Annotated in this window: 57 protein-coding genes and 5 tRNA genes (1 of these 62 only partly in view); 25 read left to right on the top strand and 37 right to left on the bottom strand. The window is 49.1% G+C overall.

Translation table 11 applies throughout. The features are described from left to right. Positions 1-84: 84 nt before the first annotated feature. From HMPREF9439_RS12445 to HMPREF9439_RS12470, 6 genes are all read right to left on the bottom strand, one after another. Positions 85-159 (bottom strand) — tRNA-Thr (locus HMPREF9439_RS12445). A gap of 5 nt (positions 160-164) precedes the next feature. Beyond that, positions 165-238 (bottom strand) — tRNA-Gly (locus HMPREF9439_RS12450). Positions 239-283: 45 nt separating this feature from the next. Further along, positions 284-369 (bottom strand) — tRNA-Tyr (locus tag HMPREF9439_RS12455). A gap of 125 nt (positions 370-494) precedes the next feature. Next, positions 495-580 (bottom strand) — tRNA-Tyr (locus HMPREF9439_RS12460). A 24-nt stretch (positions 581-604) separates the two neighbouring features. After that, entirely contained in the window at positions 605-970 is a 366-nt protein-coding gene (locus HMPREF9439_RS12465; protein WP_008810402.1) for a hypothetical protein, read from the bottom strand. A 4-nt stretch (positions 971-974) separates the two neighbouring features. Then, positions 975-1,280 (bottom strand): hypothetical protein, encoded by a 306-nt coding sequence (locus tag HMPREF9439_RS12470; RefSeq protein WP_008865132.1) that lies wholly within the window; start codon positions 1,278-1,280, stop codon positions 975-977. A gap of 340 nt (positions 1,281-1,620) precedes the next feature. Between HMPREF9439_RS12470 and folE2 the strand changes: the two genes are divergently transcribed. From folE2 to HMPREF9439_RS12500, 5 genes are all read left to right on the top strand, one after another. Next, complete coding sequence (folE2, locus tag HMPREF9439_RS12480; RefSeq protein ID WP_008865134.1) at positions 1,621-2,427, top strand: GTP cyclohydrolase FolE2; 807 nt, start codon at positions 1,621-1,623, stop codon at positions 2,425-2,427. A 29-nt stretch (positions 2,428-2,456) separates the two neighbouring features. Next, the gene (gene argS, locus HMPREF9439_RS12485; protein WP_008865135.1) at positions 2,457-4,202 is read left to right on the top strand and encodes an arginine--tRNA ligase; all 1,746 of its coding nucleotides are present in this window, start codon (positions 2,457-2,459) and stop codon (positions 4,200-4,202) included. 12 nt (positions 4,203-4,214) lie between these two features. Further along, entirely contained in the window at positions 4,215-4,757 is a 543-nt protein-coding gene (locus tag HMPREF9439_RS12490) for an SPOR domain-containing protein (RefSeq protein ID WP_008810398.1), read from the top strand. 66 nt (positions 4,758-4,823) lie between these two features. Continuing rightward, positions 4,824-5,453, top strand: coding sequence for a thiol:disulfide interchange protein DsbA/DsbL (locus HMPREF9439_RS12495; protein WP_008810397.1), 630 nt, complete (start codon positions 4,824-4,826; stop codon positions 5,451-5,453). A gap of 153 nt (positions 5,454-5,606) precedes the next feature. Beyond that, complete coding sequence (locus HMPREF9439_RS12500) at positions 5,607-6,458, top strand: SDR family oxidoreductase (RefSeq protein ID WP_008810396.1); 852 nt, start codon at positions 5,607-5,609, stop codon at positions 6,456-6,458. A gap of 42 nt (positions 6,459-6,500) precedes the next feature. Here HMPREF9439_RS12500 and HMPREF9439_RS12505 read toward each other — a convergent pair whose 3' ends face one another. Then, positions 6,501-8,081 (bottom strand): RecQ family ATP-dependent DNA helicase, encoded by a 1,581-nt coding sequence (locus HMPREF9439_RS12505; protein WP_008865137.1) that lies wholly within the window; start codon positions 8,079-8,081, stop codon positions 6,501-6,503. 161 nt (positions 8,082-8,242) lie between these two features. Between HMPREF9439_RS12505 and HMPREF9439_RS12510 the strand changes: the two genes are divergently transcribed. After that, on the top strand, positions 8,243-8,743 hold the full coding sequence (locus HMPREF9439_RS12510; protein WP_008865138.1) for a nitrate reductase: 501 nt from the start codon (positions 8,243-8,245) through the stop codon (positions 8,741-8,743). 72 nt (positions 8,744-8,815) lie between these two features. Here HMPREF9439_RS12510 and sstT read toward each other — a convergent pair whose 3' ends face one another. Further along, positions 8,816-10,048: a serine/threonine transporter SstT gene (sstT, locus tag HMPREF9439_RS12515; protein WP_008865140.1), complete on the bottom strand. Its 1,233-nt coding sequence runs from the start codon at positions 10,046-10,048 to the stop codon at positions 8,816-8,818. A gap of 117 nt (positions 10,049-10,165) precedes the next feature. On the opposite strand from sstT, the gene HMPREF9439_RS12520 reads away from it, so the two are divergent. From HMPREF9439_RS12520 to HMPREF9439_RS12550, 8 genes are all read left to right on the top strand, one after another. Continuing rightward, positions 10,166-11,410 carry a tetracycline resistance MFS efflux pump gene (locus tag HMPREF9439_RS12520; protein ID WP_008810392.1) on the top strand — a complete coding sequence of 415 codons (1,245 nt, stop codon included), beginning with the start codon at positions 10,166-10,168 and terminating at the stop codon, positions 11,408-11,410. Between the two features lie 41 nt (positions 11,411-11,451). Then, the gene (locus HMPREF9439_RS12525) at positions 11,452-11,991 is read left to right on the top strand and encodes a DUF3455 domain-containing protein (protein ID WP_244862447.1); all 540 of its coding nucleotides are present in this window, start codon (positions 11,452-11,454) and stop codon (positions 11,989-11,991) included. Positions 11,992-12,117: 126 nt separating this feature from the next. Continuing rightward, positions 12,118-12,966 (top strand): DUF1801 domain-containing protein, encoded by an 849-nt coding sequence (locus HMPREF9439_RS12530; protein WP_008865141.1) that lies wholly within the window; start codon positions 12,118-12,120, stop codon positions 12,964-12,966. Positions 12,967-13,092: 126 nt separating this feature from the next. Continuing rightward, complete coding sequence (locus tag HMPREF9439_RS13255) at positions 13,093-13,236, top strand: hypothetical protein (RefSeq protein WP_008865142.1); 144 nt, start codon at positions 13,093-13,095, stop codon at positions 13,234-13,236. 103 nt (positions 13,237-13,339) lie between these two features. Next, complete coding sequence (gene cydP, locus HMPREF9439_RS12535) at positions 13,340-13,543, top strand: cytochrome oxidase putative small subunit CydP (protein WP_008810389.1); 204 nt, start codon at positions 13,340-13,342, stop codon at positions 13,541-13,543. Next, complete coding sequence (locus HMPREF9439_RS12540) at positions 13,543-15,102, top strand: cytochrome ubiquinol oxidase subunit I (protein WP_008810388.1); 1,560 nt, start codon at positions 13,543-13,545, stop codon at positions 15,100-15,102. Before cydP ends, HMPREF9439_RS12540 begins: the two co-directional genes overlap by 1 nt. 12 nt (positions 15,103-15,114) lie before the next feature. Next, entirely contained in the window at positions 15,115-16,257 is a 1,143-nt protein-coding gene (gene cydB / locus HMPREF9439_RS12545; RefSeq protein ID WP_008810387.1) for a cytochrome d ubiquinol oxidase subunit II, read from the top strand. Between the two features lie 158 nt (positions 16,258-16,415). Beyond that, positions 16,416-16,676, top strand: coding sequence for a cyd operon YbgE family protein (locus HMPREF9439_RS12550; protein ID WP_008810386.1), 261 nt, complete (start codon positions 16,416-16,418; stop codon positions 16,674-16,676). Positions 16,677-16,731: 55 nt separating this feature from the next. Here HMPREF9439_RS12550 and HMPREF9439_RS12555 read toward each other — a convergent pair whose 3' ends face one another. Both HMPREF9439_RS12555 and HMPREF9439_RS12560 read right to left on the bottom strand, forming a co-directional pair. Continuing rightward, entirely contained in the window at positions 16,732-17,670 is a 939-nt protein-coding gene (locus HMPREF9439_RS12555; RefSeq protein ID WP_008865143.1) for an AEC family transporter, read from the bottom strand. A gap of 90 nt (positions 17,671-17,760) precedes the next feature. Further along, complete coding sequence (locus HMPREF9439_RS12560; protein WP_155165391.1) at positions 17,761-18,195, bottom strand: DUF4870 family protein; 435 nt, start codon at positions 18,193-18,195, stop codon at positions 17,761-17,763. Between the two features lie 137 nt (positions 18,196-18,332). On the opposite strand from HMPREF9439_RS12560, the gene HMPREF9439_RS12565 reads away from it, so the two are divergent. The 3 genes from HMPREF9439_RS12565 to HMPREF9439_RS12575 all read left to right on the top strand — a co-directional run bounded on the left by HMPREF9439_RS12565 (position 18,333) and on the right by HMPREF9439_RS12575 (position 21,892). Then, positions 18,333-18,989 carry a response regulator gene (locus HMPREF9439_RS12565; RefSeq protein WP_008810383.1) on the top strand — a complete coding sequence of 219 codons (657 nt, stop codon included), beginning with the start codon at positions 18,333-18,335 and terminating at the stop codon, positions 18,987-18,989. Next, on the top strand, positions 18,989-20,341 hold the full coding sequence (locus tag HMPREF9439_RS12570; RefSeq protein WP_008810382.1) for a sensor histidine kinase: 1,353 nt from the start codon (positions 18,989-18,991) through the stop codon (positions 20,339-20,341). Before HMPREF9439_RS12565 ends, HMPREF9439_RS12570 begins: the two co-directional genes overlap by 1 nt. Before the next feature lie 105 nt (positions 20,342-20,446). After that, positions 20,447-21,892: a DegQ family serine endoprotease gene (locus HMPREF9439_RS12575; RefSeq protein ID WP_008865146.1), complete on the top strand. Its 1,446-nt coding sequence runs from the start codon at positions 20,447-20,449 to the stop codon at positions 21,890-21,892. A gap of 58 nt (positions 21,893-21,950) precedes the next feature. On the opposite strand, the gene HMPREF9439_RS12580 is transcribed toward HMPREF9439_RS12575, so the two are convergent. Genes HMPREF9439_RS12580 through HMPREF9439_RS12590 form a run of 3 tightly spaced genes read right to left on the bottom strand, consistent with a single transcriptional unit; the run spans position 21,951 to position 25,157 of the window. Continuing rightward, entirely contained in the window at positions 21,951-23,282 is a 1,332-nt protein-coding gene (locus HMPREF9439_RS12580; protein ID WP_008865147.1) for a class I adenylate-forming enzyme family protein, read from the bottom strand. 13 nt (positions 23,283-23,295) lie between these two features. Next, the gene (gene menB / locus HMPREF9439_RS12585) at positions 23,296-24,150 is read right to left on the bottom strand and encodes a 1,4-dihydroxy-2-naphthoyl-CoA synthase (protein ID WP_008865148.1); all 855 of its coding nucleotides are present in this window, start codon (positions 24,148-24,150) and stop codon (positions 23,296-23,298) included. 35 nt (positions 24,151-24,185) lie between these two features. Further along, positions 24,186-25,157, bottom strand: coding sequence for a Bug family tripartite tricarboxylate transporter substrate binding protein (locus HMPREF9439_RS12590; protein WP_240141167.1), 972 nt, complete (start codon positions 25,155-25,157; stop codon positions 24,186-24,188). A 70-nt stretch (positions 25,158-25,227) separates the two neighbouring features. Between HMPREF9439_RS12590 and HMPREF9439_RS12595 the strand changes: the two genes are divergently transcribed. Together HMPREF9439_RS12595 and HMPREF9439_RS12600 are read left to right on the top strand one after the other, a co-directional pair. Beyond that, entirely contained in the window at positions 25,228-25,872 is a 645-nt protein-coding gene (locus HMPREF9439_RS12595) for a TetR/AcrR family transcriptional regulator (RefSeq protein WP_008810377.1), read from the top strand. A gap of 154 nt (positions 25,873-26,026) precedes the next feature. Beyond that, positions 26,027-26,674 (top strand): MarC family NAAT transporter, encoded by a 648-nt coding sequence (locus HMPREF9439_RS12600; protein ID WP_008810376.1) that lies wholly within the window; start codon positions 26,027-26,029, stop codon positions 26,672-26,674. A gap of 66 nt (positions 26,675-26,740) precedes the next feature. Here the strand turns inward: HMPREF9439_RS12600 and glmS are convergent, their stop codons facing one another. The 6 genes from glmS to HMPREF9439_RS12630 form a co-directional block, all read right to left on the bottom strand. Next, complete coding sequence (glmS, locus tag HMPREF9439_RS12605) at positions 26,741-28,567, bottom strand: glutamine--fructose-6-phosphate transaminase (isomerizing) (protein ID WP_008810374.1); 1,827 nt, start codon at positions 28,565-28,567, stop codon at positions 26,741-26,743. Positions 28,568-28,580: 13 nt separating this feature from the next. Further along, entirely contained in the window at positions 28,581-29,936 is a 1,356-nt protein-coding gene (glmU, locus tag HMPREF9439_RS12610) for a bifunctional UDP-N-acetylglucosamine diphosphorylase/glucosamine-1-phosphate N-acetyltransferase GlmU (protein WP_008865149.1), read from the bottom strand. A gap of 17 nt (positions 29,937-29,953) precedes the next feature. Beyond that, the gene (locus HMPREF9439_RS12615; RefSeq protein WP_008865150.1) at positions 29,954-31,417 is read right to left on the bottom strand and encodes a high affinity choline transporter 1; all 1,464 of its coding nucleotides are present in this window, start codon (positions 31,415-31,417) and stop codon (positions 29,954-29,956) included. A gap of 146 nt (positions 31,418-31,563) precedes the next feature. Continuing rightward, positions 31,564-32,496, bottom strand: coding sequence for a Tim44 domain-containing protein (locus HMPREF9439_RS12620; protein WP_008865151.1), 933 nt, complete (start codon positions 32,494-32,496; stop codon positions 31,564-31,566). Between the two features lie 13 nt (positions 32,497-32,509). After that, the gene (gene ubiE, locus HMPREF9439_RS12625; RefSeq protein WP_008865152.1) at positions 32,510-33,274 is read right to left on the bottom strand and encodes a bifunctional demethylmenaquinone methyltransferase/2-methoxy-6-polyprenyl-1,4-benzoquinol methylase UbiE; all 765 of its coding nucleotides are present in this window, start codon (positions 33,272-33,274) and stop codon (positions 32,510-32,512) included. Between the two features lies 1 nt (position 33,275). Further along, positions 33,276-33,686 (bottom strand): gamma-butyrobetaine hydroxylase family protein, encoded by a 411-nt coding sequence (locus HMPREF9439_RS12630; protein WP_008810369.1) that lies wholly within the window; start codon positions 33,684-33,686, stop codon positions 33,276-33,278. A gap of 130 nt (positions 33,687-33,816) precedes the next feature. Between HMPREF9439_RS12630 and HMPREF9439_RS12635 the strand changes: the two genes are divergently transcribed. After that, positions 33,817-33,893, top strand: a tRNA-Arg gene (locus tag HMPREF9439_RS12635). 13 nt (positions 33,894-33,906) lie between these two features. Here the strand turns inward: HMPREF9439_RS12635 and HMPREF9439_RS12640 are convergent. The 15 genes from HMPREF9439_RS12640 to HMPREF9439_RS12710 all read right to left on the bottom strand — a co-directional run bounded on the left by HMPREF9439_RS12640 (position 33,907) and on the right by HMPREF9439_RS12710 (position 47,718). Further along, a complete protein-coding gene (locus tag HMPREF9439_RS12640; protein WP_008810368.1) occupies positions 33,907-35,160 on the bottom strand; it encodes a peptidase U32 family protein in 1,254 nt (417 codons plus the stop codon). A 1-nt stretch (position 35,161) separates the two neighbouring features. Continuing rightward, positions 35,162-37,165: a replication restart helicase PriA gene (gene priA / locus HMPREF9439_RS12645; RefSeq protein ID WP_008865153.1), complete on the bottom strand. Its 2,004-nt coding sequence runs from the start codon at positions 37,163-37,165 to the stop codon at positions 35,162-35,164. Between the two features lie 149 nt (positions 37,166-37,314). After that, positions 37,315-38,385 carry a uroporphyrinogen decarboxylase gene (hemE, locus tag HMPREF9439_RS12650; protein ID WP_008810366.1) on the bottom strand — a complete coding sequence of 357 codons (1,071 nt, stop codon included), beginning with the start codon at positions 38,383-38,385 and terminating at the stop codon, positions 37,315-37,317. Positions 38,386-38,493: 108 nt separating this feature from the next. Next, on the bottom strand, positions 38,494-38,862 hold the full coding sequence (locus HMPREF9439_RS12655; RefSeq protein ID WP_021868473.1) for a universal stress protein: 369 nt from the start codon (positions 38,860-38,862) through the stop codon (positions 38,494-38,496). Between the two features lie 109 nt (positions 38,863-38,971). Next, on the bottom strand, positions 38,972-39,385 hold the full coding sequence (locus HMPREF9439_RS12660; protein ID WP_008810364.1) for a F0F1 ATP synthase subunit epsilon: 414 nt from the start codon (positions 39,383-39,385) through the stop codon (positions 38,972-38,974). Between the two features lie 44 nt (positions 39,386-39,429). Continuing rightward, positions 39,430-40,833 carry a F0F1 ATP synthase subunit beta gene (atpD, locus tag HMPREF9439_RS12665; protein ID WP_008810363.1) on the bottom strand — a complete coding sequence of 468 codons (1,404 nt, stop codon included), beginning with the start codon at positions 40,831-40,833 and terminating at the stop codon, positions 39,430-39,432. Positions 40,834-40,862: 29 nt separating this feature from the next. Beyond that, on the bottom strand, positions 40,863-41,735 hold the full coding sequence (gene atpG / locus HMPREF9439_RS12670) for a F0F1 ATP synthase subunit gamma (RefSeq protein ID WP_008810362.1): 873 nt from the start codon (positions 41,733-41,735) through the stop codon (positions 40,863-40,865). A gap of 22 nt (positions 41,736-41,757) precedes the next feature. Further along, on the bottom strand, positions 41,758-43,299 hold the full coding sequence (atpA, locus tag HMPREF9439_RS12675) for a F0F1 ATP synthase subunit alpha (protein ID WP_008865155.1): 1,542 nt from the start codon (positions 43,297-43,299) through the stop codon (positions 41,758-41,760). Between the two features lie 18 nt (positions 43,300-43,317). Further along, entirely contained in the window at positions 43,318-43,866 is a 549-nt protein-coding gene (locus HMPREF9439_RS12680) for a F0F1 ATP synthase subunit delta (protein ID WP_008810360.1), read from the bottom strand. Positions 43,867-43,868: 2 nt separating this feature from the next. Then, complete coding sequence (locus tag HMPREF9439_RS12685; RefSeq protein ID WP_008810359.1) at positions 43,869-44,339, bottom strand: F0F1 ATP synthase subunit B; 471 nt, start codon at positions 44,337-44,339, stop codon at positions 43,869-43,871. Positions 44,340-44,409: 70 nt separating this feature from the next. After that, the gene (gene atpE, locus HMPREF9439_RS12690; protein ID WP_008810358.1) at positions 44,410-44,652 is read right to left on the bottom strand and encodes a F0F1 ATP synthase subunit C; all 243 of its coding nucleotides are present in this window, start codon (positions 44,650-44,652) and stop codon (positions 44,410-44,412) included. Positions 44,653-44,703: 51 nt separating this feature from the next. Next, positions 44,704-45,531, bottom strand: coding sequence for a F0F1 ATP synthase subunit A (gene atpB, locus HMPREF9439_RS12695; RefSeq protein WP_008810357.1), 828 nt, complete (start codon positions 45,529-45,531; stop codon positions 44,704-44,706). A gap of 19 nt (positions 45,532-45,550) precedes the next feature. Beyond that, entirely contained in the window at positions 45,551-45,895 is a 345-nt protein-coding gene (locus tag HMPREF9439_RS12700; RefSeq protein WP_008810356.1) for an ATP synthase subunit I, read from the bottom strand. A 136-nt stretch (positions 45,896-46,031) separates the two neighbouring features. Next, on the bottom strand, positions 46,032-46,889 hold the full coding sequence (locus tag HMPREF9439_RS12705) for a ParB/RepB/Spo0J family partition protein (RefSeq protein WP_155165919.1): 858 nt from the start codon (positions 46,887-46,889) through the stop codon (positions 46,032-46,034). Positions 46,890-46,920: 31 nt separating this feature from the next. Continuing rightward, positions 46,921-47,718, bottom strand: a complete 798-nt coding sequence (locus HMPREF9439_RS12710; RefSeq protein WP_008865158.1) for a ParA family protein — start codon at positions 47,716-47,718, stop codon at positions 46,921-46,923. Between the two features lie 390 nt (positions 47,719-48,108). Between HMPREF9439_RS12710 and HMPREF9439_RS12715 the strand changes: the two genes are divergently transcribed. From HMPREF9439_RS12715 to HMPREF9439_RS12735, 5 genes are all read left to right on the top strand, one after another. Continuing rightward, positions 48,109-49,029, top strand: coding sequence for an MlaE family ABC transporter permease (locus tag HMPREF9439_RS12715; protein ID WP_241679875.1), 921 nt, complete (start codon positions 48,109-48,111; stop codon positions 49,027-49,029). A gap of 44 nt (positions 49,030-49,073) precedes the next feature. After that, a complete protein-coding gene (locus HMPREF9439_RS12720; RefSeq protein ID WP_270208576.1) occupies positions 49,074-49,790 on the top strand; it encodes an ABC transporter ATP-binding protein in 717 nt (238 codons plus the stop codon). Between the two features lie 2 nt (positions 49,791-49,792). Continuing rightward, positions 49,793-50,788, top strand: coding sequence for an MlaD family protein (locus HMPREF9439_RS12725; RefSeq protein WP_008865159.1), 996 nt, complete (start codon positions 49,793-49,795; stop codon positions 50,786-50,788). A gap of 8 nt (positions 50,789-50,796) precedes the next feature. Continuing rightward, complete coding sequence (locus HMPREF9439_RS12730) at positions 50,797-51,402, top strand: ABC-type transport auxiliary lipoprotein family protein (protein ID WP_040603735.1); 606 nt, start codon at positions 50,797-50,799, stop codon at positions 51,400-51,402. A 100-nt stretch (positions 51,403-51,502) separates the two neighbouring features. Then, positions 51,503-52,333, top strand: coding sequence for an NADPH-dependent FMN reductase family protein (locus tag HMPREF9439_RS12735; RefSeq protein WP_008865161.1), 831 nt, complete (start codon positions 51,503-51,505; stop codon positions 52,331-52,333). A 119-nt stretch (positions 52,334-52,452) separates the two neighbouring features. On the opposite strand, the gene rsmG is transcribed toward HMPREF9439_RS12735, so the two are convergent. The 3 genes in view from rsmG to mnmE are tightly spaced (at most 23 nt apart) and all read right to left on the bottom strand, a layout consistent with a single transcriptional unit that may run on beyond the window. Continuing rightward, positions 52,453-53,097, bottom strand: a complete 645-nt coding sequence (gene rsmG, locus HMPREF9439_RS12740) for a 16S rRNA (guanine(527)-N(7))-methyltransferase RsmG (protein WP_008810348.1) — start codon at positions 53,095-53,097, stop codon at positions 52,453-52,455. A gap of 2 nt (positions 53,098-53,099) precedes the next feature. Further along, a complete protein-coding gene (mnmG, locus tag HMPREF9439_RS12745) occupies positions 53,100-55,010 on the bottom strand; it encodes a tRNA uridine-5-carboxymethylaminomethyl(34) synthesis enzyme MnmG (protein ID WP_008865162.1) in 1,911 nt (636 codons plus the stop codon). 23 nt (positions 55,011-55,033) lie between these two features. Next, positions 55,034-56,145: the 3' portion of a tRNA uridine-5-carboxymethylaminomethyl(34) synthesis GTPase MnmE gene (gene mnmE, locus HMPREF9439_RS12750; RefSeq protein ID WP_008810345.1), read on the bottom strand. It continues 280 nt past the right edge of the window; 1,112 of the gene's 1,392 nt are visible here — the last part of the coding sequence; its start codon lies off the right edge, out of view — the gene reads right to left on this strand; its stop codon occupies positions 55,034-55,036.

Here is a 56,145-nt window from a genome sequence, read left to right on the forward strand (position 1 = left end):
GGCTTAGTACGTTCGTACTTTTCTTTTGCCATGTCTAGCTCCTGAGTGCCTGTCAACGGACAAGCTTAAATGAATAAAATTTAATGGTGCCCATGATGCGGATCGAACGCATGACCTCTCCCTTACCAAGGGAGTGCTCTACCACTGAGCCACATGGGCGGCACTGGAGCGGGTGAAGGGAATCGAACCCTCGTCGTAAGCTTGGAAGGCTTCTGCTCTACCATTGAGCTACACCCGCTCAAACAGAAAGCGTTCGAGCCGAACGCTTTTGTTGGAAATCTTATGGTGGAGGGGGATGGATTCGAACCATCGTAGGCGTAAGCCAACAGATTTACAGTCTGCCCCCTTTAGCCACTCGGGCACCCCTCCACTCTCGGAGAACGCAGATTTTGACAAGTTTATTTTGATTTGTCAAGTCTACGGCAAAAATTTTTACAAGTTTTGACAGATTTCACCAACTTGGGTAATCGTCTTCAGACTTACGTCAGAACCTCTGGTGGAGGGGGATGGATTCGAACCATCGTAGGCGTAAGCCAACAGATTTACAGTCTGCCCCCTTTAGCCACTCGGGCACCCCTCCGGAGGAAATGCGCATTCTACATGATTAAAAGATATTTGACAATTGGCCTGCGACTCCGGCCAATAAACAGATCCAGCCGGCATTCATTAAATGGCTGATCCACGGGCGTTTCGCACGTTCTTTCTGTCTCAGCTTTTCGATAGCAGCTTCTCTTTTTGCCGGGTCTGAAATGTAAGCTAATATCGCCAGTTCCGTGCTTCTAAAGCACATGCCGATAAAGACGAGCGACAGGCCGAGGTCGCCGACAGCTTCGGCAACATAGCCGTCAGAAAAGCCAGCCGCTGCCTTTCCCATCATTCCTGCTGAAAACAGATATAAGGCAGTACGCCAAAATACGGCGATCTTGGATTCGGAGATCGGTGTTTTTGTCGGTTGTTGTATGCCAGGCATTAGATTATTTCTCTTTTTTTATTTCTTCTACTTCGATGACTTCAGCGTCAACCGCCTGAGTCTTATTCCACTTCTTGGGAACGATCGACGTCCTCGCCGACGCGTCATAATAGTCGCCGGGGTTGTCCTCGGTGTAAGTCCTTTCGCCCTGGAAAAAGCCGAAGACTTTACTGCTGAGCCAGATGAGGCAGGAAAGTGCAAACACACCGATAAGTACCGCACCTACAACCGGAAGAATAAACATAGCGCCCAAAAATATGAGCGCAATAATCAAGCCGGCCCAAATGAGTTTGGAAATAGGATAACGCACGAACTCTCCCCTTCTTATTAACTTAGCGGCAACCTCTTTGAGGTTATGCGGATTCTTACTCCACGCCCCTAATATATTACTAATTAGATTTGCTACAAAGCAAAACTCATCAAAACTGAAAGACGTTGTAAAAATTTGTGGGCTTCCTCCCCGCCCATTCTCTTCTTTTCCGGTTGGAAAACCGCCGTCAAAGGTTTGATTCCGACTAACGAAAACCCTTTAAAGACTAGGTTTTTCTCGACTTGACAGCTCACAGCGCTAAAAGCAGCCGCTATATTTAGAGGTATACTCCACAGACTATGTATTGTGGCCGAACTATTCGGTTTTACAGAGGATTTCAATGACAGATAATAAATTAATGGTTCTTCCTGATGTCCAGTCTTCGGCTGACAGAAGAAATATTCCCATTCGTCGCGTCGGCGTCAAAGGGATCCGAACCCCTATTCTGGTAAAAAGCCAGAGCGGCGCACAGCACACTGTGGCCGATGTCGAAATGTATGTTTCCCTGCCCGCAGACAAGAAGGGGACCCACATGTCCAGATTCTGGACCCTGCTCGGCGGCATCAATAAGCCTTTCGCTCCCCAGATGATGGTCGAAGTCATGCAGGAAATGCTTGCTTCCCTGAAGTCTGACGGCGGCTATATCCGCTTGGCCTTCCCCTTCTTCATGGAAAAATCCGCTCCCGTCTCCCATCTTCAGAGCACAATGGACTACGACGTGGTTCTGACTGCCGAATGTGCAGACGGAAAGATTACCGTGACTCAGGAAGTCATTGCTCCGGTCACCAGCCTTTGCCCCTGCAGCAAGGAAATCAGTAAGTACGGCGCACACAACCAGCGCTCTCACGTTTCAATCACTGCGGAACTCGAAACGAACTTCCCCATTGAAAAGCAGATTGAAATGATTGAGAGCTGCGCCTCCTGCCAGGTTTGGGGTCTGCTGAAACGTTCCGACGAGAAATACGTCACGGAACACGCCTATGAAAATCCGAAGTTTGTCGAAGACCTCGTTCGTGACGTCGCCATCAGATGCCAGGACGAACCGGCAATTCTTGCCTTCACGGTCGAGGCAGAAAACTTTGAATCGATTCATAACCACTCTGCCTTTGCTTCCCTGCACTTTGACAAGAGACAAACGGCGGAATAATCCTGCTCTGATTAGGAAATAGGTCTTTTATGCTTGCCTCACAGAAAACCAAAATCACCGAGCTTTTCAAGAATGCTCTGGCGGCCGTCGGTGCTCCGGAGAACACCAAAATTGTTCTCGAGCGCCCCAAACAGCAGAGCCACGGTGACATTGCCTGCACAGTGGCGCTCCAATGTGCAAAAGCCATGAAGCAGCCTCCGAGAGTCATTGCGGAAAAACTGGTCGAAGAGCTTCGAAAAGAAACCGCCGACTCCGAGATGTTTTCTGCCATTGAGATTGCCGGCCCCGGATTCATCAATCTCAAACTCGCACCCTTTCTTAAGCAGGATGTCGTTCGAGAAATTTTGAAAGAGGGTCCGGCCTACGGCTGCTCCGATGCGCACACCGGTGAGTCCATTCTCCTGGAATACGTTTCGGCTAACCCGACCGGACCTCTTCATTTGGGCCATGCAAGACAGGGCGCACTAGGCGATGTCCTCTCTCGTATGCTCAAGAGTCAGGGCTGGGCGGTCACGCGTGAGTTTTACTACAACGATGCCGGCAACCAGATTCATAACCTTGCCATCAGCGTTCAGGCACGCTGCTACGAACTCCAAAACAAACCGTTCGAGTTCCCTGAAGACGGCTACAAGGGTGCTTATGTTCTTGACATCGCTCAGGACTTTCTCGCCAAGAAACCGATCCATACTTTCGACGGCAAGGTAGTAGAAAGCAGCGGCAATCCGGATGACCTCGAGAACATCCGCGCTTACGCGGTGGCTTATCTCAGAGAAGAGCAGCACAAGGACCTGACGGCTCTTGGTGTAGCTTTCGACAACTACTACTTGGAAAGCTCCCTGTACTCTGACGGCAGAGTTGCCAAAGCAGTTCAGGCCATTCGGAACGCAGGTAAAACGTACGAGAAAGACAGAGCCTTATGGTTTAAGAGCACGGATTACGGTGACGATAAAGACCGCGTTATGCGCAAAGCCGACGGTTCTTACACGTATTTCGTTCCGGATGTTGCTTATCACTTAGCCAAATTTGAGCGCGGCTTCAACCGAGCTTTAAATATCCAGGGCTCCGATCACCACGGCACGGTCGCTCGCGTCCGCGCTGGCATTCAAGCCGCTTCAGGAGACTTCGGCTTCAACATTCCGAAGACTTTCCCCGAGTACATGCTGCACAAGATGCTTCAGGTGGTCAAAGACGGACAGCCCGTCAAGATGAGCAAACGCAGCGGCACTTACGTCACGCTCTCTGACTTGGTCAACTGGGTCGGAAAAGATGCTGCACGTCTCTTCATGGTTAATCGCAGAGCCGACGCTGAGTTTGTTTTTGATGTGGATTTGGCCCTTAGCCAGTCCGACGAAAACCCGGTCTACTATCTGCAGTACGCCCATGCCAGAATCTGCTCTGTTTTTGCCCAGGCGCAGGAAAAAGGCATTGAGGTCCCCTCTGTCGAAGAAATGGCCTCTGAAGACCTGTCTTCTTTGACTGCTCCGACCGAACTCAGACTGATGAGCAAACTTTCTGATTTCCCGACGGCTTTGGCAAACGGTACTGAGGACCTGTCTCCTTTGGCATTGGTCACGTACCTTAAGGAACTGGCTGCTGATTTCCATTCTTTCTACAATGCCGAAAGAGTGCTGGTCGATGACGAAAAGCTGCGCAACGCCCGCTTGGCCCTTCTGGTCGCCACCCGACAGGTTCTGCGCAACGGACTGGAAATCTTGGGCGTCTCTGCTCCTGAAAGATTGTCTCGTGCCGATCAGCCGGCTGACTCAACTAAATAAGGTTTAAGCTCCATGGCAAGAAATTCCGGCGGCGGATTTGGAACCTGGTTTTACGGATTCCTCGTAGGAGGAGTCATCGGTGTCGGCTGCTGCGCAGCTGCAGCGTTGTACATCACTAAGGCTCCGATCCCATTCGTAAATAAAGTTAATCAAGCCAGCGAAAAAATCAATCCTATCGCCGGCGGCACTATTCCTGATCCGAATAAACCGCTTTCTGCCAGCGGCGGCGCCCCTGTGAACGCGCCTAAGAGCCGAGTCGTGACGGTAGAACCGCCGACAAGTGAGCAGGCCGCCGAGGAAACTAAACTTCAGATTGAACAGGGTTCGCGCTTTGTCGTGCAGGCCGGTGCCTTCAGCACTCAGGTCGACGCTGAAGCCCGAAGAGCCGAGCTCGGATTCTTAGGGTTTGAAGCTCGAGTGATTCCCAGAACCGACGGGGCAAAAACCCTTTATCGCGTTCGTCTCGGACCGTACGGAACCGCCCAGGAAGCCAACGACGTCAAGTCCAAGCTTCAGGCCAACTCCATTACGGCGACTGTCGGGCGCGTTAAGTAATTTTTTATTCACCGAACCGAAGGGAGATCCTCCCTCCGGTTCTTTCGTATTAGTAGGTCAAAACTTATGCTTCGAAGAATTTTGTTGTCCGCTTGTCTTTTACTTCCGGTCGTCGGATACGCTTCAGCCGAAAATCCGGTCGCCGGGCAGGACTACACGGTTTTGAAAACACCGGTGCAGACTCAGGAGCCCAAGAAGATTGAAGTCTTAACTTTCTTCGCTTACACCTGCCCTCACTGCTATACCTATGAGAAAGATGTCCTGCCTTGGAGCGAAAAGCTCCCGGATGACGTCGTTTTCCGTCAGATTCCTGTTGCCTGGACTCCAAAGAGCTTCCACTTCACTAAGACTTACTACGCCTTGGAAGCAATGCACAAACTGCATCCCTACCATGAGATGCTGTTTAATGCCGTCATCAAGGAAAGAAAAGAATTCCCCGACCTCAACAGCATCGCGGATTTCTTTGCACAGAACGGCCTGAACAAAGAAGAGTTCCTCAAGAACGCCAACTCTTTCTCGACCAAAGTCAAAAATGACCGCGCTTTCAAAACTTGGCAGGCCTATGAAATCGACGGTACGCCCGCCAACGCCGTCAACGGAAAGTACATCACTGCCCCGCACATGGTCGGCACTCGAGAAGGTGCAATTCAGGTAATGAATTACCTGATCGAAAAAGAACGAGCCGCGAAGAAATAATCAGCTTCGGTCCAAAGGAGGTTCGCCTCCTTTTTCTGTTCTCTGCAGCTTCTTTAGACGACGGTATTCGCCGCCCGCGATAAGCTGTGTATGATTATCTCCATTAAGAATATCTATCCGCCGGGCACAGAATGTCCGGCCGCGGAGTAACAAATGAACATTTTCCTGACTGGAGCATCAAGCGGCATCGGACAAGCCCTAGCAAAAGAATTTGCAGCAAACGGCGCCACGCTTGGTCTTGTTGCCAGACGTGAAGACAAGCTCAAAGAGTTGATCGCAGAACTTCCGAATCCTGAACTGCATACGGCGATCGTCTGCGACGTTACGGATCGTGATCGTTTAATCGAAGAAGCCCGTAAGTTCGATGAGGCCTGCGGTGGAGTCGATATTGCGGTTGCCTGTGCCGGTATTTCCGTCGGTGTAAAAACACAATACCGAGAAGACTTGGACGTCTTTGACAAAGTCTTTGATACCAACGTATTCGCAATGGCATCTACTTTCCATGCGTTTATCGATCCGATGATCAAGCGTAAACGCGGAACTCTGGTCGGAATTGCCAGTGTCGCCGGTATTCGCGGTCTTCCGGGAAGCGAAGCTTATTGCGCCAGCAAATCCGCCGCGATCACGTACTGCGAAAGCCTTCGTGTTGAAATGCAGAAATACGGCGTCAAAGTCGTAACGATCTCTCCGGGATTCGTTAAAACGCCTTTAACCGCCCATAATCCTTACAAGATGCCTTTCATTATGGAGCCGGAAGCATTCGCCAAAGAAGCCGTCAAGGTAATCATGGTCGGCAAAAAGTACGCCACGATTCCATGGGAAATGGGCGTTCTGTCAAAAATTCTTCGCCTCATCCCGAACTGGCTCTTCGATAAGATTTTGGCTTCCCGTAAGCAAAAACCGCGCTCTGGCACCGCCGGAACGTCGAAGGCCGAAAACCGACCGGTCTCTGAAAAGTCTCCGAACGCGGTTCCGACCGTCAACAAAACAGACGAAAACAAGTGAAGTGCTTAAACTGACGTAACGCTTAACACGCTCAAGCCGAAATCAATAGTTTCGGCTTTTTCTTTGTCCAGATCCGTGTTCGGAAAGAAAAACGGGAGCCAACGAGCTCAGGAAGCGGCAGCTTTTATCCGTTAAAAAGAGGCCGTTGTAAGAAGAGAATTCCACGCCCACAGCTTCTTTCAAAAGCAGGTACCGATAAACCGCCCGCAGCTGGCTTTCTGAAAACTCCGTCCCGATTTTCCATGTACTAAGTTCCTGAAAATCATGCTGCCAAATAAACGAAGTTTCGATACCGTGCAGAATCTCTATCACTTGTGCGGCATTCAGGTAAAGCTTCGATTTCTCGTAGGACCGCCACACCGTAGAGAGGAATTTTTTTACGGCCGTAGAGGCATCCCAGCTTTTCTCGGAGGCAAGACAGTTGTCGCATTGTCCGCAGGCCTCCTTTGTTTCTTCTCCGAAGTAAGCCAAAAGGAGATTTCTTCGACACTCCGTGCTTTCGGCGTAGCCCTGCATCACGTCCTGCTTCACCTCGGAGATGTTCTTATACCAATCCTCGGCGTCACTTTCTGCAATGCGTTTCTTCTGAAAGAACGCATCGCCTCCGCTAAAACAAAGCCATGCTTCTGCCTTTTGACCGTCTCGCCCGGCCCTTCCGATTTCCTGGACGTAATTCTCGATGCTTTTAGGCAGAAAAGTATGCGCTACGAAACGGACATCCGCCTTATCGATACCCATGCCAAAAGCAATCGTCGCCACAATCACCGCGTCCTTTTCATGCAGGAAACGGGTCTGACTCAGCTCTCGTTGCTCCCGGCTCAGTCCGGCGTGATAGCAAAGGCAATTAATTCCTTCCGCTGCCAGAAAGGCGCAAATCGTCTCCGCTTTAGCTCGGGAGCTCGTGTAAACGATACCGCTTTCTCCGGCGTGCTTTTCTTTTATGAAGGCTAGCAGCTGTTCATTGCCTCGCTTTCTGCGGACCACAGTAATTCGGAGATTTTTTCTCTCCAGGCTCATGGCATGCACATAAGGTTCTACGAGCAATTTTTCGCAGATATCTCGCGAACTAATAGCGTCGGCAGTGGCTGTAAGGGCAATTCTTGGAACCGAAGGAAAACGTTCTTTTAATGCACTTAGAAGCCGATACTCAGGCCGAAAGTCATGCCCCCAGCTCGAAACGCAATGCGCTTCGTCATAAGCAAACAAAGAAACGCAGCTGTCCTCCAGAAGACGGCAAAAAGAGGGATTGGAAAGGCGCTCCGGAGAGACATAAAGAATCTTGATCTTCTCGTCTCGTATTAGCTCTACCGTGGAAGAAATTTCATCCCATTCCATGTTTGAGCTTAAGTAGGCGGCCGCCACGTTTTTCTTTTTCAGCGCATCCACTTGGTCCTTCATAAGAGAGATCAGCGGCTCAAAGACGACGGCCATGCCGTTCTTAACCAATGCCGGCAGCTGGAAACACAAACTCTTTCCCGCGCCCGTAGGCAGAAGGGCCAGCACGTCTCTTCCTTCCAGGAGCGCTTCGATAATCGCCTCCTGCCCTTCGCGGTAATCTTCATGACCGAAAACCGATTTAAGCGTCTCTCGGCATTTTTGAGTAACTTTTGTTTCCTTCGGCATGGCGCGAGGTTATCACATCCGTTGAGGCTCCGAGAGGCACAAATCTTTCAGAAGCTTTGCCAAAACGGGCAATAATGGTTGCTACTTAATTGTTTTCCCTAGATTTTGTTTTATCATGCTCGCATGTGACACAGGGTGTTTTCCCATTATCGAGTTTTCAGATGACAACAGAACTTAGCGCGCTTGCGAGATTATTGGTCTACCCGAGGCATCAGACATTAAACGAGCTGAACAAAATTGATCATATTTTGCAAAACTCGCGTCGTTTAGACCCCCACACGAAGGAAAATCTGAAAACATTCACCGTGGCTTTGTCGGCAGCTCCGATGTCTGCCCTTCAGAACATCTATCTGGCTTCTTTTGAGGAAGATTACAAGACGCTTGATCTGACGCAGCAAAATCATGAATCGGCAGAAGCTCTTAAACTGCTGGAAAATCTCTACCACGAGCACGGACAAGACTTTTCCGAAAAAGACGTTCCGCACTTCCTGCCCGCAATTCTGGAATTCCTGTCTACCGTGTCTTACAACGAAGCCCTGTCTTGGATTAAACAGGCGGAACCGGCGCTCCGCGCAATCGATCGTAAACTGCTTGATGTCTCGAGTCCTTGGCTGGCGGTAACAGACTCGCTCCTTTCCTTATCGAAGCGAGTAGCCGCATAAATTTTCGGCATTAAAAAACCTTCCGAAGGAAAATCACCTCGGAAGGTTTTTTGTTAGCGGTTCAATTGACCGTTAGACGTGGCTCTGTGATTTGCGGCGATGATGCTCGAAAGCAGCGGCCGTAAAGACAACGTCCGTCGAAGAGTTCAATGCGGTCTCGGCAGAATCCTGCAGTACACCGATCACAAAACCGACAGCCACCACCTGCATAGCGACGTTCTGGTCAATACCGAACAGTCCGCAGGCGAGCGGAATCAGCAGGAGCGAGCCGCCGGGAACGCCGGAAGCACCGCAAGCGCAAACCGCTGCAACAACGGAAAGAAGCAGTGCCGTCAAAACATCGACCTGAACACCTAACGTGTAAGCAGCAGACAGCGTCAGAACGGTAATCGTCACTGAGGCTCCGCCCATGTTGATGGTGGCGCCGATAGGAATAGACAGCGAATAGAGTTTTTCGTCTAAACCGAGCTTACGGCAGAGGTTCATGTTCACAGGAATGTTCGCAGCAGAAGAACGTGTGAAGAAGGCTGTCACACCGCTTTCTCTCAGGCAAGCCCAAACCAAAGGATAGGGATTCTTGTGGGTGTAGAGGAAGACCAAAAGCGGATTGACGATCAAAGCAATGAAAATCATGCAGCCGATCAGCACGGCCAGAAGGCGGACATAACTCATCATGCCGGCCAAACCGGTGGTAGCTACGACTTCGGCAACCAACCCGAAAACACCGATAGGTGCAAGGCGAATGACGAAGCGAACGACGTATTCAACGCTAGCAGTAAGATCCGTCACAATGCGTTTAGTCTCGTCGGAAGCATAGCGAAGAGCAACGCCCAAGCTGATAGACCAAGCCAAAATACCGATGTAGTTCGCGTTGGCAATTGCTTTGACCGGATTATCAACGATGTTGAAGATCAGATTCTTCACAACTTCGCCGATGCCGCCGGGCGCTGATAATGCATCCTTCGTATCAATGAGTGCGATCTGCGTCGGGAACAGGAAACTTGCAAATACAGCCACTAAGGCTGCCAGGAATGTACCGACCAAATAAAGAACGATAACGTCTTTCATGGCCGTATTCGTGGTGCTCTCCTGATTCGCAATGGAGGCGGCGACCAAAACAAAAACCAAGACCGGAGCCACGGCTTTCAAGGCGCTGACGAAAAAGGAGCCAAGTACTCCGCAGCCCTGTGCAAATCCCGGGAAAGCCAGGGCGACCAATATGCCCAAAACCAAACCGGCAATGATCTGCTTGACCAATGATCCTTGTTTAATAAGCGTGATTAAAAAAGGGATAGTTCTTTTCATGAGATTTGTAAGAAGTAATTTCCAATACGGCCTCAGTTTACCGATTTTTTTCAGCTATCTTGAAAACGTGGTAATTTTTTCCACCTGTAACGAAACGATCAAACACCTTACTTCCACATGAAAAACACTGCGGCAGGAGTGCCGTTTATCCTGATTTGCGTCCTTTTGGACATCCTCGGCATTGGCTTGATCATCCCGGTTCTGCCGCAATTAGTCGGCGATTTGGCAGGATCACAGTCTGCGCAGGCATGGTGGCTGGGTGCAATGCTGGTCGCCTATGGACTGATGCAGTTTTGCTTTGCTCCTACTTTGGGAGCCCTTTCCGATCGTTACGGACGCAGACCCGTTTTGCTGCTCGGAATTTTCGGTTTGGGAATTATGTTCCTCGTGCCGGCGCTTTCACAGTCGCTGCCCGTCATTTTATTTTCAAGAATCTTGGGCGGCATGTTCGCCGGAAACATCGCCGTTGCTCAAGCCTACATTTCCGACGTGACTGATAAGGCGCACCGCGCTGCCGCCTTCGGCAAACTCGGGGCCTGCTTCGGCATCGGTTTCATTCTCGGTCCTGCCCTCGGCGGAATACTCGGCGAAAACGACGTTCGTCTGCCGTTCTTTATCGCAGGTTGTCTCTCTCTGCTCAATTTTCTCTACGGGATTTTTGTCCTTCCTGAATCTTTAAAAACAAGAGAGCATCGGGCAATCAATTTCAAAACCCTCAACCCGCTTTCCTCACTTGCCCGTTTGACAAAGTTCAAATACATCGGCGCCCTGATCGCAGTCATTGCTCTTAGCGGGTTCGCTCAGTCGATGCTGCATTCGACCTGGACGCTTTTTACAAATTTCCGCTTCCATTGGACGCCGTTTAACATCGGACTTTCTTTGGTCGTCATGGGTCTCGTTACCGCAGTCGTCCAGGGCTTCCTGCTCAAAAAGCTTTTAAAATTATTCGGCGAACAAAAACTGATCCTCTACGGACTCGGCTCCGGGGCTCTAGCCTACCTCTGCTTCGGACTGGTCACTTACGGCCCCCTGACTTACTTGGTGATGCTTTGCAATTTCCTGTCCATTGCCGTTCCGCCGACGCTGAATTCCATCGTCTCTCATTCCGTCCCGGCATCCGAACAGGGGGAGGCCATGGGAACCATCTCGTCTGTAAACAGTTTGATGGGAGTCGCCGCGCCTCTGCTCGGGACGCCTCTTTTAGTCCATACGGCGGCGCAGAGCCCGGGATCAATGCTCGGCGGCCTGCCTTACTTTATCTGCGCTTTAGTCCTCGCCTTAGCCGCCTTTATCGCTTCCCGCCACTTCACTTCTGTTACAACTGCGGATCCTAATAAGGGTAACGGCGACAAAGAGCCCTAGTCGATTGCATTACAGTGAAACTCTCTTTACAGGAGAAGATCGTGAAAAACAGATTATCCTTCGCTCTCTTGGCCGCCTCTGCACTGGCGCTTGCCGGCTGCAGTTCGATTAACACGGCGCTGAACACAAGCAAACAGCCTTCTATGGAAAAGCTGACGCCTCCGTCCGGACAGGCTTTCCTCACACTGGAAGGAAGCGGCATCCAGATTTTCCGCTGCGCCACCGATGCTAAAGGCACCTACTGGCGCTTCGAACAGCCTCAGGCCAAGCTTAAGGACAAGAGCGGTGAAGCCGTTGCCGAACTTTCCGGCCCGATGAGCGCTTTCGAGTACAAAGACGGCTCGCGAATCATTTCCTCCCACATCATCGCTTGGGCCGACCCTGCGAATCCTCAAAAAGACAACAAGTACGCACTGATGAAAGCCGTCTCCGACCCCGGCACCGGAGTTTTTAACGGCGTCAAATACATTCAGCGCCTGAAACCGGAAGGCGGTATGCCCAACAGCAGCGGATGCACCCCGTCTGAGGCGGGCAAGCTGCTGAAAGTTCCTTTCTCTGCAGAATACGTTTTCTGGAAATGAAAAAGTCCTCCTAAGATTGAAAACTTAATAAACTTCAGTATATTTAACCCCCAAAAGCAGGAATAAAAGCCTGTTTTGGGATATAATGATAGTTTGCCTAAGTTTTTGGTTTTTGGAGGAAATTTAATGAGTCCTACCGCAACTACCGTAGGAGGCTATCTTAGAGATTTGCCGGCGGATAGACGTGTCGCTATGGCCCGCGTTTGCAGCATGATTCGTCGCTCTGCGCGTGGCGTCAGAGAGAGCATGCGTTACGGTTTGGCTTTGTATGAACTCCAGGGGCCGCTCTTTGCTCTTGAATCCACCGAAAAGAGAATGATTCTGTTCATCGCCGAACCGTCCGTTCTCGAAAACTATAAGTCTCTTCTCACCGGTGTCCTTGAGGATAGAAGCGCCATTGAGTTCATCGATCTTAATCGCATTCCGTTGGACAGTCTTGAGAAAATCGTCAGAGACTCTGTTGCAGCAAGAAGAGAAAGACTCAAAACCGGAAAAGCTCCAACCCAGAAAGAACTCTTAGTTCTCTGGAAAATCAACGAAGAAGATGCCAAGGCACCTCCTCCTGTCGTGCGCATTCCGATGAAAGAGGAAGTCACGGAAGAAACTGTGGTTGAAGCTGTCCCCGAAGAACCGAAAGAACCCGTCGAAATCCTTCGTGCACCTACTTTCAAGGATCCGGCAATGACGGCCAGCAGCAGACCGAGAGTCAAAAAAGCTGCAACAGAAGAAAAACCTGTCAAACGCACTCGCGCCAAAGCAGCCAAGGACGATTCCGCCGCACCGAAGAAAGCGACCGCTGCCAAGAAAACAACGACTAAGAAGTCTTCGGCAAAAGAGGAACCGGCTTCCGCAGGCGACGAGTCTAAAAAAGCCGCTGCACCTAAAAAAGCAGCTGCCGCAAAGAAAACCGCAGTGAAGAAGGCCTCGGCAAGAAAGACCGCCGCTAAAAAAACAACTGAAAAAGCAGAAGCCTAACCGCTCTGAAATACAAATGAGACTCCGGCATCGTCCGGAGTTTTTTATGGCCTTTTTAGGCAGAGAAGTTAAAAATCAGCTTTTATCAGGCGAAAATACCCACAAAGTATTACTTTTGGGGAATCAATGGAACAAAAAGAGAAAAAGAAATTGTGGAAGTGGCTGGTTGTCGCAGTCGCCCTCATCTTCTTTGCATTTATGGCGATCCTGCCTTTTGCATGGGAAGACGGAGACGACGTGCCGGCGCCCAATCCCACGATAGAAAACTGATTAATACAAAAATATCTTGCTTGATTTGGTTCGGGACTTCTCTCTTTAGGGATTCTGAATCTACAATTAGTTACGTTTAGAAACTTTCGGAAACTTATCCTCTATGGCAGTAAAAAACTCAGACCGCTCCTCCGAGCGGCTAGGAATCAAACTGGCTGTGGTCATCGGCTGCAAAATCGCTCTGATCACGGTCATTTTCTTCCTTTTCTTCGGCCCGGAAACGAAGACGGACCAAAGTGCTGAAGCTGTCAGCGCAAGGTTTCTTAACACTCCTTCTGTTGTTAATACCGTTCAAGGACAAAAATAATGATCTCAACTGAATTAGTTGACCTGTCACGGCTCCAGTTTGCTGCTACGGCAATGTATCACTATTTATTCGTGCCTCTCACCCTCGGACTCTCCATGCTCCTCGTAGCGATGGAGGCTTGTTACGTAGTGACGGGCAAACAGGTTTACAAAGACATGGTGAAATTCTGGGGAAAACTCTTCGGAATTAACTTTGCTTTGGGTGTGACCACCGGTATCACCATGGAGTTCCAGTTCGGAACCAACTGGTCATACTATTCTCACTATGTGGGCGATATCTTCGGCGCTCCGCTGGCGATTGAAGGTCTCATGGCCTTCTTCCTAGAGTCCACTTTCATCGGTCTCTTCTTCTTCGGCTGGTCTCGTCTCAAGAAGGGAACCCACCTGCTCTGTACATTCCTCATGGCTTTGGGCTCTAACCTCTCCGCTCTGTGGATTCTGGTCGCCAACGGCTGGATGCAGAACCCAGTCGGTGCAACCTTCAATTACCAAACCATGCGAATGGAGATGACGAACTTCTTTGACGTCTTCCTCAGCCCCTGGGCCCAGGCCAAATTCTTCCATACCGTCTCTGCCGGCTACTGCACCGGCGCCGCTTTCGTTCTGGCTATTTCTGCCTGGTACATGCTCAAAGGCCGCGACATGGATTTTGCTAAACGCAGCTTCCGCATCGCCGCTGTCTTCGGCTTAGTGGCCGCGATCTTCACCGCTCAGCAGGGCGATGAATCTGGTTACCTCGTCGCTCAGGATCAGCCTGCAAAAATCGCCGCGATGGAAGGCCTTTGGGAAACCGAACCTGCGCCTGCTCCGATGGCTCTCATTGCGTTTGCCGACCCCGAACTGAAGAAGAATACCTTCGAAATCACTATTCCCTGGCTCGCCGGCATCCTGTCTACCCGCTCCTTGGATAAGCAGATTCCCGGTCTGAACCAGATCATTGCGGAAAACAAAGAACGTATCACTCAAGGTGTGGTCGCTGTCAAGGCTTTGGAACAGCTTCGTAAGAATCCGAACGATGCTCAGGCTAGAGCCACGTTCGAAGAACACAAGAAAGATCTCGGTTTCGGCCTGCTGACTAAGAAGTATCAGCCCGACACCAATAAAGTCACGGAAGCTCAGATCCAGCAGGCTGCCAATGACTCGATTCCGTACTCCATCAATTCCATGTTCTACGCTTTCCGTATCATGGCCGGAGCCGGTGTCGCCCTTCTGCTGATCTTCGGACTTTCCGTTTACTACTCTCTGCGCAGAGTGGCTGCAGAAAAACGCCTTTGGCTCAAGCTCGTGCTCTTTGCAGTCCCGCTCCCCTGGATCGCTTGTGAGGCCGGCTGGTTTGTTGCCGAGTACGGCCGTCAGCCTTGGACCATTTGGGAAATCCTCCCGACTCACCTCTCCGTCTCCTCTCTGTCTGTCGGTTCGTTGTGGGGCTCTTTGGGCGCCTTAGTATTCCTCTACACAGGTCTGTTAATTGTGGAAGCATGGCTCATGGTGCGCTTTGCTAAGCTCGGTCCCAGCTCTTTAGGAACCGGTGCCTATCACCACGAACAAGCTGCTAAGTAAAGGACAGTGACTATGTTTATCGATTACGAAATACTTAAACTCATCTGGTGGCTGTTCATCGGCGTTCTGTTAGCCGGTTTCGCCGTCATGGACGGTCAGGATATGGGCGTCGGAACGCTTCTGCCTTTCATCGGTAAGAATGACGACGAACGCCGTGTCATGATCAATTCTGTCGCTCCTCACTGGGACGGCAACCAAGTTTGGTTCATTACCGGCGGCGGTGCCATCTTTGCCGCTTGGCCTTTGATCTACGCAACAGCCTTCTCCGGCTTCTACTGGGCCATGCTGCTGGTTCTGTTCGCGCTCTTCTTCCGTCCGGTCGGCTTCGACTACAGAAGTAAGATCGCCAACAAGACTTGGAGAAATTCCTGGGACTGGCTCCTTTTCGTCGGCAGCTTTGTTCCGCCGGTGGTCTGCGGCGTCGCCTTCGGTAACTTGCTCGAAGGTGTACCGTTCCACTTCGACGATCATCTGAGAAGTTTCTATACCGGCTCCTTCTGGGCCCTTCTCAATCCGTTTGCCATCCTCTGCGGTTTGGTATCCATCGCCATGATCGTTGCCCAGGGCTCAAACTACTTAGTCTTGAGATCCGAAGGTGTGCTTCAGCAAAGAGCCAAGATCTGCGGACAAGTCTCTTCCTTGCTGTTCATCGTCTTGTTCCTGCTTGCCGGCGTATGGGTGTATATGGGAATTGACGGGTTTGTCATCACTTCCGCGATTGACCCCAACATGCTTCCGAACCCGCTGAATAAGACTGTGGAAGTCCAGGCCGGTGCCTGGTTTAAGAACTTCTCCGACTATCCTGTTCTCTGGACATTCCCTGCACTCGCGGTTGTAGGCGCTCTGATTTCCTTCCTCAGCGTCAGCAAGCTTAAGGCTGGCGTCGCTATCGTCTTCTCTTCGTTAGCTGAAATCGGAACTGTCTTCACACCGCTCGTTGCGATGTTCCCGTTCCTGATGCCGTCCTCTTCGAACCCGATCTCCTCTTTGACGATTTGGGACTGCACAAGCTCTCAGCTCACGCTTTTCACCATGCTGATCGTTACCCTGATCTTCCTGCCGCTGGTTCTCATCTATACCGGCTGGGCCTATAAGGTGATGAGCGGAAAACTGACGAATAAGATGATTCAGGAAAACTCGAAGAATCTTTATTAATCCAACATAACTATGCTGCCCGTGTGAGCGGGCAGCCGGAGTAAGCAATGACATACTTAGCTTGGATCTGTGCAGTTCTCTTCATGATCTGCCTTTCTGCCCTGGCTACCCTCGGATTCGATTTCCCGAAGCAGTCCGACCAAGAGAAATAGAAGCGCATGAGGATTCTTTCTTTCCTGATTGCCTTATCAGTCGCAGCCTTTGTGATTATTTATCCGCGTGCGATTGCTTCTGATATGAGCTCTGTACCGCATGGCTGGCTTGTCCTTCTTCTTTTAGGAATGAGCTTCTGCTTTGTCTACGGAGTAGGCTTCAAAGCCAGAAATCGATTCTTAGCCTTCTTATTCTCCCCGCTGGTCGCATGGACCTGTGTCGGAGTGGCAAGTTTCATGATTTTTTTTCAGACACCCGTAGCCTGACAGTTTCTGTCATCAAAAGCCTCGCTGGCCTCCGGCCTCGAGGCTTTCTTTGTCTCTAAAGAAAATTAAACAGAGAGGTCATAAGCGGAACCGTGAGCATCGAAAGACAGGTCGTGAGCAGCAAAGCGTTGGCAACCGGCCCCTCTATCACTTCGAATTCCTGCGCCATGATATAAACGTTCACGCCGACCGGAAGGCTCGCCAATAGGCAAGCCGCCTGCCGCTCTATTCCGGTAATTCCGAACAAGAGACACAGAAAGAAAACCGTCGTCGGCTGTATAAAAAGCTTCAGAACAATTGAAGCTCCCGTCAAGCGGATATGAGAAGAAAGCTTGTAGCGGCTAAGTCCCGTCCCGACGGAGAACAATGCGACCGGAGTGGCAGATGCAGAAAGTAAGCTCAGACTTTTCTCAAAAGGTCCGGGAAGACCGATGTCTGTCCATGAGCTCAAAAACCCGAGCAGGATTCCGATAATCACCGGATTCTTTATCGTTCTCCACAGACCTTCGAAACAAGTGCCCCAAACGGATGCCTCACGGCTTCGGGAAAGCTCCACGCCCACAGTGACGGCTACCCAAAGTAAAAAGACATTCAGCGAAACGATAAACGAGATGGACGGAACGCAATTTTCGCCGAGCAGAGAAATAGCAAGCGGGATTCCGAGCTGGACATTGTTGGAAAAGATCGCGCTCATTCCGAAAACAGTACTTTCATCACCGCGCAAATGAAAACTTTTTCGGCCGATTAAGAAGGTAAACAGAAAAACCAGAGTGCACGAGCCGAAGTAACCCAATCCGATGTTCCAGTCGGGCGCCGGCAAATTCGAAGCCCCGCGAATGGTTTGGAAAAGAAGGCAGGGAATTGCAATGTTGAAGGCAAACTTAGCCAGCCCCTTGCCGACATTAAAGTCAATAAGGTTGACTTTCGCGGAAAAGAATCCGAGTCCGACGAGAAAAAATAACGGGAACGCGAGCAAAAAATTCTGAAGAATCATCCTTCTGCACCTTGTGCGACGAGGCCTCGGTATCTCGAGGCCGATCAGAGAAAATTCTATTGAACTGTTTGTCTCGCTTTCAATTCAGGATTACATGGGCATCGGCCGACCGTCGGACAATCTCATCCAGCCGTAAACAATGCGATAGCACACCCAGATCCCGAGCACGACAAAGCCGACAATCCAAATAACAAAGCCGATCAGGAATACGGCAAGCGCAAGCCCGAGGATCCAAACAATGACGATCCACAGCAGCGCGTACCAGAACGTGCGAATCTGCCAGGAGAAATGACTGTCTAAGTAGGTTCCGCGCACGTCGCTGCGCTCAACGTAATTGATGATGACGGCAATAATGGAAGGCCATCCGAAGACAAAGGCCGTCGCGATAGAGGCACCGGTAAAGACACCGATCAAAATGGATAGTGCATGCAGTGCATAAACCACGCGAGTAACCGTCACTAAACTTGGGGGAACCGGAGCCCTCGGCACCTCGTTCTCATCCGTTACAATCGGATAATCGTTCATATGCGCCTCCATCCTTTATGGCGTATCGTAATAGCTGATAATTTTTTACACCAACTATAGCGAGATAGTCTCGGTACTTGTGCTTTTTGAGTTCTCGAGAATGAAACACTGTGCAAATTTTGGTATCGGAGAATGAGATGAGAATTCTGTTAGTAGAAGACGACGAAATGATTGGGGAAGCCGTCGCTGACGGCCTTAAAGGAGAAGGGTATGCCGTCGACTGGGTAAAAGACGGAAACTCTGCGATCATTGCCCTGGATACCACTCCGTTTTCTTTAGTCATTCTTGACCTCGGCCTGCCCGGCAAGGACGGCCTCGCTGTATTAAAGGAAATCCGTTTCCGTAAAAATCACACGCCTGTCCTCGTCACAACCGCCCGCGATACCGTAAACGACCGCATTGAGGGTCTCGATGCCGGTGCCGACGATTACCTCATCAAGCCTTATGACTTAGATGAGCTGAGTGCTCGAATCCGTGCGCTTCTGCGCCGTTCGGCCGGAAGAAGTGATCCGATCATTCGCAGAGGGCGCCTCACCATTAATCCTTCGACGCGCGAAGTGCTCTTTAACGGAGAATCCGTACTCTTATCCAGCAAGGAATACGCGCTTTTATTTGCCTTGGCCGAGCGTCCTGGAATCGTATTGTCCAGAGCTCAGCTGGAAGAAAAACTCTACAACTACGAATCTTTAATCGGCTCCAACGCAATTGAGGTTCATATTCATCATCTTCGCAAAAAACTCAGTGAAGACAGTATCAAGACCGTCCGCGGCGTAGGCTACGTCCTCGAAACCTAATGTACTCAATTAAGACCCGGCTCCTCGTTGCCCTAAGCATCGTACTGGCACTGACAACCATAGCCACGGGAGCCGCTATGTATTACTCGGTCCAGCGGGAGGTCGACCGCCTGCTGGATGACTCCCTGCGCGAAGTCGCTCTTTCCTTTGACAATATTCGCTCTCAGGACGTCGTACAGCTCAAGCGCCGCTTCGGCAACCGAGAGCAGAGCATCGTCGTACAAATTTACGATCCGATCAGCGGCACCGTTGCCTTGTCCAGACGGATGGAATCCCTGCCGGTAATGGACCGCGTGGGCTTTTCTGACTTCCAGCTGGACGGCAAGACATGGCGCGCGTATACCTTTTTAAATCCGTACGGCCAGATTGTCGAGGCCGCACAGCCGAGATTTATCCGCAGCGAAATCGCGTTTCAAACGGCTAAGCCGGTCCTGCTCCCGCTTTTTGTCATGATCCTGCTGGTCGGACTTGTGGTTTGGGTCATCATCGGACAAGGCTTTCATGCACTTAATAAAACGACGGGAGCCATTGCCAGAAGGTCTCCGACCTCTCTGCAGCCTCTGTCCATGAAGGGCATGCCGCGAGAGATTGTGCCCTTGGTGAACGCCTTAAACGACCTTTTAGGCCAGCTCGGAGAAAGCATTAAGGCCCAGCAGCGATTTGCTTCCGACGCCGCCCATGAACTTCGAACACCCTTGACCGCGCTCACACTGCAAATTCAGCTCGCCGAACGAGCAAAGACGGATGAGGCTAGGGCAAAAGCGTTCGGACGGTTAAAGGACGGCGTTAAGCGTGCAACTCGACTCGTGACTCAGCTTCTCACGATGGCTCGCCTCGACCCGGACAACCGCTCCAGACCTTTCCTTCCCGTGGACATGACGCAGCTGGCTCGTTCCGTTGCAGAAGATCTCAGTCCCATCGCCGAACAGAAGCACATTCATTTGTGGGCAGTGTCGGAAACACCGACGGTCGTGGTTGCAAACGAAGACGCCCTTCGGCTGCTGCTGACGAATTTATGCGATAACGCACTGCGCTACACCCCTGAAGGCGGCGAAATACGAATTGAGACCCTGATCAAGGATACGGAAGCCTCGATCCGTGTCTGCGACAACGGTCCCGGAATACCTGAAGCCGAACGCGAAAGAATCTTTGAACGTTTCTATCGAGCGGAGGGAACGAAAACGATTCCGGGCACCGGCCTCGGATTGGCGATTGTGCGGCGCGTCGCAGAGCTGCACGGAGGCAAACCGTCTATTTCCGAAGGCATCGGAGGAAAGGGCGTCTGCTTCAGCATCGACTTTCCCATCTGCAAGGCTGCCGTAGAAGATCAACCCCCTGAGGCTGATGAATAGATGACATAATTTTTTACCTTAGCTCTTTGAAGATTAAGGCTTAATTAAGTCCGAAACTTAATATAGAAAGCAATTTTCCGCTCATTTCTTAGGAGAAAAGGAAGCATGTTTTTCAATAAGCTCCTTAAGCCGGCTGTCCTGACCATCGCTTGTGCAGCGGCCTTAACTGCCGGTTCTTTCGGCAACGTATCCTTCTTTCATGAAGCCCACGCTCAGACTTCCCAGCTTTCCGGTCTGCCCGACTTTACAAAGTTAGTCGAGGACAACGGTAAAGCCGTCGTCAGTATTTCGACAGTTAAAAAAGCAAAGCGCCTCGGACCGCAAAACGGCGTGCCTGACGAGCAGCTTGAAATGCTCCGCCGTTTCGGTTTTCCTTTCCCCTTCGGGGATTTCAACGGCCCGGGTATGACACCCGAACGCCGCGGCCAGGGTTCCGGCTTCATCATCGATCCTAACGGCATCATTCTCACAAACAATCACGTCGTCGACGGCGCCGATGAAGTCACCGTGCACCTCACTGATAAACGTGAATTTAAAGCTAAAGTCATCGGTACGGATCCGAAAACCGATATTGCCGTCATCAAGATTGAAGGCAAAAACCTCCCCGTCGTAAAACTGGGAAAATCCGATGACGTCAAGGTCGGAGAATGGGTGGCCGCTATCGGCGCCCCCTTCGGGCTGGACAATACGGTCACCGCGGGGATTGTTTCCGCTAAAAGCCGTAACCTTCCCGACGAACAGTTCGTTCCGTTCATCCAGACCGACGTTGCCGTCAACCCCGGTAACTCCGGCGGTCCGCTCTTCAACATGAAGGGAGAAGTCATCGGTATCAACTCCCAAATCTTCTCCACTTCCGGCGGTTTCATGGGCCTGTCCTTTGCCATCCCGATTGATCTGGCTGTTCAGATCAAAGACGAGCTGATGAAAAACGGCAAGGTCTCCAGAGGAAGACTCGGCATCCTGATGCAGCAGCTCACGCCTGAATTGGCAAAGAGCTTTAACCTGAAGGACGCTAAAGGCGCCCTGATCGCTCAGATCGAAAAAGACGGTCCTGCCGATAAGGCCGGTCTGCGTGACGGAGACATCGTCATCGAATACAACGGCAAGCCGATAGCCGATATCAGAGAACTGTCTCAGGCCGTTGCTTCGACAAAGCCGGGAGCCAAGGTCAAAGTAAAGGCAATGCGCGAGGGCAAGCCTGTCAACCTCGTCATCGTGGTCGGAGAGATGCCCACCGACGGCAAATTGAACTTTAAGAAGCCTGCCGCTTCTCAGAACAATGCCCTCGGCGCCAATGTCAGACCGCTCAATGACAAAGAAAAGAAACGCGTTTCCAACGGATTGTTTGTCGAGTCTGTCTACGGAGCAGCCGCTGAAGCCGGAATGCGAAGAGGTGACATCATCATTAGCGCCGGCGGTAAAAAGATCCGCACCGAAAAGGACTTAAACGAAGTCGTCAGCAAAGCCAAAGGCAGCCTGGCGGTTCTCGTTGACAGGAACGGAAGTCGAGAATTCATTCCCGTGAAACTTTCGGATGAAGCGAAGAAGTAAGCGGTAAAAAACTGCTTTCCATATAACAAACGGCTCTGGAAACGAGCCGTTTGTGTTTTTAGTGTTTGTAGTGAAGGGTCCGGAAGGCTGCCTCTTTCAGATTGTCGGCATTCCGATCCGGTTTGCCGGCTTTTGTTTTCGGGAGCTCCTTTACCCAGGCAATCCGTCGAGGAGACTTATAAGAAGCCAGGATAGGCTTGAGTCTTAATGCCAGTTCTGCATCGGAAGGCAATTTCTGCTCATCTTTCGGAACGAGCAGCGCCGTCACAATGGCACCCCAAGTCTCATCGGGCAGACCTAAAACCAACGCCTCTTTAACCTCGGGAATTGTTTCCAGCGCCTCTTCAACTTCCGCAGGATAGACATTTTCTCCGCCGCTCAGGATGACGTCCTTACGACGGGCAAAGACGCGCACAGAGCCGTCCGGATCGACTTCTCCGATATCTCCGCTGTCAAACCACGCGCTGGGCACCAAGGGCTCTCTTCCCCAATAACCGTGCATCAGCATCGGTCCTTTGATGAAGAGGTGTCCGTCTTCTGACTTTATCTGTACGCCTTTATTGATTTTTCCGCTTCCGGAAGTGCGTTGATAGCGTTCCGCAAACGGTGTTGTCACGACATTGCTTGCCGTCTCTGTCATCCCGTACGTCAGAATAATCGGGATGCCTTTTTCCTCGGCCTCCGCTTTCAGCTTTTCTGAAGTCGGAGCCCCGCCGACTAAAAGCGCTTTTAATGTTTTTAACGGGCGCCATTCGGGCGCTTCATCAAAAATCATGCGCAGCATCGTCGGAACGATAGAAGAGTAGGTAACGTGATCAACCTCCAGACGGCGCAGGTATTCTTTCGGAGAAAACTTCGGCCCGAGCGCAATTGCCGATCTTGCGATCAAAGACCGCGTCAGAATGGAGAAGCCTCCGATACGTGCGGGTGAAATCGACAGCTGCCAAACATCGCCGGGACTCAGAGGAATGTTGTCTCGAGAGGCCTCGGCGCTGGCAGTCAATGCTTCTCGGGTAAGGATCGCGGGCTTAGGCAGTCCCGTAGTTCCGGAAGTAAACAAGATGACAGCCGTATCTTCCGGCAAATGATGATCCAGTCCTTCAACACTTGAGAGGAGCGTATTGCGTTCGTGCTCGGTAAGACCCGGATGGAGAAGCAGGATCGGCTGCTTTCGCTCCAAGAGCGCGAAGACCTTAATCAGCGTCTCAAGATCAGGACGGGCAACAAGCGGGTAAGGGCGCGCGTCACCGAGTCGAGGCAGGATGTCTCGGACCTTTTTGGCAAGTTCCCTGTACGTCAGACAATCACCGTTGCTGCGGACGGCCACAGCATCAGGAACTTCCTCTGCTGCGGCCAGAACCGACAGTTTGTGATCTAAATCGATCGACATATTCCCTCTCGGCTTAGGGGAGACGAGGGAACTTCTTAAAGTTAGGACGACGCTTCTCAAGGAAAGCCTCTTTACCTTCCTTGCCTTCTTCGGTCATGTAATACAGGAGGGTGGCGTTGCCTGCAAGTTCCTGCAAACCGGCTTGACCGTCGCAGTCCGCATTCAGGGCGGCTTTCAAGCAGCGAATAGCAATCGGAGAATTGGCAAGAATCTCACGGCACCACTGCACGGTTTCGGCTTCCAGTTCTTCATAAGGAACCACCGTGTTCACTAAACCCATTTCCAGTGCTTCTGTCGCGTCATAGAAACGGCAAAGGAACCAAATTTCGCGAGCCTTCTTCTGTCCGACAATGCGGGCCATGTAGGATGCACCCCAGCCGCCGTCAAAAGAACCGACGCGGGGACCGGTTTGACCGAAACGTGCATTGTCAGCAGCAATCGTAAGATCGCACATCATGTGAAGAACATGACCGCCGCCGACACACCATCCGGCAACCATTGCAATGACGGGTTTCGGGCAGGTTCTGATCTGACGCTGGAAATCCAAAACGTTCAGACGCGGAACGCCGTCGCCGCCGACATAGCCGCCGTTGCCGCGAACCTTCTGGTCTCCTCCTGAGCAGAAGGCATCTTTTCCTTGGCCGGTAAGAATGATGACACCGATGTTTTCGTCGTCACGAGCGTCTGCCAAAGCCGTTTCCATTTCTCTAACGGTCAAGGGACGGAATGCATTGCGCACCTGCGGACGATTAATCGTAATTTTGGCAATCCCTTCTTCTGATTTCTCGTAAAGAATATCTTCGAAATCTCCGGCCTTTTTCCATTCCGGGACTCGGGGAAGATGTGACGTATCCAACATCGGCTGCATTTTTAATTCCTCAATACGTAAATAATGGGCAAATTTTAGTGGCTATCTGCTTTGATTTCAGAAACAAGCGAGTTCCATTTCGGTTTTTCTGCCGCAATAAAGGCTGCAAATTCATCTGCGCCCGAAAATACCGGTTCCGCGCCGAGCTTTAAGATTTTTTGCTTGGCATCTTCCGAGTTCTTTAATGCCTTAATGGCATTGGAGAATTTTTCTACTACGGGAGCCGGCGTTCCCTTCGGCAGCACGAATCCGTCCCAAGCGTAAAGTTCATAACCGTCGACACCGGCCTCTTTCATCGTCGGGACTTCAGGGGCAGCTGTCAGTCGTTCGGGCGTCGTAACGGCAAGGGCCTTTAAGGCTCCTTTGCGGATGTGAGGAAGAACGTTGCTGCTCACGTCGATCATGAAAGGAATACGGCCGGCCAATACTTCAACCAGAGCCGCCGCGCCGCCTGCATGGGGAATATGAGTAAGTTTTGTGCCTGTTACCTGAGCAAAATACTGACCCGCGAGGTGGCTTGTGGTCCCCACGCCTGAGGAGGCGAAATTAACTTCACCGGGATGCTCTTTGGCGTACTTGATCAAAGAGGGTAAATCCGTCACGCCGGGAATTGCTTTCGGATTTAAAACCATGATCAAACCGATCTTAGAAAGTTGTCCGACGGGGATCAGATCTTTCATCGGATCGAAGTTTGTCGTCTTGTAGAGGAGCGGGTTGACGCAGAAGATGCCGTTCGTGACGTAGCCGAAGGTCTTGCCGTCAGGAGCAGCCTGTACGACCGAGCTTGTGCCGATATTGCCGCCGGCTCCCGGACGATTCGCAATCCATACCGTGCTCCCTAAATTCTTGGACAAATATTCAACTTCGGACCGAGCCAGGTTGTCTCCGCCGCCGCCCGGAGGAAAAGGAACCACCAAACAAACTTCTTTTTTCTCTTGAGCAAAGGCCGGTGCCTGAGTCATTAACAATAAGGAGATAAGGCTCAGCCCGAAATTACGTCTTTTCATATTGTTACCCATAAAATAATGTACCGTATGGTACAGTACATTCACTGATGCCACGCACAGAGCTCTCAAAATGAAGACTGAAATCGTTCCGAAAAGTAACACTCCTAAAACAAAACGAGGAGAAGATCGCCAAAAGAAGCTATTAAATACGGCGATTAAAGTATTTTTGGAACACGGCTACGAGGGAGCATCTCTGGAAAAGATCATCCTTGACGCCGGCGGCTCTCGCTCAACCATCTATTCGTTATACGGATCCAAGAAAGGACTTTTTCTCGCCTGCCTGAAGAGTTTGGTGGAAGAGGTCTATTTCGCATACGCAGAACATTACGACGAGTCTCGTCCTTGGGAAGAGGAGCTCATTGTTTTCGGAAGAGTCTTCCTGACATCCATCTTGGATGATCGGGCCGTCAATACTTCGCGCCTCATCTTTTCTCAAGCCGCTAAAGACCCGGATATTGGAAACTGGTATTACACCGAAGGAGCCGAACTAAGTTACCTTTGCTTTGCCAAAGTACTGGAAAACAAGCTCCCGTTAAGTCTTGAGGAACTCAAACCGCTGGCGCAGCATTATATCGAAATGCTTAAGGCTGACCTCTACATGAAACGTCTCTGCGGCGTCTCTGTTTCTTTGAACGACCAAATCATCAGCGATGAAGTTCGTCTCTGCGCCGATATTTTTATCAAATATCTCAAATCTAGAATGACACAGACTTAAGCTGCCGATACTGCAGCGCAGAGTTGTCTGCAAAAACAAGACCTCCTGAAGATCCGCTTCATTCCCTTAGGCGTTATCCCTAGAAAGTCATTTTTTCTTCTTTCAGTCGTCTTATCATTCAGCTTAATTTTTTAGTTACCTCGATTTTCGGGTCATGCTCGATTCCTTCTATTTGCAATACCTCTTCGGCGGATTTGTCAGTCTCATTGTTATTACAAACCCGCTCTCTAAGATTCCGCTTTTCATCAGTTTGACGCAGGGCATGTCGTTAGACGTGCGTAAAAAGCAGGCTAACTGGTCCTGCTATTACGCTGCAGCCATCATGTTGGTAAGTCTGGCTGCCGGAAACCTGCTTCTCGTCTTCTTCGGCATCTCTTATGGAGCGCTTCGTATTTCCGGTGGTTTTGTCGTCGGGATCATCGGCTACCAAATGCTCTTCGGTTCCCGAGATCAAGGAGGTGCCCCGGTTGTGCGCCGTGACAAGGATGACTATTCCTTCTTCCCGATTGCCATGCCGGGCATCAGCGGCCCCGGTACGATCGCCGTTGTTATCGGTATTGCTTCCGAAATCGCTGAACTTCCCAACGTTATGGACATGGCCGGTGCGTTTTTCATGACCGGCGTCGCCATCGTTTTAACCTGCGCCGTCACCTGGATCGTTCTGCGTTCGGCAGATTACATCTCCGGCCGTTTAGGACCGTCGGGCACTGCTGTACTGACCAAACTGATGGGCTTCCTGCTTATCTGTATCGGCGTGCAGTTCATCGGCTCCGGCATCAGAACCTTCATTGCAGGTTCCTAAAGCTCATACCCAGCAAAAAGCCGGCGATTTCGCCGGCTTTTTGCTTTTGGAGTCCAAACGAGACGATTATTCCGTCGTCACGCTCTTAGCCAGGTTTCTCGGTTTATCCACATCCGTTCCTTTTGCGATGGCTGTGTGATAAGCCAGCAGCTGGAGAGGAATGACATGAAGAATCGGAGAAAGAACGGCGTAATTTTCCGGAAGCTGAATAACATGCATACCCTCGGACGGCTGGATGTTGCATCCTTGGTCTGAGAACACGAACAACTCACCCTTACGTGCACGAACTTCTTCCATGTTGCCTTTGAGTTTCTCCAAAAGCTCATCGTTCGGGGCGACCGTGACAACCGGCATTTCTGCATCAACCAGTGCCAGAGGTCCGTGCTTAAGTTCTCCGGCCGGATAGCCTTCGGCATGTAAGTAGCTGATTTCTTTCAGCTTCAATGCGCCCTCTAAGGCGATCGGATAATGCATCCCGCGTCCCAGGAACAAAGCGTTGTTCTTCTGCGCAAATACAGAGGCCCACTCTTTGATCTCGTTTTCTTTTTCGAGAATTGCACGCATTGCCTCAGGCAGGTGGCGCATGTCTTTCAAACGAGCTTTTTCCTCCTCTTCAGACAGCAAGCCTTTTTCTTTGGCAATCGCCGAGGTCATCAGGAACAAGGCTGCGAGCTGAGTGGTAAAGGCTTTCGTGGAAGCGACACCGATCTCTACACCTGCACGAGTAATGTAATGTGCACGAGTCCTTTTCACCATGGCGCTCGTTGCGACATTGCAAATCGTCATCGTCATGTCCATGCCCAGGCTCTTGGCATGTTCCAGCGCTGCGAGCGTATCAGCGGTCTCTCCTGACTGAGAGATCGTAAGAACCAGCGTATCTTTATCAGGGACTGATTCGCGGTAACGGTATTCGCTGGCAATTTCCACGTCACAGGGGACTTTTGCGAGAGATTCCAGCCAGTACTTAGCAACCATGCCCGCGTAATAACTCGTGCCGCAGGCAAGAATCAGGACGCGTTTGAGGCGCTTAAACATGGCGGGCGTTTCATGTCCGAAGATAGAGCTGGAAATACCGACAACACCTTCCAAGGTATCGGAAATCGCCTGAGGCTGCTCAAAGATTTCCTTCTGCATGTAATGCGTGTACGGTCCGAGCGCAATGTTCTGGCTGAAACCTTGAACAACCGAGACGGGACGCTCAACGCGGACAAACTGATCGCCCTGAAGATTGTAAATCTCGGCGGACTGCTGCCGAACATCGGCAACATCGCCGTCTTCGAGATAAATATAACGGTCGGTAACGCCGGCTAAGGCCATGGGATCGGAGGCAACGAAGTTTTCGTTTTCTCCTAAAGCAATCACAAGTGGAGCGGCGACGCGTGCCGCGACAATGCGGCCTGGTTCATCTTTGCAGGAAATGGCCAAGGCGAAAGCGCCGCGAATGCGGCGCAGCACGTTTTCTACCGCTCCCAGCAAATCGCCTTTGTAATAATAGTGGACTAAGTGAGCAATCACTTCGGTATCGGTCTGACTGACGAATTCGTAGCCTTTACCGATCAGCTCTTCTTTTATGGCGGCGTAATTTTCAATGATGCCGTTATGAACCACGGCAATCTGATTATTGGAAAAAAGCGGATGCGTATTGCGAATTTCAGGTGCCCCGTGTGTAGCCCATCTGGTATGAGCAATACCTGTGGAACCTTTAACTTCGTCTTCTTCCGTTTGTCTGATCAGATCTTGAACACGCTTAACCGTTCTGGAACGCTTAAGCTGACCGTCATCGACGACAGCGACACCGCAGGAGTCGTACCCGCGGTACTCCATGCGACGAAGACCTTCCGTCAGAATGGGAACAATATTTCTATAGCTGACCCCGGCAACAATTCCGCACATAGTTTGATAATCCTTATTTCTTTTTGACCGGGCGTTTCCAGCCCTTAATTTCTGTTTGTTTCACACGACTGATGACAAGTGTGTTGTCATTGACGTCTTTGGTCACTGTCGTTCCTGCGCCTACTGTCGCACCTTTGCCGACTTTCACCGGCGCTACCAGCTGTGTGTCGCTTCCGATAAAACAATCGTCTTCAATAACGGTTCTGAATTTGTTGGCACCGTCGTAGTTGCAGGTAATGGTTCCTGCTCCGATATTGACGCCGGAACCCATCGTTGTATCACCGATATAAGTCAGGTGATTAACTTTCGATCCTTTGCCTATTTCGCTCTTCTTAATTTCGACAAAGTTTCCGATGTGTACTTCATCGGACAAAGCGGTTCCCGGACGCAGGCGCGCAAACGGGCCGATTTTGACCGTGTCTCCGACGACAGCCTGATCAAAGTGCGAGTAAGCATCGATGACCGTTCCATCGCCGATTTTGGTGTTCTTTATGACGCAGTACGGTCCGACGACTACGTTGTCTCCGAGGACCACGTCTCCTTCAAAAATACATCCGACATCGATGAAAACATCTTTGCCGCAGGTTAAGGATCCGCGGATATCGATGCGGTTCTTATCCGCCAGACGAACACCTTTCTCCAGCAGTTCTTTCGCCTGACGGAGCTGAAATGCGCGCTCTAAGCCCTCAAGCTGAACTTTGCTGTTGGCGCCTTCAACTTCCCAAGCATCCTGAGCCTTGAAAGTTTTGATTTCACGGCCTTCGGCCGCCGCCATAGCAACAAGATCCGTCAAATAGTATTCCTGCTGTTTGTTATCGTTTTTAAGGTTACCGAGCCAGCGTTCCATCTCTTTGGAAGGAAGGACCATAAAGCCGGTGTTCACTTCCTTAATGGCTCTCTGCTGCTCGGAAGCATCCTTTTCTTCAACGATGCCGATTACCTTGCCGTCTTCTCTCAAGATGCGTCCGTAGCCTTTCGGATTGTCCAGATCAATGGTTAAAAGAGCAAAACCGTCACCGGCGGTTTTTTCAAGTGCCGAAAGCGTTTCCGTAGAAATCAGCGGCACATCTCCGTAAAGAATGAGCGTCGGTTCGTCGGGATTGATCGCCTCGAGTGCTTGCTGCACGGCGTGTCCGGTCCCTTTCTGCTCCTTTTGAAGGACGAATGTGACCGGCTGATCCGCCATAGCTTCTTTGACTTCTTCTGAGCCGTGCCCGACTACGAGGATAATTTTTCCGGCATCGGGAAGCCTTCTTGCAGCTTCCACAACATGTTTGAGCATAGCCTTGCCGCCAACCGGCTGAAGGACTTTAGGCAGATGCGAATACATCCGTTTGCCGAGGCCGGCTGCCAAGATAACGATATTCATAAAAAGAAGAATTAAGGTTATTGAGCAATATAGAGATACTTGTCTTTGTTTTCCTGCCAATTGCGAACGCACTCGCGATTAGCACGAAGCGGGAGAAGAGATCCGATGACCTGTCCGAGTCCGGCAGCCAGGAAGCCGCCGAGCAGTGCAGGGAATTCTTCTCCGAGTCCTGAGAACGAGAGAACGATCCAGACAGCGGAGCCGGCGATGATAGAAAGCCAGCAGCCCAGAGTTGTCGAACGTTTCCAGTAAAGGCCGAGTGTTAAAGGCCAGAAGGCGCCGATAACCGGGAACTGATAAGCCATTGCTGCCAGTTCATAAATCGGCGTGCCTTCCATGAGAAGTGCATAAGTCAGAACGCCGATAGCGAAAACCACCAGAGAAATACGCATCGCCTTCAATTCTCTCTGGTCGCTCAGAGGCATCAGGTTTCTCAAAACGTTTTCTACGAAGGTCGTTGTCGGAGCCAGCATCGTGGCAGAAGCCGTCGACATCACGGCGGACAAGACTGCTCCGAAGAACATAATTCTGAGCCACAAAGGCATGTATTCCTTGATGAAGGTCGGCAGAATTTCCTGCGGAGCATCAGCCATCAGCTTGGAAGCAAGTTCCGGCGCACCGACGGTTGCAGCGATGACAATAAACATCGGAACGAAAGCAAACAGCAGATAAAAAGAGCCGCCTAAGATCGGACCGTAGCAGGCGATCTTTTCACTTTTCGCCGACATCACGCGCTGGAAAACGTCCTGCTGAGGAAGCGATCCGATCATCATTGTGATGGCCGCGGAAATCCAGAACATCCAGGATTTGAAATTGTTTTCCGGCAGGATTCTGAAAAGGTCATTTTGTACGGCATACTCGGTCACCTTGCCGGGGCCTCCGGCCATGGAGCCGGCGAAATAGGCCACCAGTACAAGACCGATCACGATAATGATCATCTGGAAGAAGTCGGTCAGGGCCACCGACCACATACCGCCGAAAACCGTGTAAATTAAAACCACAATCGTGCCGACGATCATCGCATTGCTGACCGAAACGTAACCTTCGGTCAGAAGATGAATAACGAGTCCAAGTGCTGCGACTTGAGCGGCAACCCAGCCGAGATAAGAGAGTACGACAAAGATGGAACAGCAGAGTTCAACCGAAACTCCGTAACGGCGTCTGTAAAAGTCACCGATCGTCAGCAGACTCATTCGGTACAGCTTTCGGGCGAAGAACATACCGACGAGGATAAGAGCCATACTCGATCCGAAAGGCTCTTCAACAACGCCTTCTAAACCGTTTTTAATGAATTGGCCGGGAAGCCCGAGTACGGTTTCGCTTCCGAACCAAGTAGCAAAAGTTGCCGTAATCACCATGACCAGCGGAAGCGAACGTCCGGCCAAAGCGTAGTCGGTTGTACTACGAACTCGTGTCGCGGCAAAGAGACCGATAGCGACCGTGCAGAGCAAATATAAACCAACGAACAGAGTCAGTTTCACTGCTTCTAGACCCTCAGAAAAATGACTAAAAAACGGGGCTGACTAATACACGTCACTCCGGCCTTAAGTCTTTTAATTGTAGATAAAAAGTGGGAGCCTTAAAAGAAAAACGGGGCCTAAGCCCCATTTTTCGTAAAAATACAACTTTAGGCTTGCTGAATGCCGGCTAATAGCCAGCCAGTCTTGCCTTCCTTCGGCTTAACCAGGTTCCAGATTTCTTTGATTTCTGTCGGTTCGCCGTTTTCCTTCAAGCTGCCGGTAAAGAGAACGGAAGCGACGTACTCTGTCGGAGTAGTTTCAAATCCGGCCAAGGAAGCATTCAGATTGACGATTTCCGTCAGGTTTGCGCCCTTAATCTCGCGGCGTTTATGCGTGAGTTCAATGAACAGGTCATCTGTCGTGTAGTTGGCCAGATCGTCCATATCTCCACTGTCCCAAGCTTTTTGAAGCATCTTGAAGTAAGCGGTGGACATGTTCAGGAACTCTTCCTGGTTGAAATCGGCAGGAGCACCGTAGGTGGATTCCGAAGCTGCCGCAGGCTCATCGGAAAACTGATCCATTGCGGAACCCGGACGAACGGCCTGAGCAGGATTGAAGGCCGGCTGTTCTCTCACAGCGGCTTCGCTTCTGCTTTGTCCGAAGTCGGCATCCTGAGTCGGCTGAGAGGCAGGAGCGCCGGCAGATGCTGCGGCAGAAGCTCCGCTCTTGCGGGCGGCGAAGAAGCGGAATGCCACAACGGCCAACAGGATAAGCGTCAGAATCATAAGCATCTGGGCAAATCCCTCACCGAGACCGAGCATATTGGCTAAAGCCATAAAGCCCAATGCAGCGGCTGCGCCGATCAGGAGGCGCTTGCCCATGCTCATCGGAGCCTTGGCAGCAGCACCGGCAGCCGCAGCTGTTGCCGGACGCTTAGTGGCAGCAGCGGAAGGAGCTTTGAAGGGAGTAGAAGGAGCTGCCTTCGGAACGCTCATAGAACGACCGAAACTTGCACCGCCTCCGAGTCGGGCAGCCGAGGCATCCAATGTGATGGATACCAGAGAGAGACCAATAAGGAGCGCTGCTAAGAATTTTTTCATGTAGATCCTCAAATTAGTTTTTATATCCGATATGTAAAGCCGTGATCCCAAAGGTTAAATTCTTCCATTCAACCCTCTCGAACCCAGCCTCGCGCATGATTTTAGCAAGAGTTTTTTGATCGGGGTGCATCCGAATCGACTCTGCGAGGTAACGATAATTTTCAGAGTGTCCTGCGATCTTTGCCGAAAGAAACGGCATTACTTTAAAGGAGTAAAAGTCGTAGAAAGGACGCATCAAAGCTACCGGTTTTGAGAACTCCAAAACCATGAGTCTGCCGCCCGGTTTTAAAACCCGCTGCATTTCTCTGAGCGCCCGATCCTTGTGCGTCATATTCCTTAAGCCGAAGGACACAATAAGGACATCGAAATATCCGTCAGGAAAAGGCAGATACTCCGCATCACATGTGAGAACATAAGGATGGTAGCCGGCATTTTTAAGACGCTCATCTCCGATCTTCAGCATCTCATGATTGATATCGGACAGCCACACCTCTCCGGTACCTGAAAGTTTCTTCTGAACCAGAAGGGACATATCACCGGTTCCTCCGGCAATATCCAAAACTTTCATACCCGGCTGAATTTCAGCTCGATCAATTGCATACTGTTTCCACAGCCGATGCATTCCGAATGACAAAACGTCATTCATCAAATCGTATTTCGGAGCAACTTGGTCAAAAACAGCCTTTACCTGTTTTTCTTTGTCGGCTTCTTTAACTTTCGAAAAGCCGAAATCTGTCAGTTTTTCAGCTCGATTCTCTTTTTGGTTCTGTTCGTTCATATCAGTGATGGCTCGGGCACTTCTTCTTAGGCGGCTCTTCAAAACGTTTATTAGCAGGATCGTTGGGGTCTCGGCTCGCACCGGCCGCTTTCAAATCCTCCAAGTACGCCTGCCAGAGTGAGTCTTTGTTCTTGCCTAATTCTTCCAAGTAGTCATAGGAGTAAATTCCGCTGTCGTGTCCGTCGCTGAATTTAATTTGCAAGGCATAGGATCCGATAGGAAGAATTTCCAAGACATCGACATCACGTTTGCCGACCTGGAGCTTTGCCTGGTCGGGCGTATGGCCTTGAACTTCTGCAGAAGGAGAAAATACTCTTAAAAATTCGAAGGGCAGCTCATAGCGATCACTCCCATACTCAATTGCGAGGAGTCGGGATTTCTTTTTTAACTCGATACTGGTAGGTAATTTCATACAATCTCCTTTGCGCAAGATTTTAAAGTTAAAACCCTGACTTTTTAGTTCTCGTCCTGAAGTTTTATCCGAGGAAAGGCGTGTTTGGATTTGCTTTCTTCTGTTTTGCTTAGGTAAAATGGTTAACTTCGCACCCGTAGCTCATTTGGATAGAGTACTGCCCTCCGAAGGCAGGGGTAGTGGGTTCGACTCCCGCCGGGTGCGCCATCCTCCGGAGCACTTATAGCTCCTCGTTTACCACCGATTTCAAAATATAGAGCTTGTCGTTCTCTCGAATTTTTTCCTTAAGTTTGAAAGTGACGTGCTCTCCCTTTAAGACCCTTTCCACCGGTTTTTCATCTACGTACGGATTATCGAGCGTGGCATAGACTGCACCTGTCGTCGGACCGGTAATGAGAAGCTTATCTCCGGCATTAAGTTCAGCCGCCTGCACCAAAAATTCGGCAACCTGAGCTTTGGAAAAATACTTAATCCCCTTACCGGCGTAAATCTTTCTCTCAGTCGCCTGTGAACCGTAACGGTTGCTCCATTCGCCCATAGTCTGACCGAGATAATAACCGCCCCAAAAGCCGCGGTTATAAACGGTCGCCAACTGAGCATCCCAGGCTTTGCTGATCTCTTCATTCCATTCACCCGTCAGAGCTTGGCGAATCGCCTGATCGTATGCCTCTACGACGGTTCTGACATATTCAGGACCGCGTGCTCGGCCTTCAATCTTAAAGACGCGAACCCCGGCCTTGATCATCTGATCCATGAAGCCGATTGTCTTAAGATCCTTCGGCGACATGATGTACTGATTGTCAATTTCCAGCTCGACATCACGCTCTTTGTCCTTAACGATATAGGCGCGTCTGCACGTCTGCATACATGCACCTCTGTTTGCGCTTTTTCCTGCATTATTCAGGCTAAGGTAGCACTTGCCGCTCACTGCCATACATAAAGCACCGTGACAGAACATTTCGATTCTGATCAGGTCGCCTTTAGGACCGGTAATGCGCTGCTGCTGGATCTCATCGTAGATCCGTTTTACCTGACGAAGATTCAGCTCTCTTGCCAGAACAACAACATCGGCGAACTGGCTGTAAAACTTCAGCGCCTCCACGTTGGAAATATTAAGCTGCGTGGAAAGGTGAACTTCTACCCCTTTTTGCTTGCAGTACATCATAACGGCAGCATCCGAGGCAATCACCGCAGATATCTTGGCTTCTTTTGCCGCATCAACGATTTGTCTCATCAGCGGCAAATCTTCGTCGTAAATAACCGTATTCACGGTTAAATAACTCTTCACGCCTCGTTCGGCACAAAGCGAAGCAATCTCTTTGAGATCGTCGATCGTAAACTCATTGGCTGATTTTGAACGCATGTTCAGCGTTCCGATGCCGAAGTAAACGGAATCTGCTCCGGCCTGAAAGGCCGCGGCCAATGACTCGCGAGACCCCACCGGGGCCATAATTTCAAAATCTTTTCTATCCATACTAATAATTCAATGGGTCAACATCGATATACCAGGAACCCTTGGCTTTCAGAGAAAGGGCTTCGGGCTGAAATCGATTTAAAAATTTCTGCATTTCAACTTTGTTGTCCGCCTCGATCAGTAACTGACCCCTTTCTATATCCATGACTTTTTGGACCGTCAGCGGTACAGGTTCAAAAATCCGCACGGAAGGACCTTTGATTTTCTCGGCCAGCGCCTTAAGTTTTTGCAGAAAAGCCAGAACCGAAGAAATCTCTTTACCTTCTGCGACAAGCAGAGCCTGAGCAGAGAAAGGCACCATGAAACTCGCTCGCCGGGCTTCAAGTTCACCGGCCGCGAACCCTTCATAATCCTGGGATTTTAGGTGCTTGAAAATGTCATCTTCGGTATAACGCGTTTGAATTAAAACCTTTCCTTCCGTTTTATCTCTGCCGGCCCTTCCCGAGACTTGCATCAAAACGGAGAACAGCCGCTCTCTGGCCCTATAGTCGGAAGAGAACAACCGAGGATCCGTGTTCAACACAACCACCAGCCCGACGTTCTTAAAGTCGTGTCCTTTTGCGACAATCTGGGTACCGATGAGGATGTCGACGTCACCGTTATGAACTGCATCGAGCACCTTGCTGGCACTTCCTCTCTGGCGTGCGGAATCCTGATCCAGTCTTGAAACCCTTGCTTCCGGCCAGCGAGTTTCCAGTTCTTCCTCGGCCCTCTGAGTGCCGCGTCCTATCGGCAGCAGCTCGTAGGAGCCGCATTTCGGACAAGTTTTCGGAAGAGGCGTCGACCAGCCGCAGTAATGACAGGTTAAACGCCCGGTAGTTTTATGAAATACGGCGTAAGTCGAGCAATGAGGACATGTTGACTGCCATCCGCAGTTCTTACATTCGACCACCGGAGCAAAGCCTCTCCGATTTAAAAATACAATTACCTGACGCCCGGAATTAATCGTTTCGGTAATTGCATCCGCTGTCTCCTGACTCAGGCCGTTAACGGGCTTATCCTTCCGGATATCCACTAGTGAGAGCTCAGGTAAATGAGCATTTGAGTTTGCCCGCTGCGTCAGCTTAAATAATTTGAATTTCCCTTCCAGAGCGTTTTTATAACTTTCCAGCGACGGCGTTGCTGAACCGAGAACAATGGGTATTCTTTCGATCGATGCTCGTTTCAGTGCTAAATCACGGGCGTTATACCTCACTCCTTCCTGAGATTTGAAAGAAGGATCGTGTTCTTCGTCAACCAGGATCAGCTTTAAAGACTTAAAGCTCGCAAATACCGAGAGACGTGTGCCGACTAAAATTCTTGCCCTGCCTTCATGACAAGCAAGCCAAGATGAGGCTTTTTGTCCCTCCGCCATTCCCGAGTTCCAGGAGACGACTTCCAATTGAGGAAAACGACTCTGCACCCTTTCGACAAGCTGGGGCGTAAGGTTAATTTCCGGCACCATTAAAAGAACCTGAGCTGCAGGATCACTCAATAGAACCTTCTCCATCAGATGGAGATAAACCTCGGTTTTTCCGCTTCCTGTGATTCCAAAAATGAGTGCCGGATAAAACGCCCCATCCATCTGGAACTCTTCAACGATCGCGCTCTGTTCCGAATTGAGATGCGGTTTTTCTGAGGGTTCCTTAACGGCTCGCTTCTTCTCTTTTCTTAAACGTTCAAGCGAACGTTCATGAAGTTTCCCGGGAAGTTTTCTAAAAAATTTAGGAAGAGCAGGAATCGCCACCTGTCCCCAACCGCTTTGATAATAGCGAGCGGCGAACGAAGTAAGCGCTAACCAACCGAATGAAAGAGGTGCGATGTCATCAACCCGGGATATGACCTCTCTTAATTTTGAGAATCGGCTTTCTTCGGAAAAGCCCACAACGATCCCAACGACCTTTCTTGTTCCAAGCGGTACAAGGCACCGCTGGCCTACTTGGATTTCAATATCGGCAGGCACAAGGTAATCCAAGGGCTCCCTAATCGGTGAGTCCACGATAACATTAGCGATCCTTTTTGCCATATCCGATGTTAGTAATCTTCCTTCAAACCTATGAAAACTTCGGAGTTCAATTCAAGCCGAGAACCGATTTTGAACTGAACTCCTTACTTAAAGTGCCGTTTCCGTAAATTTTGAGCAAATCCGCTAGGAGAAAAATGCTTTTGAAACGCTTAGCGGGAATGGAATTTACGGCTGTAGGAATGAACTTCGTCGACAAGCGCGGCAACGACCTCAGGATCAGTATCCTTGTCGATTCCGTGGCCAAGGTTAAAGACATGTCCTCCGTTTCCGACATGACCGAAATCTTCAATAACCTTACGGGCCTCTTGTCTCACGACATCTTCGCCGGCAAACAACACAGAAGGATCCAAGTTGCCTTGGAGCGCAACTTTATCCTGAGTCAATGCACGAACCTCTCCGAGACTGACTGTCCAGTCGAGACCCATCGCATCGGCACCGATCTCTGAAATCTCTTTAACCCATGGGGCACAGCCTTTTGTAAAAACGATAGAAGGAATCTTTTGACCGTGTCTCTCACGTTTGACGGAATTGACGATACGTTTCAGGCAGGGAAGTGAGAACTTAAGATAAGCCTCGTGAGACAGTGTGCCTCCCCATGTGTCGAAAACCATTACAGCATCCACACCGCTTTCAATCTGTGCATTCAAATAAGCAATCACAGCGTCCGTATTCTTTTCAAGAATCTCATTGAAAAGGTCAGGACGGCGATACATCATTTCCTTTACTTTGCGGTAATTGGAAGAGCTGCCTCCTTCAACCATATAGCAGGCAAGTGTAAAGGGACTGCCGGAAAAACCGATCAAGGGAATGCGGTTGTTCAATGCGCGCTTAATTTCGCATACGGCATCCGTCACATATTTCAGTTTGTCGGAAGGATCAGGAACATAAAGAGCTTTAACGGCTGCTTCGTCCTGAACCGGTTTTGCAAACTTAGGACCTTCACCGGCAACGAAAGATAAGCCCAAGCCCATTGCATCGGGGATCGTCAGAATGTCCGAAAAGAGAATTGCGGCATCCAGCGGGTATCTGTCCACGGGCTGAAGGGTCACTTCACAAGCGTAATGAGGATTAGTTGCCAGTCCCATGAAACTTCCTGCCTCAGAGCGAGTCTGGCGGTACTCGGGAAGGTATCTTCCAGCTTGTCTCATAAGCCAAATCGGTGTGTAGTCTGTGGGTAACTTACAGAGCGCCCGAAGAAAAGTATCGTTTTGAAGTTTCATAGCCGTTGCAAAAATTACGATTTAACAGATTCGGATTGTAATTACAAATCCTGAAAGAGCCCTTATAAAAAAAGCGTCCCGAAAGACGCTTTAACAAATGTTCTTTTTTTAACGTACCACAAGGACCGGTCTGTCGGCCTTGGCGAGGACCTGCTGAGTTGAACTGCCGATAAAGAGAGAGCCGAGCGTGCCCAACCCGCGGCTAGCCATGACAATAAAGCGTACGTCTCTTTCCTGAGCGACTTTGAGAATGGCGTCAGGGATGGAAGTTCCGACAACTTCCGAGACTTCGCACGGAACTCCGACTCTCTGACAAGCATCTTTAACATCATCCAAAGTTCTTGCAGCGGTCTCTGAACCTTTAGCTTTGACGACGGTTATGCCCAGAACACAAGTATTGAGATTTTTTGCCAGCTTGGCTGCGGTCACGATTGCCTTTTCAGAAAGCTCGGAACCATCGGTAGAAACTAAAATCACTGGATTCTCCATGTATTGAGTATATCTTTGGTATTTTAGTCTAAGCAGAAAAGAAAAAACTCCGAAACTTCCATGAGAAGATCGGAGTTTAAGAGAACTAATACAAGTATTAGTGTTTGATTCTCTGAAGGATGCGGAGCTGTTCGGCAAGCATACCGATTTCGGCTTCGACCTTCGCCAGTTCGATTTCGCTGGCAGCAGTCTTTGCAGCTGCCTTTGCTTTTTCCATAGCTTCTTTTGCTTTCGCTTCGTCGAGATCCTTGCTTCTGATCGCTACGTCAGCTAAGACGATCACGTGGAAGGGCTGGATTTCGAGAACTCCGCCGGCTACGAAAATTTCTTCCTCGTCCTGTGCACTCTTGCGAATACGAACAAGACCCGGACGAATCAGCGTAATCAGGGGAGTATGGCCTGGCAGAATACCGAGCTCGCCTTCGATACCGGGCAGAGCTACAAACTCGGCGTTGCCGCTAAAAAGGCTTTCCTCAGCATTAACAACGTCGACTTTTAAGGTTTTTTCCATTTAATTCTCCAGGTAGCCGGTGAGGGAAGATCCCTCACCTAGGATTACTTGATTGTCTTAGCCTTTTCGAAAGCTTCGTCAATCGTGCCTACCATGTAGAAAGCCTGTTCCGGCAGTTTGTCGCACTCGCCGTCAACAATCATCTTGAAGCCGCGAATCGTTTCCTTCATCGGAACATACTTACCGGGCTGACCGGTAAAGACTTCAGCAACGTGGAAGGGCTGAGAAAGGAATCTCTGGATCTTACGAGCTCTGGTAACAGCGAGCTTGTCTTCCGGAGAGAGTTCGTCCATACCCAGAATCGCGATAATGTCGCGGAGTTCTTTGTAACGCTGCAGAGTGGCCTGAACACGACGTGTGACAGAGTAGTGCTCTTCACCGATGATGTGCGGGTCAATCTGACGCGAAGTGGAGTCAAGCGGGTCAACAGCCGGATAAATACCGAGAGCTGCAATATCACGAGACAACACAACTGTGGCGTCCAAGTGGCCGAATGTTGTAGCCGGAGACGGGTCAGTCAAGTCGTCAGCAGGAACGTAAACGGCCTGAATGGAGGTAATGGAACCGACCTTCGTAGAAGCAATACGTTCCTGGAGCTTACCCATTTCTTCAGCCAGTGTCGGCTGATAGCCCACAGCGGAGGGCATACGGCCTAACAAAGCGGACACTTCGGTACCGGCCAGTGTGAAACGGTAAATGTTGTCAATGAACAGAAGAATGTCGCGACCTTCGTCACGGAATGCTTCAGCCATTGTCAAACCGGTCAACGCAACGCGGAGACGGTTTCCGGGAGGTTCGTTCATCTGACCGAAAACCATGGCCACTTTGTCCAGAACCTTGGATTCGCCCATTTCGTGGTAGAAGTCGTTACCTTCACGAGTACGTTCACCAACACCGGCAAACACGGAGTAACCGCCGTAAGCCTTAGCGATGTTGTTGATGAGCTCCATCATGTTAACGGTTTTACCCACACCGGCACCGCCGAACAGACCGACCTTACCGCCTTTAGCGAACGGGCAAACAAGGTCAATAACCTTAATGCCGGTTTCAAGCAGGTCAACGGACGGGCTCAGTTCGTCGAACTTCGGAGCGGCACGGTGAATCGGCATACGTTTTTCTTCACCGATTTCGCCGGCTTCGTCAACCGGACGTCCCAAAACGTCCATGATTCGGCCGAGGGTCTTCGGACCAACCGGAACCATAATGCCGTGTCCGAGAGCCTTAACGGCCATACCGCGCTGGAGACCTTCAGAAGAACCCATAGCAATGGTTCTTACTACGCCGTCTCCAAGCTGTTGCTGCACTTCAAAGGTCAGGCCTTCTTCAGCCAGCTTGTTGTTTTCGTCCTTTTCAAGAACGAGTGCGTCGTAAACTTTGGGCATTTCGTCGCGAGGGAACTCGATGTCCACCACCGCGCCGATGACCTGTACGATCTTTCCGATACTCATAGGTATTCCTCGATTCGATATCTTTTCAATTAAGACACTGCAGCAGCACCACCGACGATTTCGGTAATTTCCTTGGTAATGCCGGCCTGACGTGTCTTGTTGTAAACCAGTTCCAGATCGTCGATAAGCTTCTTAGCGTTATCAGAAGCGGCCTTCATGGCGACCATTCGAGCACTCTGCTCGCTGGCCATGTTTTCGGCAACAGCCTGATAAATCAGAGCCTCAACGTAACGCTTAAGGAGAACTTTCAAAACTTCATCTGCGCTAGGTTCGTAGATGTAGTCCCAAGAATTCTCGTGCTTGTCCGTCTCAACCGCAGATTTCGGGAGCGGAAGAAGCTGTTCAATAACCGGCTCCTGCTTCATCGCATTGATAAAGCGAGAGTAGGCAATGTAGACGACGTCAACTCTGCCTTCTTGGAACGCTTCGATCTGAACCTTAATGGCTCCGAGCAAGCGCTCAAGGTTAGGACGGTCGCCTAACTGCGTAACCTGGGAAACAACCGGGATGCCAACGCGTTGGAGGAAGCCCAAGCCCTTGTTACCAATGGCAGTAGCTTCGACTTTTTTGCCTTCTTGTGCCCAATCTCTGAAAGTATGAGCAAGAAGTCTCTGAATGTTTGTATTCAGAGCGCCGGCCAGGCCTTTGTCGGTGGACACGCAGATCAAGCCGATGTTATTGACTTCCTTAACTTTACGAAGGAAGGGATGAACAGCCTCGGTAGAAGCGTCTGCAAGGTGACCGATTAAGTTACGGATCGTATTTCCGTAGGGACGAGCAGCCCTCATACGATCTTGTGCCTTCTTCATCTTAGAAGCAGCCACCATCTCCATCGCCTTTGTGATCTTTCTGGTGTTGTGCACCGATCTGATCTTAGCTCGTATCTCTTTGGTACTTGGCATTAGGATCCTCTAACGTGGCTTATTAAAAAGCACCGGATTTCTTGAACTCTTTAACTGCTTCAGTCAAGAGCTGTTCGTCTTCCTTAGACAGGGCTTTCTGCTGTTCAATGCGCTCAATCAGATCAGCATGATTGATCTTCATGTAATCCTGCATAGCAGCTTCGACCTTCAGAGCGTCCTTAACTTCGACATCGTCGTAAGCGCCGATGTTGATGGCGAACAGAACCAATGCTTCTTCCCAAACCTGCAGCGGCTGGTACTGATCCTGTTTCATCAGTTCAGTAACGATACGGCCGCGTTCGAGCTGTTTACGTGTTGCTTCGTCAAGGTCGCTGGCGAACTGAGCGAAGGCAGCAAGCTCACGATACTGAGCAAGAGCCAAACGAACACCGCCGCCGAGTTTCTTAATGACCTTAGTCTGAGCTGCACCACCGACTCGAGAAACAGAGATACCGGGGTTGATAGCGGGACGGATACCGGCATTGAAAAGGTCGGTTTCCAAGAAGATCTGGCCGTCAGTAATAGAAATCACGTTGGTCGGAACGAAAGCGGTAACGTCACCGGCCTGTGTTTCAATGATCGGGAGAGCGGTCATAGAACCGGTCTTGCCCTTAACGGCACCCTTAGTGAAACGTTCTACGTATTCGGGGTTCACACGAGCGGCTCTTTCGAGCAGACGGCTGTGGAGGTAGAAAACGTCGCCAGGGTAGGCTTCACGTCCAGGCGGACGACGAAGCAGCAGGGAGATCTGACGATAAGCCCAGGCCTGTTTTGTCAAGTCATCATAGACGATGAGGGAGTCTTCACCGCGGTCGCGGAAGTATTCGCCCATTGTTGCACCGGCATAAGGTGCAATGTACTGCATAGCAGCAGATTCAGATGCGGAAGCAGCAACAACAATGGTGTATTCCAATGCGCCGTATTCTTCGAGTTTACGAACAACGTTAGCGATCGTGGAAGCCTTCTGACCGATAGCAACATAGATACAGGTCAGATCTTTGCCTTTCTGGTTGATGATCGTGTCGATAGCTACAGCAGTCTTACCTGTCTGTCGGTCGCCAATGATCAACTCACGCTGGCCGCGGCCGATAGGAACCATGGAGTCAATAGACTTCAGACCTGTCTGAACCGGCTGGCTAACGGACTGACGTTCAATAACGCCAGGAGCAACTTTTTCAACAACGTCAAACTCAGTTGTTTCGATCGGGCCTTTACCGTCAATCGGCTGACCCAAGGCGTTAACAACGCGGCCTTTCAATGCGGGTCCGACGGGAACCTGCAGAATGCGGCCGGTAGTCTTAACGATATCGCCTTCGGTAATATGTGTGTAGTCGCCCAAAATAACGGCACCGACGGAATCTCTTTCAAGGTTAAGAGCAAGACCGTATGTGTTATTCGGGAATTCAAGCATTTCGCCCTGCATCACGTCAGAAAGACCGTGAACACGGCAAATACCGTCGGTAACGGAGACAACCGTACCTTCAGTGCGAAGGTTGGTGTTCAAACCCATACCTTCGATTCGCTGCTTCAGCAGCTCGCTAATCTCACTCGGATTGAGTTGCATAGCTTTTCAACTCCGTAATTAACTTGTGAGGGCAGACTGCATCTCTGCAAGCCGCGCCTTAACTGTTCCATCAAGAACCTTGTCCCCGACAATGACTCTCACGCCGCCGATGAGGTCTTTATCGACCACGACTTTCGGCAGGAGCTTAATTCCGGGAAACTTCTTGTCCAAGGCCTTGATAAGGTCCGCTACCTGATCATCCGATAAGGGGAAGGCCGTTTCAATGGTGACATCGGCTTCCTTGTTTTCGTGATTCAGTAATTCGCGGTACTGTGCAGTGATCTGCGGGAGGGCTTCGATTCTGCCGTTCTGGATGACTAACTTAAGAAGGTTCTCAGCTTCTTGCGGAACGGCCTTATCCAGCATTCCTCTGATAAGTTCGTAAATCTGATCCGAGCTTAAAGAGGGATCGCTAGCGAGTTCTTTAAGCTTCGGGTCGGCGACAATCTCATCAATGGTGTCGAGGACGGGAATAAGCTTTTGAGCTAAGCCCTCTTCCTTACTTTCTTTGACGGCCTTCAGCAAAGCTTCGGCATAAGGCCGTGCAATTGTTGAGATCTCTGCCATGATTACAGTTTCGCCTTAAGTTGGTCAAGCAATTGCTGGTGAGCGGAAGCGTCGACTTCCTTACCCAAAATCTGGGAAGCGCCGGAAACAGCCAGCTGAGCAACCTGATCTCTCAAGGCGTCACGGGCAGACTGAACTTCCTGAGCAGCCTGAGCACGAGCAGCGGCGATAATCTTATCGGCCTCAACCTGTGCCTGAGCTTTTGCTTCTTCAATAATGGCTTGGCCACGCTTTTCGCCCTGGGCCACGATGACCTGCGACTGGGCACGTGCAGCGGCTTCGATAGAAGCGCCTTCTTTCTTGGCTTCTTCCAAAGCATGTTCGCCGCGATCAGCTGCGGCAAGGCCGTCAGCTATCTTTTTCTGCCGCTCTTCGATTGCTCGATTGAGCGGTGGCCAAATGAACTTCATGGTGATCCAGGCACCGACGAAGAACACGGCCATCTGTACGAACAATGTGGCATTAATGTTCATTTTCTAATCCCTTAAGCACTCGGGGTCCGAGTGCAGTTTGTCTATGGAAACCTGTTGGATGGTTGGCTTATTAGCCGACAAACGGGTTAGCAAAGGCAAACATCATGGCGATACCGACACCGATAAGGAAGGCAGCGTCGATAAGACCGGCCAGAAGGAACATCTTGGTCTGCAGTGTGTTGATAAGCTCAGGCTGACGAGCAGAAGCTTCGAGGTATTTGCTACCCATGATAGCGATACCGATACAGGCACCGAAGGCACCAAAGCCAATGATCAGGCCGCAAGCCAATGCAACATATGCAACGTTTGTCATAACGAACTCCTTGTTTAATATGACGTATTTAAATCAAAAGAAAGAAAAGAATTAGTGTCCTTCGTGAGACTGACCAATGTAGACGAGAGTCAACATCATCATAATGAAGGCCTGAAGCAACACGATAAGAATATGGAATAACCACCAGCAGAGACCGGCAAAGAACTGGCCGAGTACACCGAAAGCAGCAAGTCCGACTTCTCCTTCCCAAAGCATTCCGGTGAGGAGCGCAATGAGGAAGAACAAGAGTTCACCCGCATACATATTACCGAAAAGTCGCATGCCGAGAGAAACTGTTTTTGCCAAATATTCAATGATATTCAGCAGGAAATTGAACGGCCAGAGAAGAATGAAGTTACCGAAAGGAGCAGTGAAAAGCTCTTTTCCGAAACCGGCCGGTCCCTTAATTTTGATACCGTAGTAAATCATCAGCAGCAATACGCCGACGGAAATACCCATAGAACCGTTAAGGTCAGCGGTAGGCAGAGGACGCATGTAATGAATGCCGAACCAGCCGCAAATGGCAGGAATCAAGTCAACCGGAATAAGGTCGATAGCGTTCATCAGGGTGACCCAAACGAAAACGGTCAGAGCCAAAGGAGCGATAAACGTGCGGTCTCCGTGAACAATGGATTTAGCCTGTTCCGAAACCATATCGACGAGCATTTCAACTGCGCACTGCCACTTACCCGGGACTCCGCTTGTGGCTTTTTTGGCTGCACTGTACATGAGCCAAACTGCCAACAGCATCATAAGGATAGAGAAAACAGCGGTGTCGAAGTTAAAAACGCTGAAGTCGACAATGCTTCCTTGCTTAGCACCAATGTTGTTTAAATGCGTCAAATGGTGCTGAATATACTCAGTAGCCGTGCCTGCCATGATTCGTTTATTCCTTCAATTATTTCCTGCTTGCCAAAGCAAAAATATGACTTAGTAAAACTATTCCAGCTGACAAAATAAATGGCAGCCAGCTTAATTCTTTATAAAACAAAGCGACGCTGAAAAATCCTAAGATCACCAGCGACACTTTTATGAATTCGTATAAGAAGATTGCTAACGGATGGGCTTGCTGATTCCGAAACAAATGCATCAGTAAGACGACGAGCATTGAAGGGAGCGCACAAACCAAACCGCCCAAGAGGGATGAAATTCCGGCCACAGAACCTGCCGCAACCCAAGAAACAAGGCCACAAAGAATGACGGCTCCGCTTTGCCAGAAAACAGTTCTTCTCAAGGCCTTCATGGTCTCAAAAATCTCCTTGTTTCCCGTCCTGACAGCAAAAATCCGAATGCATTCTAATGAGTTAGGCCAAAATGAGCAACTGAATCAATCAATTATCATCCGTTTGAATGAAGGGTTTGTTCCAATAAATATAGCTTTATTTATTATTTAGAGACCTTAAAAGTTCAAGAATTGCGGCAAATTCTTTTTCATTTTTAAATGAAATCTGTAAGTTACCTCTTCCTTTAGAATTTGATACAAGTTTTACATCTGTATTCAGGATTTTTGAAAGCTCATCCTCAAATTTAGTAAATTCCGAGCTTTTTTGCACCGTTTTATGGGGATTCTCGCTTGTATTTTCCCTTTCTTTATAACGCGCAACGTATTCCTCAGTCTGTCGGACGGAGAGTCCTTTTTCTTTGATTTGCTGGGCAAGCCAGACTTGCTGTTCTTCCGGGAGAGAGAGCAGGGCTCTTGCGTGACCCATTTCTATTTCACCGGCTCTGAGCATGGTCTTAACCGCTTCCGGCAAACCTAACAGACGAAGAAGATTAGATATCATCGGTCTGGAACGGCCGATAGCCTCTGCTACACCTTCATGACTGTATTTGAATTCTTCAATGAGTCTTTGAATCCCTTCCGCGGTTTCCAAAGCATTGAGGTCTTTTCTCTGAAGATTTTCGACAAGGCCAACGATCATGGCCTGCTTATCGCTCACGTCCAAAATCGTTACCGGGACTTTTTTCAACCCTGCTATTTTGGCAGCCTGGTAGCGTCGTTCACCGGCCAAAATTTCATACTTGTCCGAGGAGAGCTTTCTTACAACAATCGGATTTAGGATCCCGTTTTGTTTAATGGATTGTGCTAACTCGGCCAAGCCGGAATTTTCAACGTCGTTTCTCGGCTGAAATTTTCCCGGCTTGAGAGCCGAAAGCGGCAAAGAACTTTTCGGCTCCGGAACCTTCGGATTGTCTATCACATCGGCAACGTTTTTCATACTGAAAACGCTGTCCATATTTTTTCCTAATCCTTTTCTAACAACCACTTCAACCCTCACGCTTTCTGTTTTTGAGAAGTTTCTTTAACTTGTCTTTTTTCACAAGTTCTTCTGCAAACGTTTTATAAGATACGGCGCCTCTTGATGAGGGGTCGTACTGAATCCCTGAAAGTCCGTAGCTAGGGGCTTCTGCGAGGCGAACATTTGTCGGAATAACGGAAGAGAAAACCGATGACCCGAAATATCCGGAGAGCTGCTCGCTAACTTCACGCTGAAGCGTAATACGAGGATCAAACTTCACTCTCAAAAGACCGGTAATCACCAAACCGCTGTTCACTTGCTCTCGGACGGCGCGAATACTCAGCAATAAGTCTGAAACACCTTCAAGAGAGTAGTACTCGCACGTCATCGGAATAATCAGACCGTCTGCCGCACAAAATGCATTGATTGTCAGAATTGAAAGTGTAGGAGGGCAGTCAATGATAATGACGTCATATTGCCCAGACACTTCGTCCAGCTTCGTCTTTAACCTCAGCTCTTTTCTCGCTGCAGACAATAATTCTTCCTCGGCTGCGGCAAGCTTTCTATTAGAACCCAGAATGTCGTAGCCGGATGTGGAGTGAGTGATCACTTTCTTTATGTCCGCTCTGTCCAACAATACTTCGTAAACAGATTGAACAAGATTATTTTTCTCAAGCCCGCTCCCTGTCGTCGCGTTTCCCTGTGGATCAAGGTCAACCAACAAAACATTAAAAGACAGCTGAGACAACGCAGCAGCTAAGTTAACGGCTGTGGTCGTTTTTCCCACACCGCCCTTTTGATTAGCTATACAGTAAATTTTTGCCATGTTGTCTATATATTCCGAAATTTTTCAAGCCGATTAGTAAATTCTTTAATTTTACCCAATTAGGGAAAAAGGTTTTTAGCTGTTTAATTTTTAGTAATGACAGACATAACTTTTCACCTTTGTACGGCGGCGACCGAATACTCTTATCAGAATCCGGAATAACCCAATCTACACACTCTCCGAGGGAGATGGATACCAGGGAGGCTAGAATTTCTGCATCTACTGAACTACATTTCTATTAACTAGATGGATAAGCAACTTTCGGTCAAACTCCCGCCGTCTCTCACTGCAGAGACCTCTGTGAAAATATGGGAGCAGGTCCTCGGAGCGGAAAGTTCAGGACAGACTATTTTTGACGCATCGGACCTTACCTTTTGTGATGAGTCCGGTTTGACACTCTTATACGAGCTGCGGTCGAGACCTGACGCTTTTAAACTTATCAACGTATCGGCCAGCATTGAAACGCTTTACAACACAATGCTGAAGAATTTTTCTCCGAAACCGGTCGAGAAAAAATCTCTAGGCGTTGTAAGCAGTCTCGGAAAATGGCTTTACGACGCTGCCTCTTCCACCAAGCAAAGCATCATTTTTTTAGGTTCGGCATGCTGCGCTCTGACAGACGTGTTGCTGCATCCGTCTCAAATCCGTTTCGGAGAAATTCTCTCCGTCTCAGATGAGGCCGGCAGCAGAGCCGTAGGCATTATCTGCCTTATCGGTTTCTTAATGGGCGTCATTATCGCTTTTGAAACGGCCTTAGTTGCTCAAATTTTCGGAGCCGTTATTTTCGTAGTCAATGGTATCGGAATTGCGATGACAAGAGAATTGGGGCCTCTTATGACCGCAATCCTCTTTGCCGGTCGAAGTGGTTCTGCCTTCGCAGCCCAGCTCGGAACTCAAAAAGTTAATGAAGAATTAAATGCATTAACGACCTTCGGCCTGAGCCCAATGTACTTTTTAGTCGTTCCTCGCCTGATCGCTTCCTCCCTTGTCGTGCCGCTATTGTCTGTCTTTGCCACGATCCTAGGGATCCTTGGAGGAGGTCTAGTCATGGCAATGTACGACATTACGTATACACAGTTTTATGTACAGCTACTTAAATCCGTGACTGTGACCGATATTGTTTTCGGGTTAGTGAAGGCTGTAATTTTCGGTTTTGTAATTGCACTTATCGGGTGTCAATGCGGTATGAACACCGGTGCCGGTGCAGCTGCCGTCGGTTCTTCTACGACGAAATCCGTTGTTAAAAGCATTATTTGGATTGTCGTGATCGACGGTGCTGCAGCTCTTCTGACTAACAGGTTGGGAATATGATGGACACCTCTAAGAAATCCGTAATAAGTGTGCGTAACCTCACGATGGGTTGGCCGGGAAAGATTCTTTTAGAGAATGTATCTTTCGATATTTATGAAAAACAAATTGTTTTCATAATGGGAGGGTCCGGCTGCGGAAAATCCACGTTGATGAAAACTATCATCGGTTTGAATCCGCCCATGGCCGGAGACATACTTATTCGAGGAAAAAGTATTATCAACTCGGGAAAAGAAATTCCTGAAATTCAGCGAAGCTTAGGCATCATGTACCAAAGCGGAGCCTTGTTCGGTTCTCTAACTGTTTTGGAAAACGTCCGTTTCCCGTTGGATCAATTTTCAAAACTACCCTTAGAAGCCAGAAACCTAACTGCACAAATGCTTCTGAACGCTATGGAGATGCCCGGTTCGGCCAACTTAACTCCCGGGGAACTTTCCGGAGGCATGATCAAGAGAGCCGGCATAGCCAGAGCCCTGTCTCTCGGAGCAACTATTCTTCTATTAGACGAACCAAGCGCAGGACTTGACCCTATAACTGCGGCCAACTTAGACCAAACAATACGCAAACTTCGCGACAATCTAGGGGCAACTTTCGTCATTGTCAGTCACGAATTGAAAAGTATTTTTAGAATCGCAGACAGATGCATCATGCTTGATCCAAAAACACGTTCCATCATCGCCGACGGGGCACCTAACGACTTACAAAAAAATTCTCCTAACCCGTGGGTTAGACAATTTTTTAATGCTCAACCTGATGCGGAGTAGAAATGGGAGTTAAAACAAATTATTTCAGATTGGGCCTGTTTGTAGTCGCTGCCATTGCAGCGGCAATCGCCTCTATCCTTATACTTCTCGGCCCGAGCCTTGGAAAGCCGTACGCAGAAATGGAGACGTATTTCCAATTTTCTATCAGCGGACTAGAAGTCGGAGCCCCGGTTAAATTTAGAGGTATCCAGGTCGGACAGGTTCAAGAGATTCTCTTATCGACGGAAGCCTATCCGTCTTCTTCTCAAGAAATTCTTTCTGAGACCAAAGCTGTTGCCGTTGTAAGAATGAGAATGGAACTGGCTGGAAAGGAAGTTGAATCCCACCTTCAGGACTATATTAATCACGGTCTGAGAATCCAAACACAGCTTGCGGGCATCACCGGCTCCTTGTATCTCTCTGTAGATTTCCTGGATCCGAAGAAATATCCCGCAGATCGTGTTCCTTTTGATTGGAAACCTAAGTATTTGTTCATTCCGTCAGCTCCAAGCTTGAGCAATGAAATTGTTGAAAATGTCAAAGGCTTCCTTGCCAGTCTTGATTCTTTAAATATCAACAAAGATCTCCAGGAAACCGTCCCCGTGATCCAATCTCTCATTGCTAATCTTGAGAGGATCGCGAACGGAATTGATCCGTCCTCCTTTAATAAACTTGGAAGCTCTCTTTCCAACCTACTTAACCAAGCTGACAACAAGATCAATCAGTTCGACATCAACCAGCTGAACACACTCATTGCGCAGCTGGATAAATCTGCTGAGCAAATCGGCAACCTCAGTCAAAAAGCTGAGACTAAACAGCTCGTAACCAACCTGACAAACTTATCTCGTAATCTAAATCAGATGGTTTCTAACAATGGTTACGACGTAACGGTTACGCTTATGAACTTAAGTAAGATCGCACAAAATTTAAAGAATCTTACGAACAATATTTCGGATTCCGCCTCTGAGTTTTTAGCACCAGCGCCAAAGACAGCAGAACCCTTCCAAGTTAATAAATAGGCACGCTTATGAAGAGAAGAACTCTTGCTTTAGGACTTTTAACCGGACTAGCCAGCTGCTCAATCCTCCCTGAAAGACCTCCGCTGAAGCTCTATACACTTCTTGCGAATCTAAACACTCAGGACTGCAGAGCACCGAAACGCCGTCTCTCCAGTGTGCGCATCAATTCCCCTATGATTGCGTCTCCCTATGACAGTACGCGCTGCTATGTGTTAATTAAGGACAACCGAATCTACAACACAGACATCAATAGGTTTTCATCTAATCCCGGCAACCTCATCGGAGACGGCTTACGCGAAGTCATACAAGACTGTGGACCATGGAATATTGTCCTTTCTCCTAATTCCATCAGTACACCTGCTTATCAGCTCACGGTCTTTGTTTCCAAGTTCTTCATCAATGCTGTTAAGAAACCGTTTGCAGCTGTCGTCGAAATGGAAGTTTCTGTGGTGGCAAGCGTTTCCGGCAAACTGGTTTTCCATGAAACCTACAGCCAAACACAGAACACGCCAACAGACGATATGCCGGGAGCCGTGAGCGCCTTTGATGTCTGCCTCGAGAACATCTTCAAGACATTAACCAACGACCTCAATAAGCAAGCCACAAGAATGTGAGGTTAGCGTGCTTGTTCCTCTCTGATTTAAGCTCACTCTGGACTCGCGCCTTCTCCTAATCCGAAGAGGCGAGGGGAAGGCTATAGGAATTCTGGAAATAATGAAATCGATAACGCGTCGCGCCTTATTAACGATTCTCGCCGGTTTTTCTTTTTTTAATCCGGCAGCAGTCCTAAGCGCAAAAGAAAAAGAGTTAGCGATTTTCTATAGTTTCTCGGGAAACTCTAAGAGAGTCACAGAAATTTTTCAAAAATTAGAGCACTGCGATATCTCAGAAATTAAAACCTTGGAGCCTTATAACGCTTATGACGCGAGAGAGGACAGAAAGAAGAGAGAACTTCCTCCCATCTCACCGTTGAACATAGATTTGGACAATTACCGAAAGATCGTCCTGATTTTTCCTGTCTGGGGGTACACGCCGGCTTTGCCGATGCAAAGCTTCCTGAGGAAACATTCACTAAACAACGAAGTGGAAATTATTTCCGTAGGTGTCGGACGGCTAGGCGGAATGTATAAAGACGTCCATAAGCTGCTTCCTCACGCAAAGATCACACGCTTCACACACGTCCCTAGGGCCTCCGACCTCACTGATAGGGAACTTGAGACGATGCTCCGCAATCGATCTTTGCCTCCTTCAATGCATGCCATACTCACAAAAGGCTTGGATGCCTACAAAGAAGAAATTAAAGCGCGCATTGATTTCACAAATGCAGAATTTGCAAAGATGCTTCCGAGAACGGCCACATGGTGCAAAACACCACAGGTAAAGCCTAAGCCGCGTCTAAGTACCAATCCTGCACCTGACTGTCTGAGTTTTCAAAATAATATTCTGTATTTCAATGGGCAGCCCATCGGCATGGGCGTCTTTTATGGTGCACTTCCTTCGGAAGGAAGCGAAGTAACAATTTCCGGTTCGACGAACGCAGTCTGAAATCTCATTAAGCGTTAGCATTTTCTTGTGAGCTGCGATTGTTCACCGCAACTCACAAATAAAGGGACGATGTTGAGTTACATCTTCCTTAATAAAAATTGAAGCGAACTTTAAGCTCCTTATTTCTTCTTTAAAACTATCAGATGTCTTTCAGTATCCAGGAAAGGAACTTTCAGCTCTATCACTTTCTCCACACCAACACCGGCCGGAAGCTCGTTAATTTCCTCGACCGGATACTTGCCTTTCATGGCTAGCCATCGTCCATTCTCGTCAATTAAGTGCTCAGTTAACGTCACGAAGCTTGCTAATGAAGAGAATGCTCTGCAACTAATTAAATTAAAAGGCTTTAATGGATGAAAATTTTCAACTCTTTCATTAAAAGCATTGACATTCGGAAGTTTCAGTTGAATGACCGCTTGTCGAACAAAAGTTATTTTCTTATTAACCGTGTCGATTAAATTAAAGTCAAAATCTTTCAAGAAGATTGACAAGGGAATAGCAGGTAATCCCCCGCCACACCCAACGTCCAAAGTTCTGCAACCTACTTCTGATCCGTACAACTTGAAATAAGGAAGTAGCGTCAAAGAATCCAACAGATGTTTTCTAATTACGTCCCCTTCGTCTCGAATCGCTGTAAGGTTATAAACTTTATTCCATTTCAGCAACAGCTCGGAGAAAGAAATCAACTTTGAAACCTCTTCTTCACCGGCTGTTATCCCGAGCCTTTCCAATCCTTGGATGAGTTCTTCTCGATTCTTTTCCATATTTACTCCTTCTTTCCTCGGTATCGTTTCAGATAAACGAGAAGGATAGAAATCGCCGCAGGTGTCACCCCGGAAATATTTAAAGCCTCCCCAAGTGTTCTCGGTTTGATCTTTTTCAATTTTTGTGTGATTTCAAACGACAGGCCCTTTGCAGAATCGTAATCAAAATCTTCTGGAATAACCGTCTCTATTTTTTCCAAGTTCTTCTGAACTTCGGCTTTTTGTTTGTCTTCATAGCCGGAATACTTAACTTTAGTCGTAAGCGTTTCAGCGTCTTCGTCCGAAAGATAGGGCGGAGGCAGCAGCGATTCTCCGTCTTTTGTCTTCAATAATTTGAGTTTTTGATAATCTACTTCCGGTCGTTTCAGCATTACATAGAGTTGTGATTCCTTAGAAAGTTCAGCGCCCACAACTTCTTCTAAGCTGAATTTATCCAGTACACCGGGGTTCACCCAAATACTTTTAAGACGTTCTCTCTCTCTTGCTAACCGCTCTCTTTTTTCTTGGAAGAATTTCCAGCGCTCTTCTGACACAACTCCAAGCTTATAACCGATCTCAGTAAGTCGTTCATCTGCGTTATCTTCCCTCAGGCTCAGCCTATATTCTGCCCGCGAGGTGAACATACGGTACGGTTCATTCACGCCTTTGGTGATCAAATCATTTACCATCACACCGAGATAAGCTTGATCTCTGCGGAGCAGGAAAGGCTCTTCATCTCTAATTTTTAAAACTGCATTGATACCCGCCATCAAGCCTTGGGCCGCGGCCTCTTCGTAGCCGGTAGTACCGTTTACCTGACCTGCCAAGAATAAATTATCAAATTCTTTACTTTCAAGATTGTCTTTCAAATGGGTAGGATCGTAATAATCATATTCAATCGCGTAACCGGGTCTTATGATGTGTACATTTTCCAAGCCCTTAATGGAATGAATGAAATTCACCTGAACGTCGTAAGGCAAACTTGTTGAAATTCCGTTGGGATAATACTCATAAGTATTTAACCCTTCCGGCTCTAAGAAGACATGGTGAGAATTTTTAGAAGCAAACTTGTGAATTTTGTCTTCGATTGAAGGACAGTAACGAGGACCTATCCCTTCAATAACACCTGTAAATAAAGGCGAACGGTCTAAACCTTTCCTAATAAAGTCATGAGTCGTTTGGTTCGTATCTGTTATCCAACAAGGCACTTGCTGCGGATGATCCTCAGGCGAACCCATGTAAGAGAAGACCGGCACCGGCTCGGAATCGCCCAACTGCCTTTCACATTTAGAAAAATCGATTGTTCTTCCGTCTAATCGCGCAGGTGTGCCTGTCTTCAAACGAGCTTTAGGTAACCCTAGCTCCGCCAGATTAATTCCTAAATTTACCGAAGAAGGGTCACCGGATCTGCCGGCAAGGTATGAAGTTTGTCCGATAAATACTTTACCGTTCAAGAAGGTACCGGCGCACAAAACGACTGCCTTAGCCTTTATCGAGATTCCTGATCGTAAATAGACACCGGCAACTTTCCCGTTTTCAAGAAGCAGGGCGTCAACAGCTTCCTCAATCAAAGACAAATTTTCTATTGCTTCGATTCTTGTCCGCATCTGATATTTATAGAGACGCCGATCAATTTGTGCTCTCGTAGCGCGAACGGCTGCACCTTTAGACGCATTTAAAACCCTAAATTGAATACCGGAAAAATCCGTAGCTTTTGCGATTAAACCATCTAAGGCATCAACTTCTTTAACTAAATGGCTTTTTCCGATGCCCCCAATAGATGGATTGCAAGATTGCTGGCCCAAATTGTCCAAATTATGGGTTACTAAAAGCGTTTTAGCTTTCATTCTTGCGCAGGCGGCTGCCGCTTCAATTCCGGCATTTCCTCCGCCAACAACAATTACTTCGTATTCATTTGGATAACAATAACTCATCTTTTTGTTCCACGTGAAACAGCTTACTTGCCAATACAAAAACCACTAAAGATTTTTCCTAAAAGATCGTCAGAAGAAATCTTCCCGGTAATTTCTCCCAGCTCATCGGAAGCTCCTCTTAATTCTTCTGCAAATAACTCCAATTGAGGGCTAGTTGAGTTAAGGTAAGAAGCGGCTCTCTTTAACGATTCTTTTACATTAAGCAGGTTATGGATATGACGCTCTCGAGCCATATAGATTGACTGATTTTCTGAAAAACCTGCCAGTTTCAGAAGTTCGGATTTCAATTCCTGCATCCCTTTTCCGGTAACAGCTGAGGTTTCAATGATCGTTCCACGTGAAACATCTTTTGTGTTCGGAAGAGGAGTTGAGATAAGATCGACTTTATTCAAAACAGTAATGATAGGAACATCTTTCCCTTTAATCATTTTCAGAGCTGTTTGCATCGAGTCTTTATTCTTATTTTGCTGATCTCTAATATCTCGAATTTCTAAAATAACATCTGCTTTGGATATCTCCTGCTTCGTCCTTTCGATACCAATCTGTTCAATTCGATCTTCTGTTTCACGAATACCGGCCGTATCTACGAAGTGGAAAGGAACTCCGGAAATAATTAAGTCAGTTTGAATCTTATCTCTAGTAGTACCGGCAATATCAGAAACAATAGCAATTTCTTCGCCTGCTAAATAGTTCAAAAGACTGGACTTGCCAACATTGGTCTCGCCAACGAGAGCAACTCTCAGACCGTCTCGCAAGATCTCGCCCTGACGCGCGGAATCCAGAACGCTCTCTAATCTATTCTGAATATCCTCTAATTTCTCCTGACTCTGGTATTCAGACAAGAAATCAATTTCTTCTTCAGGAAAATCTAAAATAGCTTCAACTTCAACTCGAAGATTAATTAACGCATCATTTAATGCATTAACCTTATTAGAAAACTCTCCGGTTAGAGAACGAGATGCTGCTTTTGCGGCGTTACGGGAATTTGCTTCGATAAGATCTGCTACAGCCTCAGCTTGAACTAGGTCAATTTTCCCATTCAAAAAAGCGCGCTCCGTAAACTCACCGGGCAGAGCCTGTCTCAAGCCGAATTCTTTCCCGAAGATAAGCACTTCCTGAACAATCCAGTTAAGAA

It is taken from the genome of Parasutterella excrementihominis YIT 11859, assembly GCF_000205025.1.
Taxonomy (GTDB): Bacteria; Pseudomonadota; Gammaproteobacteria; order Burkholderiales; family Burkholderiaceae_F; genus Parasutterella; species Parasutterella excrementihominis.

Bases quoted from the DNA above. Each gene is read 5' to 3' on its own strand.
- HMPREF9439_RS12595 (WP_008810377.1), top strand. From the start codon at position 25,228: ATGAAGACTGAAATCGTTCCGAAAAGTAACACTCCTAAAACAAAACGA.
- mnmG (WP_008865162.1), bottom strand. From the start codon at position 55,010: ATGAGTTATTGTTATCCAAATGAATACGAAGTAATTGTTGTTGGCGGA.
- priA (WP_008865153.1), bottom strand. From the start codon at position 37,165: ATGGCAAAAAGGATCGCTAATGTTATCGTGGACTCACCGATTAGGGAG.
- HMPREF9439_RS12620 (WP_008865151.1), bottom strand. From the start codon at position 32,496: ATGAAAAAATTCTTAGCAGCGCTCCTTATTGGTCTCTCTCTGGTATCC.
- HMPREF9439_RS12680 (WP_008810360.1), bottom strand. From the start codon at position 43,866: ATGGCAGAGATCTCAACAATTGCACGGCCTTATGCCGAAGCTTTGCTG.
- cydB (WP_008810387.1), top strand. From the start codon at position 15,115: ATGTTTATCGATTACGAAATACTTAAACTCATCTGGTGGCTGTTCATC.
- HMPREF9439_RS12685 (WP_008810359.1), bottom strand. From the start codon at position 44,339: ATGAACATTAATGCCACATTGTTCGTACAGATGGCCGTGTTCTTCGTC.
- glmU (WP_008865149.1), bottom strand. From the start codon at position 29,936: ATGAATATCGTTATCTTGGCAGCCGGCCTCGGCAAACGGATGTATTCG.
- atpE (WP_008810358.1), bottom strand. From the start codon at position 44,652: ATGACAAACGTTGCATATGTTGCATTGGCTTGCGGCCTGATCATTGGC.
- HMPREF9439_RS12600 (WP_008810376.1), top strand. From the start codon at position 26,027: ATGCTCGATTCCTTCTATTTGCAATACCTCTTCGGCGGATTTGTCAGT.
- HMPREF9439_RS12490 (WP_008810398.1), top strand. From the start codon at position 4,215: ATGGCAAGAAATTCCGGCGGCGGATTTGGAACCTGGTTTTACGGATTC.
- HMPREF9439_RS12510 (WP_008865138.1), top strand. From the start codon at position 8,243: ATGACAACAGAACTTAGCGCGCTTGCGAGATTATTGGTCTACCCGAGG.
- HMPREF9439_RS12565 (WP_008810383.1), top strand. From the start codon at position 18,333: ATGAGAATTCTGTTAGTAGAAGACGACGAAATGATTGGGGAAGCCGTC.
- HMPREF9439_RS12735 (WP_008865161.1), top strand. From the start codon at position 51,503: ATGAAATCGATAACGCGTCGCGCCTTATTAACGATTCTCGCCGGTTTT.
- HMPREF9439_RS12465 (WP_008810402.1), bottom strand. From the start codon at position 970: ATGCCTGGCATACAACAACCGACAAAAACACCGATCTCCGAATCCAAG.
- atpA (WP_008865155.1), bottom strand. From the start codon at position 43,299: ATGCAACTCAATCCGAGTGAGATTAGCGAGCTGCTGAAGCAGCGAATC.
- HMPREF9439_RS13255 (WP_008865142.1), top strand. From the start codon at position 13,093: ATGGAACAAAAAGAGAAAAAGAAATTGTGGAAGTGGCTGGTTGTCGCA.
- ubiE (WP_008865152.1), bottom strand. From the start codon at position 33,274: ATGAACGAACAGAACCAAAAAGAGAATCGAGCTGAAAAACTGACAGAT.
- hemE (WP_008810366.1), bottom strand. From the start codon at position 38,385: ATGAAACTTCAAAACGATACTTTTCTTCGGGCGCTCTGTAAGTTACCC.
- HMPREF9439_RS12725 (WP_008865159.1), top strand. From the start codon at position 49,793: ATGGGAGTTAAAACAAATTATTTCAGATTGGGCCTGTTTGTAGTCGCT.
- HMPREF9439_RS12575 (WP_008865146.1), top strand. From the start codon at position 20,447: ATGTTTTTCAATAAGCTCCTTAAGCCGGCTGTCCTGACCATCGCTTGT.
- HMPREF9439_RS12730 (WP_040603735.1), top strand. From the start codon at position 50,797: ATGAAGAGAAGAACTCTTGCTTTAGGACTTTTAACCGGACTAGCCAGC.
- HMPREF9439_RS12720 (WP_270208576.1), top strand. From the start codon at position 49,074: ATGGGTTGGCCGGGAAAGATTCTTTTAGAGAATGTATCTTTCGATATT.
- HMPREF9439_RS12710 (WP_008865158.1), bottom strand. From the start codon at position 47,718: ATGGCAAAAATTTACTGTATAGCTAATCAAAAGGGCGGTGTGGGAAAA.
- HMPREF9439_RS12495 (WP_008810397.1), top strand. From the start codon at position 4,824: ATGCTTCGAAGAATTTTGTTGTCCGCTTGTCTTTTACTTCCGGTCGTC.
- HMPREF9439_RS12520 (WP_008810392.1), top strand. From the start codon at position 10,166: ATGAAAAACACTGCGGCAGGAGTGCCGTTTATCCTGATTTGCGTCCTT.
- HMPREF9439_RS12570 (WP_008810382.1), top strand. From the start codon at position 18,989: ATGTACTCAATTAAGACCCGGCTCCTCGTTGCCCTAAGCATCGTACTG.
- HMPREF9439_RS12550 (WP_008810386.1), top strand. From the start codon at position 16,416: ATGAGGATTCTTTCTTTCCTGATTGCCTTATCAGTCGCAGCCTTTGTG.
- HMPREF9439_RS12590 (WP_240141167.1), bottom strand. From the start codon at position 25,157: ATGAAAAGACGTAATTTCGGGCTGAGCCTTATCTCCTTATTGTTAATG.
- atpG (WP_008810362.1), bottom strand. From the start codon at position 41,735: ATGCCAAGTACCAAAGAGATACGAGCTAAGATCAGATCGGTGCACAAC.
- HMPREF9439_RS12560 (WP_155165391.1), bottom strand. From the start codon at position 18,195: ATGAACGATTATCCGATTGTAACGGATGAGAACGAGGTGCCGAGGGCT.
- HMPREF9439_RS12705 (WP_155165919.1), bottom strand. From the start codon at position 46,889: ATGGACAGCGTTTTCAGTATGAAAAACGTTGCCGATGTGATAGACAAT.
- HMPREF9439_RS12700 (WP_008810356.1), bottom strand. From the start codon at position 45,895: ATGAAGGCCTTGAGAAGAACTGTTTTCTGGCAAAGCGGAGCCGTCATT.
- HMPREF9439_RS12540 (WP_008810388.1), top strand. From the start codon at position 13,543: ATGATCTCAACTGAATTAGTTGACCTGTCACGGCTCCAGTTTGCTGCT.
- argS (WP_008865135.1), top strand. From the start codon at position 2,457: ATGCTTGCCTCACAGAAAACCAAAATCACCGAGCTTTTCAAGAATGCT.
- HMPREF9439_RS12555 (WP_008865143.1), bottom strand. From the start codon at position 17,670: ATGATTCTTCAGAATTTTTTGCTCGCGTTCCCGTTATTTTTTCTCGTC.
- HMPREF9439_RS12530 (WP_008865141.1), top strand. From the start codon at position 12,118: ATGAGTCCTACCGCAACTACCGTAGGAGGCTATCTTAGAGATTTGCCG.
- menB (WP_008865148.1), bottom strand. From the start codon at position 24,150: ATGCAGCCGATGTTGGATACGTCACATCTTCCCCGAGTCCCGGAATGG.
- HMPREF9439_RS12630 (WP_008810369.1), bottom strand. From the start codon at position 33,686: ATGAAATTACCTACCAGTATCGAGTTAAAAAAGAAATCCCGACTCCTC.
- HMPREF9439_RS12660 (WP_008810364.1), bottom strand. From the start codon at position 39,385: ATGGAAAAAACCTTAAAAGTCGACGTTGTTAATGCTGAGGAAAGCCTT.
- HMPREF9439_RS12580 (WP_008865147.1), bottom strand. From the start codon at position 23,282: ATGTCGATCGATTTAGATCACAAACTGTCGGTTCTGGCCGCAGCAGAG.
- glmS (WP_008810374.1), bottom strand. From the start codon at position 28,567: ATGTGCGGAATTGTTGCCGGGGTCAGCTATAGAAATATTGTTCCCATT.
- folE2 (WP_008865134.1), top strand. From the start codon at position 1,621: ATGACAGATAATAAATTAATGGTTCTTCCTGATGTCCAGTCTTCGGCT.
- HMPREF9439_RS12505 (WP_008865137.1), bottom strand. From the start codon at position 8,081: ATGCCGAAGGAAACAAAAGTTACTCAAAAATGCCGAGAGACGCTTAAA.
- atpD (WP_008810363.1), bottom strand. From the start codon at position 40,833: ATGAGTATCGGAAAGATCGTACAGGTCATCGGCGCGGTGGTGGACATC.
- rsmG (WP_008810348.1), bottom strand. From the start codon at position 53,097: ATGGAAAAGAATCGAGAAGAACTCATCCAAGGATTGGAAAGGCTCGGG.
- cydP (WP_008810389.1), top strand. From the start codon at position 13,340: ATGGCAGTAAAAAACTCAGACCGCTCCTCCGAGCGGCTAGGAATCAAA.
- HMPREF9439_RS12500 (WP_008810396.1), top strand. From the start codon at position 5,607: ATGAACATTTTCCTGACTGGAGCATCAAGCGGCATCGGACAAGCCCTA.
- atpB (WP_008810357.1), bottom strand. From the start codon at position 45,531: ATGGCAGGCACGGCTACTGAGTATATTCAGCACCATTTGACGCATTTA.
- HMPREF9439_RS12640 (WP_008810368.1), bottom strand. From the start codon at position 35,160: ATGGATAGAAAAGATTTTGAAATTATGGCCCCGGTGGGGTCTCGCGAG.
- sstT (WP_008865140.1), bottom strand. From the start codon at position 10,048: ATGAAAAGAACTATCCCTTTTTTAATCACGCTTATTAAACAAGGATCA.